Origin of the sequence: Sphingomonas sp. ERG5 (assembly GCF_000803065.1) — a bacterium.
GTDB lineage: Bacteria > Pseudomonadota > Alphaproteobacteria > Sphingomonadales > Sphingomonadaceae > Sphingomonas.
The window spans coordinates 276,373-329,088 of the sequence record NZ_JSXI01000018.1; the positions used below are offsets into that span (position 1 = coordinate 276,373).

Sequence of the window (52,716 nt, forward strand, 5' to 3'; positions counted from 1 at the left end):
CACGAAGCCCATTGCCAGCCCGACCAGGGCCTCGGCGGCGATGGCGAGTATGGTGGCGGCGGAAAAAACCTGGGCGGGGGGCACCACCTGATGCGTGCCAAGGACGAGGAAGCCGATCGCTGCCGACAAGGTCACTCGGACCATCACCGGCACCGACACCGCGCCGAACACCGGTGCAGCGATGAACGCTGCACCGATCCGCACCATGACGAAGACCAGAGCCCAGAGCTGTGGCTCGATCGAGAGGCCGAAACCCAAGACGCTCATCTGTCCAGCACGCTCATCGTACGAGGTCGGGAATTCGCTCGAAGATGCTGATGGTGAAATCACTCAGCAGTCCGAGGATCAGGCTGCCGAACACCAGGATCGAGATCGCGACGACGATCAGCTTGGGGACGAACGACAAGGTCTGTTCGTTGATAGACGTCGCCGCCTGGATCATGCCAAGGATCAGACCCGCGAGCAGCGCCGGGATCAGGATCGGTGCGGCGGCGAGCGCCAGCACCCACATCGTCTCGTTCGCGACGGTGAGGAAATATTGCGCGTCCACAGCCCCGCTAACTCACGAAACTGTTGGCGAGCGATCCCATCGTCAACGCCCATCCATCGACGAGCACGAACAGCAGCAATTTGAACGGCAGCGAGATGATCGTCGGCGACAGCATCATCATGCCGAGCGACATAAGCACGGTCGCCACGACCAGGTCGATGACGATGAACGGCAGAAAGATCAGGAAGCCGATCTGGAATGCGGTCTTCAACTCGCTGGTCACGAACGACGGCAGCAGGACCGAGAAGGGAATATCGGCCGGCTTGGCATAGGGACCGGTCTTGGCGATGCCGGAGAACATGGTGATGTCCTTGACCCGGGTCTGCTTGACCATGAAGTCGTGCAGCGGGACGCCGGCGGTCTTGATCATCTCGGTCGCGCCGATCTTGCCCTCCGAATAGGGCTGGATCGCGGTGGTGTTCATGGTGTTGATCACCGGTGCCATGATGAAAAAGCTGAGGAACAGCGACAGGCCGATCAGCACCTGGTTGGGCGGGGTCTGCTGCAAACCAAGCGCCTGGCGCAGGATCGCCAATACGATGATGATCCGCGTGAAGCTGGTCATCATCAGCAGGATGCCGGGTAGGATCGACAGCAGCCCCATGATGATGAGGACTTGCAGCGACAGCGCCATCGGCGCGTCGCCGCCGCCGAGATCGCCCAGTGCGCGGTCGATCGCGTCTCCGGCGCCAGGGGCTGCCGGCGGGGTCACCGCAGGCGCAACCTGGGCGAATGCCGGGTGCGCGATAAGCAATGCGAAGATGATGCCGAGGACGACCAGCAGGATCTTGCCACCCGCGCCCATGCCTGCATCCATGCGTTTGGGCTGCGCGCCGCGGAACAGCGTCGGGCCGTCCTGACGGACGCGGCGGATCACGGGGCCGCTCATTTCGGTTCGATCTTGTCGATCAGGTTGACGCCGCCCCGGCCGACCGAGACGAGCAGCTTGCGCCCCTCGAACTCGAGCACCGCCATGCGCAGGCCGGGGGAGATCATCATCGTCTCCTGCACCTTGAGCATCCGGTTGGCGGGCTGGCCCGGCATGCGCGACTCAAGCTTGCGCCACAGATAGAGGCAACCGATCATCAGGCCGCAGACGAGCGGCAGCAGCACGACGAGTTTCAGGATATAGGACCACATCATGACCGGTCAGGCCCGCTTCTCGGGGGACACCAGTTCGGTCATGCGCACGCCGAAGCGGTCACCGACCGTGACCACTTCACCGCGGCCGATCAGCGTGCCGTTGACGAACACGTCGAGCAGCTCATTGGCTTGGCGGTCGAGCTCGATCACGCTCGATTCGCCGAGCGCGAGCAGCTCGCGCAAGGTCAGCTGAGTCGAACCGATCTCAACGGTCAGCTTGACGTCGACATCCTGCAGCAGCCGGAAATTGGCAGCGAGCGAGGCGTCGACCGGAACTCCACCGGTCATGTCGTTCATTGGAAATCCTCGAGTTCACGGGTGATCGAATTGAGTTTGATCGCGGCCTTGCCGTTCGACGTGCCGACGGTGCCGAAGCCGAGCCGGTCGCCGCCGACCATCACCGGCACTTCCGCGCCGAAGCTGATCGGGATGACGTCGCCGGGCTTCAAATCCATCAGCAGGTTGAGCGAGACCATCGGCTCGGCCAGGACCGAGCGGACCGGAAATTTCACGCCCATCACCGCACGCGTCAGGCCAGTGCGCCAGGCCGGGTCGGGTGCGGCGGTCTTGGCGTGCACCTTGCCGGTCAATGACGGCGTATGCGGCTTCAGCGTCGCGACCGGATAGACCAGGTCGAGGAACACCGGCTTGGCATTGCCCGACCCGATGCCGAAGCGGGTCACGACGACGGGATCGTCGCTTTCCAGCCCCTGAATCAGCGCCGGGTTCGCCTCGACATGCGCCGGAACGAAATCGATCCGCGTAAGCGGTTCCCAGGCAGTCTTGAGCGGGGTGGCGAGCATCGTGCCGAGCCGCCCGATCATCGCCTCGGCGGCGGGCGTGAATTCGGCTGGCAGGTCGTACACCGCGCCGGTGCCGCCGAAGAACAGGTCGAGCAATTCCATCACGAAGCGCCCATCGAGCACCGCGAGCATGTTGCCGGTGGCGGGCGCTCCGGCGGGCACCATGGCGAGCGGCAGCCAGGCCGTCAGCCCGTCCGGACGCTCGGCGCGGTAATCGGCGAAGCGCTGCACCACCAAAGGTTCGGCGAAGACACGCACTTCACGACGCAGCAGCGGCTCGAACACGCCGCGCAGCGACCGCGCGAGGCGCGCGGACAGATGCTGCAGTGTGTGCAGGTCGCCGAACGGGTTGATGTTCGCGACCCCGAGCGTGGCGTGATCCGCCTGCTGCCGGGGTCGTTCCCGCCGATCCGTCGCGTTTGGTGAAGTGTCGTTAACCATCGCCGTTCACTGAACAACAAAATTGGTAAAGTAGACGTTACCAACGCCGCCAAAACCTTCTTTTTCCTTAAGCGTGTCGTTGATCGCCTTGGCCAATTTGCGCTGCAACAGGGTCTTGCCCTCGACCGTGAAGACCTGATCCTCCGACGTATCGCCGAGCGTCATCAGGATCGCGGAGCGCACTGCGATCTCGTTGGTTTTCAGATTGTCGATGACCGTATCGTCATAGGGCGTCGAGATGGCGATGCCGACCTGGACGAAATGGACGCTGTCCTGGAGGTTGGAGGTAAACTCCTTCTCCATCGCATAATAATTGGACGCGAACTTGTCGCCGCCCGACCCCTTGGGAGGTGTCTTGCCATGGCTTGCGCCGCCTTCACCACCCTCGCCGGCGGCTCCGCCGCCACGTTTCTGCTCGCTCTTTGGGACCAGTCGCGGGCCGCTTGCCTCGCTTTCGACATGTGCAGCGCCGCCGAACAGGCCCGAGCCCGAGGCATAAAGCCCCGCACCAACACCGCCGCCGACCAGCACGAGCAGACCGAAGCCGAGCATCAACTTCTTCATCAATCCGCCCTTTTTCTTGGGCGCTTTCTCATCTTCTACCGGGTCGCTCATTTTCCTGTTCCTTCAGCTCAAGCGATGCGTTGATCGGTGTTGGTTTCGGTATCGACAGCCGGTCTGATACGTGCCGGGGCGGCCGCCAGAACCGGCGCGGGCTGATGCGGCTGGCGCCCGGTGCCGTTGCCACCGCTGTCGACGCTCGACTGGGCGATGCGCACGCCGCGTGCCTCGGCCAGTTCGGCCAGGCGCGGTTGCGCGTCGTTCAGCAGCGTGCGGGTCGCGGCGTTTTCGGCGGCGAAATGGACGTGCAGCGTGTCGCCATGCTTGCGCACCGCGACATCCACCGCGCCAAGCGCATCGGGAACCAGCCGGATGCGCGTGTCGCGCGAATCGGCATCGTCGCGCAGGATTTCGATGCGATCGATCATTGCCTGCAGCCCGGTATCCTGGCGCAAGTCGAGCGGTGCGCGCTGGGCATCGGCGGTCGCCTGGACGATCGGGCGATGGGCCTCGGCGATGGCAGTGAGGGTGGACGCCAGCGCGGTCGCCGTCATCGGGCGATCATCCTCGGTCGCGCCGCGCTGGCCATGGCCGGCGGCTGCAAGGATTGCGGCGGCAAAAGCCTGGCCGGCCGGTTGGGCCGTGGAGACGGGAGGCGGAGAGACTGGCGTTCCAGCCGTCAGGACCGGCGCATCGCGGCGCGTCACCGCGTCATCGGCATTCACCGGTTGTGTCGGTATGGGCTTGGCTTCGACCGGTATCAGTGCCGATACGTCGATCACAGGCTTGCCGGGGATCGTTGCCGCGCTTCCGGCGCCGTGCGCTCCAGTCTGGGGTGAAGCGGCTTCCGTCAGCGCCGGGTCGACCGTGAGTAATGGGGTCGGTACAAGACCGGGAAGTGCCGCATTGATTGCCAGCTTGGGTGCTGCGCCGGGGAGTGGAGCCGTCTGCACCGCAGGCAATGGCTGGGGCAACGCGACCGGCAGCCAGATCAGCGTCGGATCGATCTCGGTGTCGGCATCGTCAGGCAAGGCTTCGCCGCCGGCGGCAAGATTCTGCCGCTTTGCGGGAAAGGCCGGCAATGCCGGATCGTCGGGTGGCGCGGGGTCTCCCGCCTTCAGATAATCGGCAAGCGCGGTCGCGAAAATCGCCGGATCGCCGCCGGAATTGGCGTGATTCGGCACCTTTTCGGGCAGTTTTGCCAGCGCTGTAGAAAACTCGATCATTCATGTATCCCGGTCGGCGACATCCGCCACCGGGCGATCAGCAAGGATCGTGCCGGATTTTCCTGACCGAAGGCGCGCTTTCCATCGCGCGGATCGCCTTGATCGCGGCATCGGCATCGGCGCGGGCGAGCAGTTTCTCGATCGCGCTCTGGTCGCGTTTCGCTTCGCGCGAGGCCATGGCGGCGCGTTCGACGCCGCGTTCGGCAACGCGCAGGCGCTGTTCGGCGGCCTCGGCCGATTGCTGCAGCCGATCGCGAAAATGCGCCGCCGCGATCATTGAGAAAGCGTGGCCGCCGCTCGCCGATGGCGCGATGTCCTCGGCGAGCTGCGCGATGCGGTTACGCAGCGTCACTTCGCTCGCGACGCGTTCGTTGGCGCGCGCTTCCTCGGCGCGCACCAGGCCGAGCTGAAGCGTGCGGACGCGCAGGATGCGGTCGAGCTTGCGCGCCTCAGCCATCGCCGAACACGCCGATCAATTCCTCGGTCGCATCGCTGAGCGATACGGTCTCGTCCGGATCCTGCCGGATATATTCCATCACCGCCGGATGGCAGGCGATCGCCGCGTCGATCGCCGGGTCGGCGCCTGAGCGATAAGCGCCCATCAGCACCAGGTCGCGATTCTCTTCATAGGTAGCGAGATGCCGCCGCAGCACGCGCGCCGCCATGGCGTGCGGCCTGCCGACGATATCGGTCATCACCCGGCTGACCGAGGGGCCGAGATCGATCGCGGGATAGACGCCGCGCTCGGCCAGTTGCCGCGACAGAACGATGTGTCCGTCGAGGATCGAGCGCGCCGAATCGACCACCGGGTCGTTGCCGTCATCGCCATCCGCCAGCACGGTATAGATGGCGGTGATCGACCCGCCACTTGATACGCAGGTACCAGCGCGTTCGATCAGATTGGGCAGCATCGCGATCGCGCTGGGCGGATAGCCGCGCGCGCTGGCCGGTTCGCCCAGCGCCAGGCCGATTTCGCGCCCGGCATGCGCGACACGAGTCAGGCTATCCATGATCAGCAGTACTTTTTTGCCTTCGGCGCGGAAGGCTTCGGCAATGGCATGAGTGCGCAGCGCGCCGCGAATGCGCAGCACGGGGGAATGATTGGCGGGGACAGCGACCACGACCGAACGGGCCCGCGCTTCTCCGGCGATCTTGGTCTCAAGAAAGTCGGACACTTCACGGCTGCGTTCGCCGATCAGGCCGATGACGATGACATCGGCTTGCGCCGCGCGCACGATCATGCCGAGCAGCACCGATTTGCCGACGCCGGAACCGGCCATGATGCCGATGCGCTGGCCCTGGCCGATGGTGAGGAGACCGTTGATCGCACGCACGCCGACATCCATCGGTTGCAGCACGCGGCCACGGTCGAGCGGGCTTTGCAGCTTGCCGCCGATCGGCCAGCGCCCGGCGCCGCGAATCGGACCAAGCCCGTCGATCGGTTTGCCCGCGCCGTCGACGACGCGTCCAAGCAGCGCGGCGCCAACCTCGGCTTCCCCGGGAGGGCCGATTGGCCGGACCGGCGATTGCGGCAGCAGCGGCGCGGGGCCGCCGAGATTCATCAGCAAGGTGCGGCCGTTGCGGAAACCGATCACCTCGGCCTCTACCCCGGCACCCTTCGCGCCGACCTGACACACCGTGCCGACCGGCAACTGCAGGCCGACCGCCTCCATCAACAAGCCGTCGAACGAGGCAAGGCGTCCCGATACCTTGGGCTGCGGCGCGAAGTCCGGAACTCCAAGCGATTCGAGATAGTCGGACGTGAAGCGGTTCAACATTCGGCCTGTTTCATTTGGGCGGCACCGCAACGCGATCGATCGCGAGCGCGAGCTGTTCCAGCCAGAGTTCCGGACCGTCCTCGACGATGGTCGAGGCGGATTCGAGCACGAAGCTGCCGCGTGCGATGGCGAGATCGCCTACCGCGAACACGCTGCGCGGGAGCTTGCCGTCGAGCAAGGCGACATCATCGGGATGGACGCGCAGCAATGCCGATTCGGCGCTGTCGGCGAGGATCTCGGCGGCGGAGTCGATCCGTCCGGCGAGAATATCGGGCGCGATGCCGACTTCGCCGACAATCTTCGACACAAGGAAGAGCACGGTCTGGCGCAACTGGCGCGCCATACGCTCGCGGTCGAGCCGGTCATCGGCGCGCAGCGCTTCGCCGAGCTGGGCGAGCAGCGCGCGATCGCGTTCGCTTGCTTCCCCCGCTTCGGCCAGCGCCGCGGCGATCCCCTCGGCATATCCGGCGGAATGCGCGGTCGCGACCGGATCGACAAAGCCGGACGGCGTGCCGGTGTCGAACGGGTCCCAGCCCTCGGTCGGGTTGGCCTCGGGATCGGCGGGTTCGAAATGCTTCGGATTGACCTGGGGCGAGAAATGCACCGGGCCCGACGGCTTGGCCCGGGCGCGCAGGTCGAATGGCGAGAATCCTTCGTCGGGCATCGAGAAAGCCTGGTGCAGTATCTGTGCCGCAGCATTGTGGCGGGCGGAGAAGCCGGGGGCAAACTCAGACATAATCGTCCTCGCCGCCGCCCATCATGATCGTGCCGTCCTTGGCCAGGTTGCGTGCGATCTGGATGATCACCTTCTGCGCCTCCAGCACTTCGCTGAGCTTCATCGGGCCACGCGCTTCCATCTCGTCGCGAATGCCGTCGGCGGCGCGGCTCGACATGCAGCCGAGGAAGCGGCCACGGACGCCTTCGTCCACGCCCTTCAGCGCGCGGGTCAGGATGTCGCCGTCGATGTTGCGGATCAGCGTGCCCAGATTCTTGTCGTCAAGCTCAAGCAGGTTGTCGAACACGAACATCGCCTCTTCGATCGCCTTGGCGACTTCGCGGTCGATCTTGAACAGTTTCGGCATGACGCGCTGTTCGGTTGCCTTGCGGCCACTCGACAGGATCTTCGCCGCGTCGCGCGTCCCGCCCAGGGTCAGGCCGGCGGACTGCTTGGTCGCGCCGGCGCGACCGGCGAGCATGGTGGTCAGCGTCTCGATCGCCTCGGGCGTAATCGGGCCAAGCCGCGCGATACGGTGAAGGATGTCGGGCTGCACCGAATCGGGCAGCAGTTCGAGTACTTGTGCGCCGACATTGGGGTCGAGATTGGCGATCAGCACTGCGGCGATCTGCGGATGCTCCTTTTCGATCATTCCGGCGATTTCGCTCGCGTCGAGCCAATCGAGCAAGTCGATCTGGCAGGCATCCTCGGTCGGGATGATTCGCGCGAGCACGCTGTCGGCCTTTTCCTGACCCAGTGCACGCGTCATCACCGCCTCGATCTGCGGACGCGGATCGAACGAGATGCCGGTGCGCTCGCGTGCCTTGCCGACGAAATCGTCGAGCACGAATTCAACTTCGCTCTCGCTGACATCGGCGACGGCGAACATCGCTTTGCCGAGTTGGCGAACTTCTTCCGGATCGAGTTTCTGCAGGATGGCGGCAGCTTCTTCCTCGCCGACCAGCATCATCAGCACGGCGGCGCGCTCGACGCCGGTATAGTTGCGAAAGGGCGCGGTCATGACTTGATCATATCCCTGACGGCGAGCGCGGCGCGCGCCGGATTGTCGCGGGTGAAGCCGCGCACCATGCCGATACGGTCATCGTAATTCTGCGCGCCGGCGATCGCGTCGATGCTGACCGGCGGGCCCGACTGCGGCTGGCCGCTGTTGTTGAGGTTGCCGAGGTCGCGGCCCAGCGCAAGGCGCGGCGTTGCGTCGTCGCGCTTCTTCATCAGCGCGCGGGCCAGCGGACGGACCCCCAGGATCAGGACCAGCAGCGCGATGACGATCGCGGTGACGTTGCGGGCAACCACGGGCAGCCAGCCGGCATCATACCAGGGCTGCTTGTCGTCGGTCGTCGCAGCGCCGGCGAATTTGCGGCTGATCACGGTCACCTGGTCGCCACGAGCCTGGCTATAGCCGACCGCGGTTTGAACCAGCTGGGTGATTTGCTGGATCTCGACCGGGCTGCGGGGTTTGCCGCCTTCCACGTCGCGCAGCAGGACGGCGACCGACAGGCGCGTGATCGCGCCCGGCGCGGTCCGGCTGACCGACACTTCCTTGCCCAGATCATAGGAGCGGGCGAACTGGTCGCTTTGCTTGACCGGCTCGGCCGTGGCGGCTGCAGCAGGCGTGGCGCCCGGGGTCGCGCCGGGCTTGGCGGCGGCTGCCGCTGCCGCAGCGGCATCGGCGGCGGGCGAAGTGATGGTCGATGGCGGTGGCGCGGTGTTGGACAGGGCCCCAGGGATGCCGCCCGGTTGAGCGCCATCGCCCTTCTGATTACCGGTCCAATTGCCTTGCTCGGCGCGCAAGGCGCCCTGCTTGTCATAGCTTTCGCGCGTCGCCTGGGTTTCGTTCAGGTCGACATCGGTCTGCACTTCAGTGGTGAAATTGCCCGCGCCGACCAGCGGGGTCAGCAACTGGACGATCTGCGCGCGATATTTGTCCTCGACGCGGCGCTGGAACGCGATGCGTTCGTCGCTGGCGATGCCCAATGCGCTGCGGTCGGCCGCCTTGGTGAGCAATCCGCCCATCTGGTCGACGATCGTCACCGCATCGGATTTCATCCCCGGCACCGACGAGGCGACGAGATTGATGATCGAGGCGACTTGCGAATCGCCCAGGCTGCGTCCGGCCTGCAGCTTGAGGATGACCGATGCCGATGGCGCGGCATTGTCGCGGATGAACACCGATGCCTCAGGCGTGGCGAGATGCACGCGCGCTTCGGCGACCGAATCGATTTCCTCGATCGAGCGGGCGAGTTCGGTTTCGCGCGCCTGGCGCAGCCGTTCGCCTTCGACGGCGCGGCTCACGCCCATCGGCAACTGGTCGAGCAGCGCATAGCCACCCGGCGTCGCCTTGGGCAGGCCCTGGCCGGCGAGCAGGATGCGGGCGCGAGAATAATCATCCTCGTTGACGGTCAGCGCACCCGATCCGCTATCGATGCGGCTGGAGATATTGGCCTGTTCGAGCGCCTGAGTGACCGATCCCTTGTCGGCGTCGCTGAGCTGCGCGAATAGCGTCTTCTGCGGCGCGGCGCTGAACGTCATCCAGGCAAGCACCGCAGCGGCGATCAGGCCGACCATCAGCACCATGGGCAGACTACGGCGCACGGCCGGCTGAGCGAGCAGACCGGAGATCTGCTGCAACGGATTGGCGAAGCGCTCGGGAAGCGCGTTGCCAGGCTGCGGGGTGAGGGCGTTGCTCATGGTTTATACCGGCATGCTCATAATGTCCTTATAGGCGGACAGGAGTTTGTTGCGGACTTGCAGTGTCGCCTCGAAGCCGACCGAAGCCTGCTGGCGGGCGAGCATCACCTTGGCGATATCGATCGTCTCGCCTCGTTCATAGGCGGCGGAAAGCTCGCCGGCCTTGGCCTGACCCTGGTTGACACTCTTCAGTGCGTCTTCCATCGTCGAGGCAAAGCTGGCCGGCTTCGCCTCGGCCGCTCCCGCAGGCGCACCGGCCGAAGTGTTGGCGCGCTGCAGCGCCTGATTGCGTTCGAGGATCTGCGCACGGAGCGCCATCACCCGGTCGATGCCAGCTGCACCGCCCACACCGTCGATCCCGCTCATGCCGAAGCTGCCTGACTATGGATGCGGGTGATGTCGTCACCCTGTTCGCGCGCCTTGGCGAGCCGGTAGCGCAAGGTGCGCTCCGAAATGCCGAGCCGCTTCGCGGTCTCGATCCGGCTGCCGCCGCATGCGGCAAGCGTTTCGCGGATCGCCTGGAATTCGTGCATCTGGACGATATTGCCCAGAGTAGCCGGTGCAGTTGCTGGTATCGGCTGATCGTTTGCGGCGCGCTGAGCCACCTGTGCGGGCGCACGGTCGAATACGATATGCTCGGGCGAGATCGTGTCGCCGGCCGCGAACAGCAGGGCGCGCTGAATGACGTTTTCGAGCTCGCGGACATTGCCCGGCCAGTCGTGGTGGACCAGCGCATCGATCGCCGCGGCGTCAGGCCAGGGCACGACGGTGCGGTTGCCGGCATGGCGCAGGATCATCGTTGCGGCGAGCGAGGGAATGTCCTGGCGACGCTCATTGAGCGGCTTGGTGCTGAGCGGGAAGACTGACAGGCGGTAATAGAGATCGGCGCGGAAGCGGCCTTCGGCGACTTCGGTCTGCAGGTCGCGGTTGGCGCTGGCGATGACGCGCACGTCGATTGCCTCGGGCGTCGAAGCGCCGATCGGCACCACTTCGCGCTCCTGCAGCGCACGGAGCAATTTGGCCTGCAACTGGATCGGCATCTCGGCGATCTCGTCAAGCAGCAGCGTGCCGCCATTGGCGGCGCGGAAAAAGCCTTCACCACCCGATGAGGCGCCGGTGAACGCGCCCTTCTGGTGGCCGAACAGCAGCGCCTCGAGCATCGTTTCGGGCAAGGCCGCGCAATTGATCGCGATGAATGGGCCGTCGCGGCGGTCGGACGACAAATGGATATGGCGCGCGAGCACTTCCTTGCCGGTGCCGGTCGGGCCGTTGATCAGCACGGTGATGTCGGCGGCGGCAACGCGCTCGGCGAGCGCGTAAAGCGCAAGGCTCTCGGGGTCGGCGGCGGTCGGCGTCTCGGCGCCGGCGACCAGCGCGCGGACGAAACCATTGCCGACGGCAGCATCTTCAGGGGCGAAGGCGATCCGGGCCGGGCTGCCGTCGCGCGACGGCATGACATAACGGCCTTCTTCGCCGAGGATCACGGTACGCGCCGGAGCCGGGGGCGTCTCGCCGTCTGCGACCAGGAACAGGTCGCCGGGCTGCGGACGGCCATCCTCGAACGACCGGACGGCGAAGCCCTGTGCGCGGAGTGACGAGACCAGGGCATATTTTTGCCGCAGCACCGCAGCTGATGGAACGATCGACCGCATGAATTTCCCCCTTCGAGTAAGGAGGCAATGGCCTGTGGATGGTAAACGGCGCGTTAAACATGTTGCCGGGCGGCAAAATATTTCCGCACCGATTTGGACCCTTATGAGTCTAAGGCCGCCACCTCGATATCCGGCAGGTGATTCCGGACCCTGCGGCAACCGCCTGCCGCAGCTGCCGGACGCTATTTTCGATGATGGTTTGCAAAAGTGCTTAATCCCGCCCGCAACCGGTCGTTCTACTCTGTGACGGCTCAGCCCTCCGCTTGGGGGCGGCGGGGATCGTCAGGGTCATAACGGAGATTTTGACATGACTGTTATCGGAACCAATATCGGTTCGCTGCGCGCTTCGAACGCGTCGACGGCCGCAAACGTAAACCTGCAGCAGAGCATTGAGCGCCTGTCGACCGGCAAGCGCATCAACTCGGCCAAGGACGACGCCGCCGGCCTCGCCATCGCATCGTCGATGACGTCGCAGATCCGCGGCATGAACCAGGCCGTTCGCAACGCCAATGACGGCATGTCGATGGCGCAGACGGCTGAAGGCGCGCTCGGCGAAGTCACCAACATGCTGCAGCGCGTTCGCGAACTGGCAGTGCAGTCGGCTTCGGGCACTTACTCGGACAGCGACCGCACCAACCTGCAGACCGAAGTCACTGAACTGACGAAGCAGATCGCCGACATCGTCTCGAAGACCGAATTCAACGGTGTCAAGCTGTTCGACGGTTCGGCGGGTACGGCGGGCGTCGTTTCCATCCAGACGGGTGCGAATTCGGGCGATACCGTCGATCTCGGGCTGGGCGCCGTCACGCTGACCGGCGTTGCCACCGCGACTGTCGCAACCTCAGCCGGTGCCAACACGGCGCTCGGCACGATCGACACCGCGCTCGACACTGTCTCGACCAAGCGTGCATCGCTCGGTGCATCGCAGAATCGCCTGCAGTCGGTGGTCAATAACCTGACGTCCAACGTCACGAACCTGACCGACGCACGCAGCCGGATCGAAGACGCCGACTTCTCGGCCGAAACGACCAACCTCGCCAAGGCCCAGATCCTGAGCCAGGCATCGACCGCGATGCTTGCCCAGGCGAATCAGAGCCAGCAGGGCGTGTTGTCGCTGCTGCGCGGTTAACGGCCACGGCGCCGGCACCGCCCCCCTATAGGGTGTCGGCGCCGACCGGGCTCTTCCCCAACAGGGCGGGGCAACTGAAAACCCCGGTGGTCGCAGGACCGCCGGGGTTTTTGGTTATTTTCGCTCGGACCTATTTTGCCTGGGCGTTCGCACCCCTGGCGGCCTGTTCGATCAGAGCAGCGACGACCGCCGGCTTCGAGACATAGACTGCATGGCTGGCTGGCGTTTCCTCGATATGAGCGCCGGCCCGGCTGGCCATGGCGCGCTGAGCCGGTGGCGGGATCATCCTGTCTTCGCTAGCGACCAGATACCAGCTCGGCTTGGCCTTCCATGCCGGCAGCGTGACCGCACCGCCGAGCGCTTCGACGCCCCAGGGAACTTGCGCATCGGCCATGAACGCTGCCGTGTCGGGGCGAACATCGGCGGCGAAGGCAGCGGCGAACTTGCTGCGGTCGAGGAACAGATAGCCATTCTGCGGCGGCAGGATCGGCGGCACGGCGGCACCGGGTACGGGGTTGGCGATCAGCGACGATACCGATTCGCCCTTATCGGGGGCGAAGGCGGCAATATAGACCAGGCCCGCAACCTTCGGGTCGTTACCCGCTTCGGTGGCGACGACTCCACCATAGGAATGGCCGACCAGGATCACCTTGCCATTCGCGGCGTCGATGGCGCGCCTGGTTACCGCCACGTCGTCGGCCAGCGAATGGGTCGGGTTCTGAACGACCGTCACATCATACCCATCCTTCTTCAGGATCTTGTACACACCTTCCCAGCCCGACCCATCGACAAAGCCGCCATGCACGAGGACGATCGATTTGACGGGGGTCGGAACGGGTTCGGCAGCGGAAGCGGTGCCGGCGATAGCGGTCAGGGCAATCGAAGCGGCGGATGCGAGCAGGGTCTTCATGTCATATTTCCTCATTTGCTGTCTGCGATAATGATTATCGCGATAAGGAATAAATAAGCGTGCAATTTTCCCTTGTCCAGAGACTATTTATCGCGATATGTATTTTTGTGATAAGGTGCTGAAAATCGAAGAAAGGTTTTTCCCCGCAATGTCCGCTCCCCTCGTGCCACTCGATGGCCAGCTCTGTTTTTCGCTCTATGCCACCTCGATCGCGATCAATCGCGCGTACAAGCCAATGCTCGACGCGATGGGGATCACCTATCCGCAATATCTGGTGCTGAGCACGCTTTGGGAAGGTGATGGCCAGACCATCTCGGCCATCGCCGACCGGCTTGCGCTGGAATCGAGCACCATCACGCCGCTGGTAAAGCGCCTCGAACAGGCAGGATTCCTGGCGCGTCAGCGCAATCCGCAGGACGAACGGCAAGTGCAGGCATTCCTTACCGCCAAGGGGAAGGGATTACAGCGCGAAACGGCATGCCTGACCGAAACGCTGCTGCGCAAATCAGGTTTGACCGTTGAGCAGATCATGGCACTCAACGATCAGGTGCAAGCTTTGCGCCGGGAGCTCGTCAGTCGCTCCGGGAACGAAGGCTAAAGGCAGAATCGCATCCGGAGAACGACCCCAGCTCAGGCCGGGCAAGTCACCGGTTCCGCCGCGATCGGCCGCTCCCGGGTTGCGATCGCCAGGATGAGCGCCAACCCCGCAACCAGCGCACCCGCGATCGACACCGCGACATAGCCGAGTCCGACGCTGATCACTGCGCCGCCGATCGCAGCACCCAGCGCGTTGCCCAGGTTGAACGCGCCGATATTCATCGCGCTGGCCAGGTTGGGTGCATCCGAGGCGGCGGCCATCACGCGCATCTGCAATGGCGGCACCAGGGCGAAAGTTGCCACGCCCCAGGCGAAGATCGAAAGCGCGGCGGGGATCGGCCAGTGCATCGTCACCGCGAACAGCAGCAGCAACGCGGTCAGTGCACTCAGCACGACCAGCAAGGTGCCGTCGATCGAACGGTCGGCATAACGCCCGCCCAGCCAGTTCCCGACGGTCAGCCCGATGCCGTATACCGCGAGCATCGCCGTGATGAAGGCAACCGAAGCATGCGTCTCTTCGCGCAGGATCGGTGCGATATAGGTGAAGACCGTGAACATCGCGCCCGATCCGATTACCGTCAGCGCCAGCGCGGTCAGCACCTGGGGCCGGCGCAGGACGCGCAGTTCGGCGCGCATATCTGCGCTCTCGGTCACTTTTGCATAGGGTACCGCGAACCACAGCGCGATCATCGCGATCACGCCCAGCCCGGCAATACCGAAGAACGCCGTTTTCCAGCCGGCGACCTCACCAACCCAGGCGGCCGCCGGCACCCCGGCGACATTGGCGATGGTCAGGCCCATGAACATCGCCGCGACCGCGCCGGCGCGCTTGTTGGCGGGGACGACGCTTGCCGCGACGATCGATCCAACGCCGAAAAAGGCGCCATGCGTCATCGACGTGATGATTCGCGCCACCATCAGCATCGCATAACTGCCCGACAGAGCGGAGAGCAGATTGCCCAGTGTGAAAATACCCATCAGCGCGATCAGCAATGTCTTGCGCGGCACCTGCGTGGTGGTCAGCGTCATCAGCGGTGCGCACAACAGCACGCCCAGCGCATAGGCGCTGACCAACAGGCCGGCGACCGGGATGGTCACGCCCAGGTCATGCGCCATGATCGGCAACATGCCCATCGGCGCGAATTCGGTCACGCCGATGCCGAAAGCGCCGATCGCCAGCGCGAGAATGGGTGGATTGATCTTCATGATGGATAGGCTCCCCTGCCATTGCGGGCTGTCGCCTGGAGCATATGGCCGTTCGACCATCGTTGCTGTAGGCTGCCAATACGACAAGCATCTGTGAGTGAAGCGCACAAATGGCACGCGACTGGGTCGATCGCACCGGCGAGATGGAGGTGGTGGCCGAAGTGGTCGCGCGCGGCAGTTTTTCGGCGGCGGCACGGGCGCTCGATCTGACACCGTCGGCGATCAGCCGCACCGTGACCAAGCTGGAAACGCGGCTCGGCGTGCGGCTGTTCCTGCGTACCACGCGCGCGCTGGCGCTGACCACCGAAGGCGAAGCCTATCACCGCGCCGCGCAGCGCATCCTGCGCGATCTCGACGATGCCGAGCGGATCGCAGCGGACCGCGGCTCGCCACGCGGACGATTGCGAGTCAGCGCGACGCTGGTGCATGGCCGGCTGGCCATCGTGCCGCTGCTCGGGCCTTTCCTCGAACTTTATCCCGACATCATGGTCGATCTCAGCCTGACCGACACGATCATCGATCTGGTGGAGGAGCGTGCCGATGTCGCGATCCGCATTGGGCCGCTTGCCGACAGCAATCTGATGGCGCGGCGGCTGGGCGACAGCGGTCGGTCGGTCATCGCTTCACCCGACTATCTCGCGCGTTATGGCTGCCCCGAGGCGCCGAACGACTTGTTCGCGCATAATTGCATCGGCTTCAATTTCCGCCGTCACCAGGCTGGCTGGCCATTCCGGATCGGAGAGGAGGTGGTCGAACTGGCGGTGACCGGCAATGTCGAGGCGAATAATGGTGAGACGGTCGCGCAACTCGCCCGCGAGGGCATCGGCATTGCGCGAGTCGGTACCTTCCATGTCGCCGAGGATATTGCCGCTGGGCGGTTGGTGACCGTGCTCGATGCCTTCAACCCGGGCGATCGCGAGCCATTCCATGCATTGTTCATCGGCGGCGCGCAGATGCCCGCGCGGGTGCGCGTGTTCGTCGATTATCTCGCTGAGCGGCTCGGCAAGGATGCGCTGATCGCCACTCCGGGGTGAGCGGAACGGTCAGTGTCGGGACGCATGGGCAGCGGATCCGCCGGACGATACCGCGCGTGGTCGATTCAATCCTGACTGCGGCCATGCCAGCGTGGCGGCGGACGGAATACTCGCCGGTGTTCCGTCTTGCTCTTTGACATGACTGACTCAGAATGCTCGCTTTGCGGCCGCTGTTCTCGCCGGAACAGTGGTCGGCTCACCGCTGTTGTTAGGTGACAGATGGTTCGGGAGTGCCGGGATCAACCGGGATCATGCGGGGCGATGTGGGAAGGAATGGCGGTTTTCCGGGCGTCTGTGGGGATAGGTGCAAAAAATTGGCGTTTCAGCGATTTCTAGAGTGGCGGGCGATTTAGACATCGCTTTGACAAGAATTGCAGGAGTCGGGCGCTGGTCGCTCAAAAGCCTCTCAGAGGGCTCTCAGGCGCAGAAAAGCGCCACTTAGGCGACGTGCGAACGGTGGCCCGAAACCGCTAAAACCAGAAACCTGCCTCGCCTAAGTGAGCGAAAAGCCGCCCACTTATCGCGAAACCACCGTTAAGTGGGACCTAACTGATTTTTCACGGTTTTTCCGCGTCAGTTGAGGCGCGAAGGGGCATTCTCGGCCCTGTTCGGCTCGGTTTAAGTGGGAGCTCTTCAGGCAGCTAGGGTGAGCGCGATGCGGCGGCGCGTGATCTCGACTGGTACCGCGAGATAATACTCGCCTCGCTCCGCGTCATAGGATGCCAGACCACTTTCAATCGCGTCCCATTTCGCTTCCGCATAGCTGCACCGCCAAGGTGAGCGGGCCTCGTCGAAAACGCGGACCTGGTACTCTGTCAGGCCATCAGGCCGGAAAACGCGAGGTCTCTCCGGTCGCGGCGGCGGGCGCATCAGTAAATCACCGCTTCCAGCGATGCGTCTTCGAGCGCCATGTGCATCTCGCCATCAGCCTGAACTTTGTTGAGGTGTTTTGAGATTGCCGCTTCGTCACCGTCCTTGGGAAAGCCGCGATCGGTAGCCGCCGCCTTCGCCAGTTCGCCGATCGCGTCGGTTCGGCCTGTCTGTTTCAGTAACCAACGACCGAGAGGCTCAACTTTGGGATGGTAACGGGGGTCATTTGCATCAAGCATTTGTGGTCTCCTTCGAGTCGATGCCGAATGAGAACAAATAAAGAACAAAATTGCAATAGGGCAGCCGGGGGGACGTGGTTAAGGCGGCTCCGCGGCACCAACATCAAAGGGGAGGAAAACGCAGAGAATGTATAGTCCGGCTATACAATCACCTTGACCGGCATGCCTTGGTCTGTATAGTGCGGCTATACACAACGACGGAGGCAAGAATGTACATCGTTTCGGTTCGGGATAAGCGGGTCAAGGCACTGGTAGACAACCCCAGCAAGACCAGCGTCAAGGGCTTCACCGCACTGGAAGTCCGCAAGGTCGCAGAGATGATCGGCGCGCTCACCGTGATGACCCACCCGCTCCAGTTGCTCTCTGTCCCGTCGTGGCGGGCGCATGAACTGACCCCCGGCCAGCCCGGCAAGTGGGCTATGACGGTGACGCCGAATTACCGGCTTACCTTCCATGTGGATCTGGACCGGCAAGAAATTCACCTTCTCGATTACGAGGACTACCACTGAGCAGGCGGGCGGGGGAAACCCCGTCTTTTTGTTTAGCTGCACTATACATTTTCCGCTTGCGGCATGTATAGCTAGCCTATACATAGATAGGGTGAAGGAGTGTGCTCTGATGACCAGCCAATTTAAGATCAAAGATCCCGCCGAGATGGCAATTCGGCGGCAGCCGATGGCGGGCCATCCCGGCGCGTTCATTCGCAATGTGTTGCTGCCTGAGTATGGTCTCTCCGTGACCGAGGCGGCGCGCCGGATCGGTGTCCAGCGGGTAGGGTTCATTGGAACCCTTGATGGTAAATACAGCGTGACCCGCGACCTGGCATACAAACTTGGCGCGTTGATGCGCGACGAAGTCACCGACCTGCTCATTGCCTGGCAACAGAAATATGATCTGGAACGTGAGGCCGAGCAGCGGGCAGCATACAGGCGCGACATCGAACGCGTGCCGCCAGTCGCGGTTGCCGCATAATGACCAAAACGATGATAGAGCGCGTCTCGCGGACGCTATGCCGCCTCGAAGGGCATCCAGAGAACATCATGTTCGAAGGCAGGCCAATGTGGGCCAGCTACAGCGAAACGGCAGCCAAGGTTCTGGACGAGATGCGCGAGCCGACCGAGGTGATGATAGAGGCCGGCGAGGCATGGCGAAACCATTGTTCGGATACTGACAGCATCTATTCCGAGATGATCAAAGCGGCGCTTGAAGACGTGCCGCCAGCGGTTCGATAAGCCAGTCACAATACTCGTTCGCACTTCCTAACCGGCGCGCTTGCGCTGGCAGGCTTGGCCGAAAACAGCGGCGAAAGCTTCGCCGCGCTGTCGCGCATGCGTTGCCCTTACAGTTTAGCCAGCAAGCGCGCATGGACGCGGGCAATTGCGTATATCTCACCGGTTGGTGGCAGATCGACCGGACCGATGACGGCCCCTTCGCCACCCAAGCCGTCAAGGCGCCGATTGCGGTAAACGGCGACAAAGGGACCGCCGACGCTGCGGAATATGCATACCCAATTTTCTTGTGGGCGCATTCCGGCGGCGATGTCGGAACAGATCACGGCATCACCTTCAGATAGATCGAGCGCCTCATAGTCCGATGGCAGCTCGGTCAGCCATAGACCGGAGCTGGTGAGCAGCTTGTTGCTGAGCCAATCACGTCGAAAGGGCACCGACTCGACGGGCTCTCCTTTGCCGGTGTCGGTGAGCTGGCGCAGATCGTAGCGCGGCAAATTGACCCAGTCGGCATCTGCGGCATCTATCAAGCCTCCCCTTGCCTGAACTCCAACACCGTCAACCAACCAACGGGCGTCGACGCGCAACGCATCGGACAACGCGAACAATTTATCGGACCCGCACAGGCGCTTCCCGCCCCAGTATCCCGTCATCGATTGTTTTTTGATGCCGGTAATGCGGACCAAATCCGCAGCCGATAGGCCTAGCTCCCCAGCCCTAGCCCTAATTCGCTCGCCAAATGACGCAGCTGCTTGACTGTCCAAATCTGCATCTTTATGGTCCAATTTGTTGGACTCAATGGCCAAGGCTTTATCCATGCAGGTTTCCACTTTGGACAAAGAGGACGTGAAGTGCGTTCTGCGTAAGCGGCACGGCAGCGTTCGAAACTGGGCGAGGTCCAAAGGACTGACCGGCCAGCAGGTAGCGGATTTCATGCGCGGGCGCAGCTCCGCCAAGGTCGCGAAGGCGATTGCCGCTGAATTTCAGATCGAGGGACACGCGCTCTCCATCGTCTCCGAGTCCATAAAGTTGGACAATAGCAGCGAGAATGCAGCGGCGCAGCTTCTAATTGCGGAGGCGTGCTAGAATGGCGACCGCACCCGCAATTGCGAATGACGATCAGCCGATCGTTGCCGGCGAAATCATCCTCATCCCGGTCGCCCAAGTCGAAATTGGCGAGCGGATGCGTGATCTCGACGAGTTTTGGGCGCTTGCGCTTGGGAACGTGATGGCTCGCGAGGGCCAACAGACACCCATCGAAGTATGCCGACTCCCAGGCAAGCCGGGCTGGCGGCTGGTAGCCGGGGCGCATCGTCTCACGGGCGCCCGCGCGGTGGGCATGGAGCTTATTGAGGCGCGCGAAGTCTCCAATTCGATGGCGCATCGTAAGATGCGCGAAATATCCGAGAATCTGTGGCGCCGCGATCTGGATCCGATCGATCGCGCCGCCTTCATGGCCGAGTTGGTCATCCTGAAACGCGAAGCGGTTGGTTTGGAGGCCGCAGCACACCGATCCGCGTCCGTTGCAAAGCGCTGGCAGCAGGAGCTGACCGACGAAGCCGAACACACGGTGGAAACGATTTCCAACGTCTATGGCTTCTCCGAAGAAATCGGCGTTCAGCTCGGCCTATCTGGTCGCACCGTCCGCAACGACCTTCTGCTCTATCGCCGTTTGGCCCCGTCGCAGGTGGCAAAGCTGCGCGCGGCCCGGCATCCGCTGGCGACGAATGCGGCGCAGCTGCGCGTGCTGACCAAGCTCGACCATAGCGAGCAAGAGCAGGCGATCGATCTGCTGCTTGGCGGCTCTGTCAAGACGATCGGCGACGCTATCGCGAAGATGAAGGGCACGAATCGAGCCACGAACCCCGACGACAAGCGGCTCAGTGCCTTCATTGGCACTTTTCATCGGATGGATATTGCCGAAAAGAGGGGCGCTCTCTTCCATCTCGCTCCGCTGTTGCCTGCTGGTGCGAAACTCGTCGAGGACGGCAAGGCATTGGTCGGGGCGCTCGACGCCGCCTTCAAGATCCTTGTTCAGCTCAGCGACGGTGAAGCGGTCGAGGATGAGGACATCCACGAAGCCTGCGGGCTCGTCCAGTCGGCGCTGTTGAGACTCAATGCCGGGGCCACACAGGAGCCTCAGGGAAATACTCCCGCCGCTCCAGCGGCGGGAGCGGAGAAGCCGACGGCGCCAAGCGCCGAGCCGGTGGCTGATCCTGCCCCAACCCCAGCTGTAGCAATCCGTGCATCGGTCAAGCCGGACTATCTCGTCTGCCTGGAATGCGGCGAGAAGCACGGGCAGCTGACGCGGCACCTGCGCAAGCATGAGCTGACCACGGCCGACTATCTCAAGAAGTGGCGTTTGCCGCTCGATTATCCATTCACCGCGCCAAACGTCTCCGAGGCGCGCCGCCAAGCGGCGCGTAAGCTCGGGCTGCGGTCTGGCGTCAACAAGGGAGACGCCGCATGAGCCGCCTGCACCCCGTTGTACGTGATCGCCTCACCCTTTTCGCCCTCGTGGTCGCCAAGGTCGCGCTGGTCGGTTTGACAGTCTGTCTGACCGTGCGGTGGCACGTATGACGCCGCTCCAGCTCAAGCTGCTCGACGCTGTCCGGGATAGCCTGTCGCAGTATGGCTATTCGCCGCGCATCGCCGATCTCGCAGCGGCGCTGCGTGTGTCGCTGCCACGGATCGGTCAGTTGATCACCGAGTTGGTCGATGGCGGACACCTGAACCGTGCGCCGAACAAGGCGCGGGGGCTCTCTCTTCCGGGCGTTTGCGACCTGAGGTCGGTCAGCAGCGAGCAGCTTCGCGACGAACTGGCGCGGCGCGGCGAGGTCGTCGGGGCATTGTCGGTGCCAGCACGGCGAATCCTCGGTCGCGGCGTCACTTGTGCCGCCGATTGCTGCGACATCGAAGTCAAAGTTGGGCATTTGATGTGCCGGGACCATTGGCTGTCGCTGCCGTTCGATCTGCGCCAGTCTATTCTGGCAGCCCATAGCCAGGCGCGCCGCACTGGCGCTGTCGAAGACGCCGATTGCTTCGGTGAACTGGTCCGGCAGGCGCGTGAGTTGACCGGCTGGCGGGTGGCGGCATGAGCGCGCCCCGCCAACCCGCGAAAAGCGGCATGACTCCCTCCGAACGGGCAGTGATTGCCCGGTGGGATGCCGGCGAATCGATCGAAAAGATCAGCGCCTCCGGTGCCGAGTCGCGCAAGAAAGTCAGCTGCGTCGTCTCGATGTACGGACAGAGCGAGTACGAGGGAAACCAGTTCGACCGGATGGTTCGAAAGGGCAGCGCCAAGCTGCAAGCCGCGATTGCCGCAACCGGCCGGTTTTATTCGTGATGGCCGCGCGTCAATCCGAAGCGGACCGGCTGCGGCAATGCCGCCTGATGTTCGAAACCTCGAACCGCGAGGGCGTGCCGATGCGCAAAGCCCGCGATCTCGTCGCGCGTCGCCGCTGGCAAGAGATCGAGCAGCGCCGCGCCGCCCAGTGCGGCAAGCGCGCGCCTGCCCAGGACGCCGACCAGCAGCCCGCCAGACCCAAGCCCTGGATGTATGCAGAATGAGCAATCAGTCGATCTCGCCGCGCCCGTCGCGCATTGCACCGCCCAGCCTCCGCATGCCGCGCGAGGCGATCAGCGGCGAACAGGTCGGTCGTTTGCTCGATCTCGCCGGTCGGCTCGCACTGATCCGCCAGGAGGTGGCGACTGAGGCGCGCAATGCCGGCGCCAGGCGCAGCATAGCGCGCGGCTTGATCACGGTTTCCCAGCCTCTGCCGATCCTTCGACCGATACCCCGGCTCTCGTCTGTATGGTTGGCGGCTGGCGCAGTTCTTCCCATCGCCGCAAGCCGCGAGCCGTGCCCTCGTTGCGCAACGCGGGGCGATATTGGCTGCGCCCACCAACTCCCAATGGAGTCACACTCGTGATCCGCGCGTGGCTTCCGAGATTCACCAACTACGACTGGGCCTGCTGCGACGACGACGGCGAGTATGAGGGACGCGAATACGCGATCATCTGGTTCCGCTGGACCGTGCAAGTCGCCTTCGGTCGCCACAATCGGCGGGTAGGCTGATGGTGCGCGATCTCACCGCCGCTCAAACGGCATGGCTGCGTCGGCACTTGTCCGGGCGCCACGAGGTGCGCTTCGACGATGTCACGCGCGCGCTGTCAGCGCAGACGGTCGATGCCCTGCCTGACGGCATTTCTCTCGCCCGCGCCCTTCGCGCCGCTGGTTGGCGAAAGGACCGCGAGGTCCACCAATATGGCGAAAAGCAGATTTTCTACGTCGAGGACTGGGGCTGATGAGCAAGCGCCGCGCCTCGATCCCCGCTGGGCAGTTCGCCTTCAGCTTCGATCCGCCAGCTCCTGCGCGGAACGAGGCCGATTTGGCGGGCCTGGACGCGATCGTCGCGGCGACGGTCTCGCGCATGCTGGAGGGCCACAAGCGGCCCGTGGTCGCTGCGGAAATGTCGATGCTGCTGTCTACCAATGTCTCGTGGCAGATGCTGGACGGATATTCATCCGAAGCGCGTGACCAAGTGAATATCTCGGCGTCACGCCTGCTCGCCCTGGTCGCGGTCACCGATCGCTTCGACCTTCTCGACAGCCTGGTGCGCCGGATCGGCGCGTCGGTGCTGGTCGGTAATGAAATCCTCGCGGCCGAGCTTGGCCATATCGACCGGCAGATGGCGGCCCTGAAGGCGCGGCGCCGGTCGATCGAGGCTGCAACACCCATCATCGAGAGGAACAGTCGCTCGTGAAGCATGCCGGGGGAATAAAGGACTGGTTTACCGCTTTGGAGCTGGCCGAGCTGAAATTGCCGGGGCTGCCGAAGTCAAAGCGGATGATCAATGAGGATTGGGCGCCGCGCTGGGCTTTGCAGGTGGATGCCGAGGGCATTCCGTTGGCCCGGAAGCGGGTCGCGCGCGGTGGCGGGCTGGAGTTTCATATCAGCGTGCTGCCGGCTGCCGCACGCGCCGAGCTGGCGAAGCTCGGCGTCGGCGTGGTCGCCCATGTGAGCGATCAGCCGGAGACGTCGATCGGCGCGCGGTGGAGCTGGTTTGAACAGCAGAGCGACAAGGCCAAGGCGACGGCACAGCGTCGTGCCGGCATCATCGCCCAGTACGACGCACTGATAAATTCGGGGGTCAACGAGTCGGCAGCGGTGCCGATGGCCGCTTCGGCCGCTGGTGTCGGCGCCTCCACCCTCTGGAAGTGGCTAGGCGACATCAAGGGCGTGCCCGCGTCCGCCCGACTCCCATATCTAGCGCCGCAGTATCGCGGGGGTGGTGCCGAGACCGAGATCGCCGAGGATCTCTGGCAGCAGCTTATCTCAGACTATCTGCGACCCGAAAAGCCAACCTTTTCCAGCTGCTATTATCGCGTGCTCAAGCGATATGCCGAGCCGCGCGGCCTTTCCATGCCGCAGGAGCGGACGCTCAGGCGCAAGCTGGAGCGCGATGTCGATCCGCGCGTGGTGATCCTGCGCCGCGAGGGCGTGGAAGCGCTGCGCAAAACGCTACCGCCGCAGGAGCGTACTGTCGCGGGTCTTCATGCCATGGAGATCGTCAATATCGACGGCCACAAATGGGACGTGTTCGTTAACTGGGGTAAGGGTCCGGACGGTAAAGACATCATCGACCGGCCGGTGTCGATCGGCATTCAAGACATCTACAGCCGCAAAATCCTCGCCTGGTCGACTGGCAAGACAGAAAGTGCGGTCGAAACCAGGCTAGCTTTCGCGCACTTGTTCGAGCGCTACGGCATTCCGGGCCGGTGCCTGATGGACAACGGCCGAGCGTTCGCCAGCAAGTGGATCAGCGGCGGCGCCAAGTCGCGGTTCCGGTTCAAGATCCGCGAGGAAGAGCCACTCGGCATCCTCACCGCGCTCGGTATCGAGATCACCTGGGCGAAGCCGTATCGCGGTTCGTCCAAGCCGATCGAGCGCGCCTGGCGTGATTTCTGCGACACGATCGCCAAAGACCCGGAATTCGCGGGCGCCTATACCGGCAACAAGCCCGATGCGAAGCCGGAGAATTACCGCAGCACCGCCGTGCCGCTCGATCGCTTCCTCGAAGTGGTCGAGGCCGGCATCGCCGCCCACAACGCGCAGCCCGGTCGGCGTACCGAGATGGGTCGCGGGATGCACAGCCTGGATGAGGTGTTCGCCGAATCGTATGCGGCCGCGCCGATCGGCAAGGCAACGCCCGAACAATTGCGCTTGGCGCTGCTCGCAGCTGACGACGTCATGGCCGACCGAAAGAGCGGCGCGCTCAAACTCCACCACAACCGTTACTGGCACGAGGATCTCGTATTCGTCGCAGGCGAAAAGGTCACCGTGCGGTTCGACCCGGACGATCTCCATGCGCCGCTTCATGTCTATCGACGCGACGGTTCGTACCTTTGCAGTGCGCCCGTGATCGAGGCGGTCGGCTTCATGGATGTCGATGCCGCGAAACGTCGCGCGCGCCAGGAAGCCGATCACAAACGGGCCGTTAAGCGGCTGGCCGAGGCCAGCCAGGTGCTGCACGCATCCGATGTTGCCGCCGCTTATGCGCGCATCGACGCGGCCGAGGTACCAGCCCCAGGCGTCACGCGCCTTGTGCGGCATCGAGGCCAGACAGCTGCCCAGCTCAAAACAGTCTCTCAGACGGCCCCAAGGCGGGCTTCAGACGCCTCTCAGGCGGCGCTGATGGATCGGCTCGGCGCCGGCCTCGGGAAACTGCGCGCAGTCAAATAACCCCAAAGGAGAAAAGTGGTGAACGACCCTACCGAAGTCCCCGTCAACGTCGATGACATGATCCACTGGATCAACGACTTCAAGGCACGGACTGGCAAGAGCTGGAACCAGATCGCCCGGCTCAGCAATATCCCTTTCAGCACCATCTCGATGTTCGGGACCGAAAAATACCAAGGCGATTACCAGAATATCGCCCGCAAGGTGTTCGCCTTCAAGCAGAAGGTCGACAGCCAGGAACAGCGTACCAATACGATCCTGGCCAAGCCCGACTATGTCGAAATACCGACCTCGCGCCGCCTCACGATCCTGCTCGAAATGGCGCTTATGGGCCGCGTCGTTGTCGCGGCCATGGGATCGGGTACGAGCAAGACAATGGCAGCCGAGCACTTCCAGAAGTGCATGGGCGAGACTGTGTATCTGGTCACGCTTCGGGAATCGACCGGAGACCTGATGTGGATGATCCGATCGGTCATGCGCCAGCTCCGGCTCCGGCCGAACGGGAACAGCAAGGCGCAGTTATCGGAGCAGATCATCGATCATGTTCGCGGCTCGAAGAGCCTGATCATCTTCGACGAAGCCAACTTCCTCACCTTGCGCTCGATCGAGGAAATTCGCGCCTGGCACGATGCGACCGGCGTCGGCATCGCGCTGCTCGGCAACGAGGAGCTTGAAAAACGCCTGCGCGGCGGTCGGATGAGCCACCAATATGCGCGCATCGTTCGTCGCATCCGTAAACTCTACGTCCAGGATCTACTGGCCGAGGAAGACATCACGCCCTTTCTCGACGCTGCGGGCATCGACGATCCCAAGTCGCGGCGTCTGCTGATTGAGGTCGGAACGGCGGCTGGGCATGGCGGCCTGGGCGAGGTGCAGCAGATTCTGGAAGACGCGCACATGCTCGCGATCGGCGAGGATAAGGCACTTGAATACGAGCATGTCCACGCGTCGAGCGGGTCGCGGGTGACTCAGATCCTGCGGAGGGCGGCATGAGCGGCGGGGTGAGCGCCGCCTTCGTCGCGGGTCTGGACTTCATCGTGGCGGTCTATGGCGCAGACTGCCCCCTCCCTCTGCGCGGCCTGGTCACGGCCGAGGCAGGCGACTGGAAGTTGACGATCAACGCCTCCGACGAGGCGAAATCGATCGACGGCCGACGCGATCCGCTGGAACCCTTCACCATCATTGCTGAGAACACGCGCTATTTCGCGTTTGGCGTCATCTGCCCGGGCGGTGGCCTGATCGGGGGGATGAGCGAAGCCGAATTCATCGAGCAAATCGAGCAGCAAACAAAACAAGCAAAGGAAGCGGCAGCATGATGACCGCTTTACGCTGGATCGCCGCGATAGCGGCGCAAGACCCGGTACTGGCCATCCTTACGGGCTTCATGGTCTGTGCGGGCGGTGGCGTCGCCCTGGGCAATTTCTTGCTGCTGGTGCTGCCATGATCAGCCAGCGCGCGCACCCGGCGTTAGCGCAACGGATCACGGCGGCGACGACGCGCGAGCCAGTCGCGGTGAATTTGGTCGTGCCCGTGTCCAAGCCTGTTGCGGCTTCGCGGCCTTTGCCGCCCTACGACCGGGCGAGACAGCCTTCGTCGCCTTTCGATCCGTCAATGATCGTCGATTGGGCGGCATATGAGATGGGCCTACCCCGCGCGGATATTCTCGGCCCTTCGCGTGAGGCTCGATATTTCCGTGCCCGTGCCGCCATCGCCTGGGTCGTGCGTCACGCCCTCGGCTTTTCAATGCCTCGCATCGCAGCGGTGCTCGGCCGACCCAATCATACGACCACGCTCAATCAATTGCGGCGAGCAGCGGTGATGCGCGACCGCGATCCGGCATTTCTCATGCTGACAGACAAGCTGATCGAACGAGTCCGGCAGGAGCAAGGCCAATGACCGCCGCCGCCCGTCCCGCCCAGTTCGACCAGGCCGCGCGGTGGCGTCGGTCGATGATCGCGAAAGTGCATATCGCCAAAAGCGCCCTTGGCCTTGACGATGATCTGTATCTCGGCATCCTGCTCGATGTCGCCGGACGTCGCAGCTCTGCCGACTGCACCGCGGATGAGTTGATCAAGCTGATCAAGCATTTCGAGAGCCGTGGCTTCACCGCCAAGGCGAAGAGCGGCGCGCCCAGGCCGGCAGACAAACCCTTCGCCATGAAGGCCCGCGCGATGTGGATCTCGCTCCACCACCTTGGCGCGATCGACAACCCTTCGGACAAAGCGCTGGAGGCCTTCGCCAGCCGCCAGTTGAAGGTGGCGAAAATGCAGTGGGCAGATGAGGCGCTGTCCTATCGCCTGATCGAGGGCCTGAAGAAAATGGCCGAGCGTGCCGGCTGGTCGCAAGACCTGAAGGGCGTTTCGCCCAATGCCAAGATTATCGTGCTGAAGCGCCGCCTGGTCGAGGCGATCGTCGCCAGGCTGAAGGCCGAAGAGCTGATCCCCGCCGATTGGGATCTCAGGCAGACGGTGCAGGTGCTGGGGGGCACGAAGGTGGAGCTGATGGTCGCCACCGCGATCGAACTGGACGTGATTGCGGGCGCGCTCGGCCGCAAGCTTCGTGGCGAGGTGATGTGATGCCCCGTCGCCAGCTTTCCCCCGCCGATCGCGAGCACCTGGCGCTGCCGATCCTCGGTCGCCGACCGCAGCGCCGCCCGGCCGATCTCGCCGATATTGCCTGCGCCATCGGCGCGCTGCTGATTGCCGTCGTGCTGGCGGTGGTCGCGGTGGGTTCGGACCCAGCGATCATCAACAACCCCGACGCTCCCGCCGTGCGCGAGCTGAACCAGCTGGAGCGTCCATGAGCATCCACATCACCGATCACGCATTGCTGCTCTACCTTGAGCTGATCGAGGGGATCGAGATCGAGCGCATGCGCGGCGAACTCGAAGAGCGGTTCAACCGCCTTCAGGTTGCCGCGCATGCGATGGGCGGCGGCGATTACACCATCCGCCACAAAGGCCACCAGCTCATTGTCCGTGCCGGCAAAGTGACCACCGTGCTGCCACCGCTCGGCGGGCCTGCCCGCTTCGATGCGCTAAAGCCGCAGAACGGCTAATGATGCTGCCTGCGATCCTTGCTGACATCGCCGACGTGGCGGGCGAGGATGCCGCGCTGGCGATTGCTGCCGCGCGCGGCGGCACGCAGGTTTATTTCCCGCCCGTGCCGAGTGACGATCACTGGTTGAGCAAGCTGATCGGCCACGAAGCGGCGCTGGCGGTATGTGATCGGCTGACCTGCGGCGTCGGCCCGTTGCGCGCTGACGTGCCCCTTGGACCGGCAGGCCGGGCGGCGAAAGCCCGTGAGATGGTCGATACCATGTTGCGCGAAGGCCGGTCGGAGCGTGACATCGCGCTGGCCACTGGATACACAACGCGCGGCGTTCGGATGCGCCGCGCTGGACTCGACGACAGGCAACTGACCCTGTTCTGAGCCCCGCCCCGGAACGCGTTCCGGGGAGCATTCCTTTCCTGACAAGGCCAAAACCCCGTCTCGGGCGGGGCGGATCGTTTGGGGTTCGTACCTCGCCCGCCGAGATTCTGGCGGGATTTAGCATGAACGAAATCGATGCAAAGCGACTTCAGGCACGTCTGAAGGTGGCCCAGGACGGCGCGATCGGCCGCGCGACATTGGCTGCGCTGTTCGCCAATGCCGGCGCCGGGTCAAACGCCGATGAGTTGGCGCTTGCCGCCAATGTGCATTTCCGCACCTATGGTATCCTCGATACGCCACTGCGGCTCGCGCACTTCATTGCCCAGGTCGCGCATGAAAGCGGCGGGCTCCGCAATGCCCGCGAAATATGGGGACCGACCGAAGCCCAGCTCGGCTATGAGGGTGCGTCGCGACTGGGCAATGACCAGCGCGGTGACGGCTTGCGCTACCTGGGGCGTGGACCTGGCGGACTGACCGGTCGCGCCAATTATCGGTTCTACGGCCAACTGCTGGGCATTGATTTCGAGCGCCGTCCCGAACTGGTCGAGGCGTGGTCGATCGGACTGCTTGCCTTCTGCGCCTATTGGGACCGCTACAAGCTCAACACTTACGCCGATGCCGACAACCTGCTTGCGGTTTCGAACGGCATCAATCGCGGTAACCCGGGCTCGATCGCGCCGCCGAACGGATGGGCCGACCGGCAGGCCCGCTTCGCGCGAGCGAAGGCGGTGATCCTGTGAGCATCACCCTTCTCTGTGTCGCTGCCGCTGCGATCGGTTTCCCATTGGGCCTTTTCCTCGCGGCCCGCTTTGATCGGAGGGGCGGATGATTAAGCTGCTCAAAGACCTGCTGTACGGCGGCCGCAATGAGTATCTGGACATCGTCCGTTTGCTCGCGCTGCTTGGCGGGCTGACCTTCCTCGCGCTGGAAGTCTGCGAGTTCGCCGGCCTCGGCAAGTTCGACGAAGGCGCCTTCGGCGCGTCCTGGGCGGCGGTCATGGCTGCGACGGTCGGCGCGATCTACGCACGCAATCGCAGCGACAGCCAGCATCGCCAGGATGGGGAGCCTGGCCAGTGATCGCCGCGCTCGCCGACCAGCTCATCGCCTGGAGCGTACCCGACAAGATCGCGCGGCCGGTCGTCTGGGCGATCCTGCTGCTCGGCTCCGGTCTGCTGCTTTGGGGCACCTGGTTGCTTTGGCTGGGCAAGCACGATGCCGGCATCGTCGCGGCCGACCGCAACGCCGCCACCGTCCAGGTCCTGGGCAACGTCATTGCCGCCGAGCGCGGCGCCGGAGCCGCCAAGGATGCGCGGGACCGCGCTTTCCAGAACGAACAATCCAACCTTCAGGAGAAAGCTGATGCGGCTGCTGGGAATGGCGCTAGCCCTCTCGACGCTCTGTTTAACGAGCTGCGCTGATCGCGCCCAGGTCCGCGCGATTCCGGTCGCGCCTGACCATGCTCGGCTGGATGCGTGCCCCGCTTCGTTCCCGGCCGCGCCGATCCTCATGCCGCTCGCGCCGTTCACGCTGCCGGATGGGCGCGTCGTGATGCTGCTCGATACGGTGATCACGCGTGAAACTGCGACCGCCCATTATATCGTGGCGGCGCGCGGCGCGTGGCACGAATGCCGCTCGGCGGTGACCTATGTCGAGGACTGGAGCGCCCGGCTCCGCGCCGACACGCCGGGGGCCAAGTGATGCTGTGGTGGCTTGCCCAGGCGCTACTTGGCGCGATCGGTATCCTGTGGCTCGCCGGGTCGCTGATCGCCACGGCAATGCGGCCGTGGCGGCATTTCGACCGGGACGATCGCTGGATCGCCTGGGCGCTGGTGATCGGGTGGCCGCTGATCGCAGTCGCCATGGCGATCGAGCTGGCGATCGAGTTCCGTCTCGATCGGCGCGACATGCGAAGCGCCCTTCGTGAGGCGCGCAGCTTGAGACGGCGTTCGCTGGAGGGCCGCGATGCAGTCTGAAGAGCGTTCGATCGAATCTTCCGAACAGGTCGGCGCCGCCATGCGCGATTCGCTGATCGCCGGCATCCGCGCCGGCCTGGCCGCGCACGGGCGCGGTGAGTGCCTTTCGTGCGGGGAAGAGATCGAGGCCGCGCGGCGCGCGGCGTTGCCATCGGCGGTTCGGTGCGTCCGCTGCCAGGATCTGTTTGAGCGTAGGGGGAAATAGTGAGCGGCAATCTTGTGATCATGGTGCTCACCGCCGCGTCGCTGGCGCTCAGCATCGCCAACACGATTTGGGTCTGGCTGAGCCGGGGCAGCGCCAAGACGGCCGACCACGAACGCCGCCTCATGTCGATCGAGGGCGATTTGAAGCACCTCCCGAACAAGGAGGATGTCAACGCGCTGAGGCTCGGGCTGTCTGAAATGAACGGCAAACTCAACACGGCCGAGTCCGAGCTGGCAGCCGTCGCGCGGACGGTACGCCGGATCGAGGATTACATCGTAGCAGGAGTGAAATCGTGAGCTATCCGGACGTGCTCGCCGCCGATGCGCGGCTCTGCATCCTGAAGGAGCTGGCCGCGCAAGTTGACGGTCGGTTGAACGAAGTGACGTTGATGCGCGTACTCGACGCGTTCGGCATCCGGCGCTCGCGGGACTGGGTTCGCACCCAGCTGCGCGCGCTTGACCAGCTGGGCGCGGTCCATGTGACCGAGGCCGGCACCGTCATGGTCGCGGGGCTCACGAAGCTCGGCCGCGATCATGTCGAGCGTCGCCAGATCGTCGAGGGCGTCTCCCGTCCTTCGGACGAGGATTGATCCGTGGCAGAATCCGCCCAGGACCGGCGCGAGGGGCGCGGCCGGCTATCGATGCTCGATACGCTGCCGGACGCGGCCGAGCCGGACATCGTATGGGCACTTGAGGCGCTGCGCGAGCGCGGCATGCCGCAGAACGCGATCCTGGACGAGTTCAACTCGCGTCTCGCCGATCGTGGTATCGCCAAGGTCAGCAAGTCCTCCTTCTCGCGCTGGTCAGTCCGTAAGGCGATCCAGTTCCGCAAGCTGGACGAGGTTCGCGCGATCACCAACGACATCGTGGCGAGCCTGGGGACGGCCGACGCGGACGAAGTGACCGTCGCGGTGGCCGAGCTGCTGAAGGCGCAGATCTACGAGCAAGTCGAAAAGGGCGAACTGACCCCCAAGGCGATCAAGGAACTGGCCGTCTCGCTGAAGGAAGTGGTGAATGCTCAGCGTTCATCGACCGAGCATCGGCGCAAGCTGGAAGAGCGCCAGAACGCGATGGTCGAGCGGGTCACCGATCGTTCGGAAGAAGTGCTACGCGAGGCCGGGCTTGGCACGGATCGTATCGCCGAGCTGCGGCGTGAATTCCTTGGCGTGCGGAGCAACGCATCGTGAAGACCTTCACCCGCCGTTCCTCGCCGAGCTTCGCCGTGGGCGGTGTCTCCTGGCTCAATCATGTGGGCACGCCCAGTGATGCCACGATCCGTCCGCCATGTGGCGGCTGGCGCTGCTTCCATTGCGATGAGCATTTCACCGACTGGCGCGCGGCATGGCGGCATTTCGGCCCGCCTGGACAGCCACTCGGGACGGCTGAGCCGCCAAAGTGCCAAGCCTCGCTTGATGTGATGAACTTGGACAGGCAGGCGGAAGATCTGTTCAATCTGGTCTATGCGCACACCGTGGTCAAATATGACCCGGCCGCTGGCATCCGTGGCGCCCGCCGCATTTTCGCTGCCTTGCTCGCCTCGAAGGCGGAGCACGAAAAGCTGTGAGCGATCACGTCGATCTTGCCGAACCGGACATCTTGCCGACCGCCGACCAGGCGCCGCCCAGGTCACCGGTTGACGATCTTATTCCTGGCGCCGTCCCGCCCGATGGTTTCGATCCGCTCGCGGACGGCATTCTCATGCAGCACCAGAAGGATTGGATCGCCGACCAGTCGCCGCTGAAGCTTGCCCGCAAAGGGCGCCGCACCGGCATCACGTTCGCCGAAGCGATCGACAGCACGCTGATTGGTGCGGCCGCAAAAAGCGCGGGGGGCGACAGCACTTTCTATATCGGCGACACCAAGGAAAAGGGCCGGGCCTTCGTCGCGGTGTGCGCTACTTTCGCGCGATCGATCGCCAAGGAGCTGCTCACCGTCGAAGACTTCGTGTTCGACGATGTGCAGCCGGATGGATCGAGCAAGGGCATCGCAGCCTATCGCATCCGCTTCGCTTCGGGCAACGAGGTGGTGGCGCTGTCGAGCAATCCGGCGAACATCCGCGGGCTTCAGGGTCGCGTTGTAATCGACGAAGCGGCGTTCCACCGCAATGTCGCGGCAGTGATCGATGCCTGCAACGCGCTGCTGATCTGGGGCGGCGTCATTCGGATCATCTCAACCCATAACGGGACGCTGAATGCGTTCAATGAGTTGATCCGTGGGATCGAGGCCGGCGACTTCGACTATTCGATCCACACCGTCACCTTTGACGATGCGGTTGCCAATGGTCTGTACGAACGCGTCTGCCTGATGAAGGGCGACACGCCGACGATCGAAGGCAAAGAGGCGTGGTATCGCAAGGTCCGCCGTTCCTACGGTAGCCGCATCGAGGCGATGCGCGAGGAACTGGACGTGATCCCGCGCGAAGGCGAAGGCGTGCTGTTGCCGCTCGCCTGGATCGAGGCGTGCAGCTCCACCGAATATGTCGTGCTTCGCTGGGCGCCCTCGCATGCCGATTTCGTGAGGTGGCCGGAAAGCGCCCGGCGCGGCGAGATGCACGACTGGCTGTATCGAAATGTGCTGCCGATCATCCAGCGCTACGCCGGCCAAGGCCTGACTTGGTTTTTGGGCGAGGACTTCGCGATGCGCCAGGATCGCACTGCGCTGATTCTTGGCTTTGTCGGCCAGGATCTAAAGCGGCATGTGCCGCTAATCGTCGAGCTGCGCACCTGCCCCTATGACCAGCAGAAGCAAGCGCTGTTCTGGATACTCGACCAGATCGAGCTGATCGGCAGCTTCCGCGCTGGCATCCTCGACGCGAACGGCAACGGCATGGTGCTCGCCCAGGAGTCGGCTCAGAAGTTCGGCGCAAGGATCGTCGAACTGATGCCGTCCGATACCTGGCGCCGCGAAACCGGCCCGCGCTTCCGCGCCGCGTTCGAGGATGGCGGCATCCTGATCCCCGCCGACATCGATGTGCGCAACGATCTGCGCCAGCTCCAGATGGTCGGTGGCGTCGCGAAGATGCCAGCGCACGTTCGTAATGACGGCACCGATGGCGGCAAGCGCCACGGGGACGCGGCGATCGGCCTGTGGAACTTCCATGCAGCGACGAAGCGCGGTGATGCCGCCCGCTGGACGCCAATGAACAAACCGCACGGTGCGCCTGGGAAGCCCCTCGAAAGCAACTGGATACCGGCATGAGCATCGGTCGGCGATTGCCCATGGAATGCCCGCCACGGAGCGCAGGGACGCATGGCGTTGGGGGGTCTAGAGCCAAAACCTCCGCACCTGCCCTCTCAGTGGCCTCTCAGTGGCGAAAAACAGCAATTCGAACGCTGGGGGGAAGTGGCCGCAACGCCGCTGCGCCGCGCGCACCGCTCAACAAGGTCACGCAATCATGAACTGGTTCTCCAAAGCCCTGACCGCGATGCGCCACACGCCGCGTCCGATGTTCGTATCCCGCATGCTCCGGCGCACGCGCTTCGACTATCGCCGGGAAGTTGGCGACGGGCTGGATAGCTCCGTCGTGACCGCGCCGATTCGATGGGTGCAGCGGGCCTTCCCCGAAGCGCGCCTGGTCGTTCGGCGGCGCAAGCGTAACGGCTCGATCGAAGAGATGATTGGTCATCCGATGCTCGCGCTGATCCAGCTGCCCAATCCCTATTATGACGACATCGCGTTGTGGGGCGCGACGCTGTTGTCCTGGTATCTCGATGGCAACGCTTATTGGATCAAGGTGCGCAACCGGGCCGGCCGACCGGTCGAGCTGTGGTATGTGCCGCACTGGATGATGAAGGAGAAGGCGCCGGAGGACGGCAGCGAGTTCCTCTCTCATTATCTCTATAGCCCAGGTAGCGGGATCGCACCGATGATCCTCGACCCTGAGGACGTTGTGCATTTCCGCGACGGGATTGATCCGCGTGATCCGAAGCGCGGTCTGGCGGCGCTCGATGGCGTGATCCGCGAGATATTCATCGACCTGGAGTCGTCAAACTTCGTCGCCTCGCTACTTCGGAACATGGGCGTGCCCGGCGTGGTGATCAGTCCCAAGGGCGGCGCGATGCCAATGTCCGAAGACGTTGCGGCGACCAAGGCATGGTTTCAGGAATCGTTTGGCGGCGATCGTCGCGGCGGCGCGCTTGTGATGGGCGCACCAACCGATGTTCAGCCCTACGGCTTCAACCCGCAGCAAATGAACATGAGCGAGGGGCGTGACGTTGCCGAGGAACGTGTTTGCGCCGTCATCGGCATTCCGGCCGCAGTCGTCGGGTTTGGTGCCGGCCTTCAGACCGCCAAGGTCGGCGCGACCATGCAGGAGATGCACAAGATCGCCTGGCTGAGCGGTGTGCTTCCCGTTGGTCGCGCATTTGCCGGCGCGCTCGGCCGCTCGCTGCTGCCGGACTTCGGCGATCCCACGGGCCAAGAGGTCGGGTGGAATACCGACGAGGTGCTTGCGCTTCAGGAGGATGAGGCCAAACAAGTTGAGCGTTGGAACAAGATGCTCGACTCCGGCGGCATCACCCTTTTCGAATGGCGCCAGGGCCTGGGCATGGACGCCAACGATAGCCACCGCATCTATCTGCGCCGCGCGATGGTGCTGGAAGTCCCCGAGGGCGCGGCGCCTCGGGTCGAGGGCGCGAACGGCGGGCCTAGTGCCGAGCCGTCGAAGGGCGCGCGCGGCACCAAGGCCGCGCGAGCGAGTGAGGCGGGGTACAAGCGCGGCGAGGCCTATGCGCTCACGCTCCAGCGCCAGAATAGCGGTCTCTCAGCAGCGTTTGAGAAGGCCCTTAGTGCCCGCTTCGCGCGCTGGGGTGAAGCGGCGCGAGCGGCCGCGCTGCCGCTACTGGAGGCGGCCGAGCCTAAGCAAGCAAAGGCAACCGGGCAGAAGGCTGATGACGCACTGACCGCAGCCATCCTCGAAAAGCTGGGACTTGAAGCCTGGGTGGCGGAACTGACCCAGGATTATGGCGCGCATTATCTCGAAGTAGCCAATGCTGTGCAGGATGCGGCCGAGCGTGCCGGTCTCGGCACGAACCTGCCCGACGCCGTAGCCCGCGCGATCGTCGCGTCCGGTGGCCGGCGCGTCGGCCTGATCGATGTTGACAAGCAGACGCGTGAAGCGATCTTCGAGGCGCTGGCGGAAGGGCGCGCCGAGGGCGAGGGCGTAAAGGCGCTCGCCGACCGGATCGGCGTGCATGTCGAGGCCGGTCCCTGGAATGCCGGCGAGATCCGCGCGCGCCTCATCGCCCGTACCGAAACCAAGTACGCACAGAATATCTCGACGATCGAGCGCGGCCGGGCTGCGGGCGTCGAACAGTTCGTGGTGTTCGACGGCCGACTTGGGCCGGGCCGGTCAGTGCCCGAGCATATCCTTCGCAATGGCTCGATCGTGGACACTGACGCTGCCGTGGAGATGGCCGCGAACGAACATCCCAACGGCACCCTGAGTTTTGCCCCCTATTTCGAGGAATAAGAGATGATCATCACCACCAAGGCCATTTCGATTGAGCAGATCGACGAGGCTGGCACCGGTCTGGCCCGGATCGCCCAGCTCTCGGCAGTCGACAATGACGATGACACCTATCTGCCCGGCGCCTTCTCCTGGAAGGTGGGCGGCTATCAGTGGGCGTCGATCCTTCCTGCTCACGATCGCCGCGCCATGCCGTTCGGCAAGGCGCGGGTCTATGAGGATGGAGACTATGCCTTTGCGGAACTCAGGCTCAACCTCGAAACACAGGCCGGCCGGGACTGGCACTCGGCGTTGAAGTTCGACCTGGCGACGGGTCAGCCCGTGCAGGAATGGTCTTACGGCTTCGAGACGATCGACGCCGACTTTCAGCAGCGCGGCAACAGCCGGGTGCGGTTGCTGAAGCGGCTCGACGTGCATGAAGTGTCGCCTGTTCTGAAGGGCGCTGGCATCCACACCGGCACGGTTTCGATCAAAAGCGCGGCGCTGAAGGAAGCGCATTTCGCGCCGCTGATCGCCAGCCTGGACGCATTGGCCGTCGCGGTCAGCGAGGATGTTTCGCATCTCTCCGCGACTGGCTTGAAACAGCTTGGCGAGATCCATGCGGCGCTGGGCAAGGGTCTTGCCGCAGCCGATGGCGGTGCAGGTGAGAAGGACCGCGCCCTGGTCGATACTGTGCTCGCCGACTTCCTGCGCCACCAGTCGCGCCACAACTTGCGCGGATAGGCGTCAATCGACCGGAAGATAGTTGCGTGGTATGAGGTGGGCGAGCCGGAACGCGGCGGCTACCGCGTCCGGCTCTGACCACAACCGTGAAGGAACACGATCATGGCTGATCCTGCCCATATCGCTTGGCAGCGCGTCCCGGAAGAGCCGACCAGCGAAGCACCTTTCGATGGCGAAGAATATCTATTGTATGCCGACAGCGCGACAGTGGACATCGTGCGGCTCGGGTGGTGGAATCCGGGCGGGTTGGTCGATCACTCCACTGGCGAGATCTTCGAACCGCACCCGGAGGATAGAGGGTGGTGGAGCTATCGCCATTCGGTGACGCAGGAGCAACTCGACTTCCTGAGCGTCACCCATTGGGCTCCATTCAACGCGCCTGACGAGATCAGAGCCAAGTACGCTTGAGCCCGTCGCTTGACCGGCATTTTCCCGCCCGTGCGTAGCCATGTTACGCGCGGGCGGTTGTCTTTATCGGCCCGCCTCGGCTAGATCGTACCGCGCCGATCGCGGCGACTCCCACACCTGAATAGCGCTGGCCCGGAACGTGTTCCGGGGCGATGGCGCTGCCTCTCGCCTGCCACATGGTCTGACGGCTCCGCACCCAGGGGCCGACCGGTTTCCCATGGAGTGCAGGCTATGTCGGTTGCGAATTTGACGTTGAAGGAGGCCCGCGAAAAGCTGGGCGCCAAGCAGGATGAATTGGGCAAGGTGTTCGCCGAAGCCAAGGCCGATGGCGGCTATGACTTCAGCAAGGTTACTTGCCTGGGCACAGACGTAAAGGGCTCAATCTCCGTCGCCGAAAAGGTCAAGGCGATGAACGCCGAGTGCGACGAGCTGGCGCAGCATGCCGAGACGCTCGAAGCGGCCGAACATGCCGTGAAGAGCCATGCTGACCGCGAGAAGGGCGTGCGCCGGCCGCCAATGCCTGGCGGCAGCAAGGGCGATGATCGGCGCGGCGAGATCAAGTCGCTCGGCCAGCGCGTCGGCGAAGAAAAAGCTTACCAGTCCTGGGCACGCGGCGGCGCCGCTGGCGGTATCAGTTTCAGCTATGAGGAAGCCTGGCCTTCCGACATGCTCGCCAAGGGCGCGGCCTACGAGACGCTCGGCACCAAGACGCTGATGACGCGAAGTGCCGGCTATGCGCCGGAGGTCATTCGCGCGCCTGGCTTTGTCGAGGCGCCGACGCGTCCGATCCAGGTGCTCGACATCATTCCGATGTTTCAGACGGACCAGGCCGCCTACAAATATATGGAGGAGACCGCGCGCACGCACGCCTCGGCCGAGCGTGCCGAGGGTGGAACTTTTGCCGAAAGCACCTTCGGTTTCACTGAGCGAAACTCACCCGTCCAAAAGATCACGGACAGCCTGCCGGTGACGGATGAGCAGTTGCAGGATGTGCCGTCGATGAACGGCTATATCGATAGCCGCCTCACGTTCGGCATTCGCCAGCGGTTCGACAGCCAGTGCGTTGTCGGTGACGGCTTGGACCCCAATCTTCGTGGCCTCAAGAACGTTGCCGGCATCCAGACTCAGGCGGTTGGCGGCGATCCTGTGATGGACGCATTCTTCAAGTCGATGACGAAGGTACGGCTTATCGGCCGGGCAACCCCGACCCATCACCTGATGCACCCGCTGGACTGGCAGAATATCCGACTGACGCGGACGGCTGACGGCGTTTACATCTTTGGCAGTCCGACCGACGCCGGCCCCGAACGGCTTTGGGGCCTGCCAGTGGTCCAGGAGGACGCGGACGTCCAGGGGCGTGGCTATACCGGCTCGTTTCTTCCTCCGTTCGTGTCGCTGTTCGAGCGCCAGGGCGTGGAAATCCAGATCGGCTTTGTCGGCACCCAGTTTGTCGAAGGCAAGCGCACTGTTCGCGGCACCATGCGCGCGGCGCTGGTGTGGTTCCGTCCGACTGCCTTCGCCGAAGTCACGGGCATTCCGGGCTGATCATAGCCGGCCGCTTGCGGCCGGTAAGTGGGGGCTGGCCCGCGCGGCGTATCGGCGCGGGCCGCATTCCAAAGGAGTGAATCATGAGCATTATCGAAGGTGGTCAGCGCCGCATCCGGCCCTGCCTCTACGGCGTGGTCGCCTTGGGCGGGAATGCCGCCGTGCTGGCCGATACGGCCCTGGACGCCGCCAACCCGACGATCGTCACCGCGTTCGCCGGACAGTCCGACGTACCGCGCAATGTGACCGTCAAGGGCAACGACGCGAATGTCACCGGCAATGTGGTGGTCGAGGGAGTCAGTGCCGGGGGCGCTGTGATTACGGAGACGATTGCGCTCAATGCCGCGAACGTCGTCACGGGCAACAAGGCGTTCAGGACGGTCACCAGGGTGACGCTGCCCAAGTATGCGGTCGCCAATACCGAGCGCATCCGCGTCGGCCTGGGCGCCAAGCTCGGTCTTCCCGTCCGTCTCAGCCGCAACACGGTGCTGGCCGCCTTCCTGGGCGGCGTGCGCGAGGCGACCGCGCCGACCGTGGCCGTCTCCGCGACCCAGCTGGAAGCAAACACGGTGACGCTCAATTCGGCGCTGAACGGCTCGGCCGTGATCGTCGATCTCTACGACACGAACTGAGGAGGCTAGTGATGATGAAGGCAAAAACGCGCCTGTACCTGACAGCCGACAGGCTCGCTCTGGTGCTTGAAGGCGATACCCGCGCGGCGACGCTTTATGCGACGCCTGGTGATGATATTCCGGACAGCGCCGCCGAGCGCTACGGCCTGGTGGACGGCGCCCTCGGCGATGCGCCGACTGGCGAGCCTGAAGGCGTTCTTCGGGTCGCGACGTTCGATGGCGAAACGGTCGAGGTCGCGGGCTATCGATTCGGGGCCGAATGGTTCGGATTCCGCGACAGTGATCTCGATGAAGGTCAGCTGCTTGCGATCCTCAAAGAGCAATCGCTGAATGTCGAAGCGGCGTTGCTTACCGGCCCGTCGCGCTTTCCCGACTATGTTCCGTTCCCCGGTCGTGCCGGCGCTATCACAGCGCTCCAGGCCCATGTTGATTACGATCTTGCTCATGGGCGTCCCCATGATCGCGTCGGTCTCAAGAGCGAGGACTATGAGCCGCATCCGGCTGAGGTGTCGCCGCCGCCTGCGCCACCTCCACCGCCTCCGGTGGTCGAGGGCGGCAATGCCGCACCAACCGGGGCCGCGCAGGCCACTCCAGCCAAGGGAGGCAAGGCCGTGAAGGCAGCCGAGACCAAGGAAAAGAGCGCACCAGCAAACAAGGAAGCCAAGGCGAGCGAGAACAAGGGCGCAGGTGCCGGCAACGGCGGCGAAGCCGCCAAGGGTCAGGGCTGAGCTATGGCGCTGATCGACCGGGTCAAGGAACGCACGGGCAGTGATCTGTCCGATGTCGAGTTGCAGGCAATGATCGTCGGGATCGCGGCCGAGCTGGACGCGCGCCTTGGGCCGGCCGGTCCGCAGACGATCGAGCTGGGCGACCCGACCGATCCCGATTCACGCTTCCGCCGCACGCTGAAGTTGAACACGCCGATCGATGTCAGTGCGGCGCTGGCGATCGTCGAGACCGATCCGTCCAACAGCGGCGACGACGCGAACGACACAATTCTTGCCCCTGGCGACTATCGGGTCATGCACGGCGGGCGCACTCTTCAGCGTCTCGTCGGCGGTCCAAACGGCCGGGACCATTGGGCACCGCTGGTGCGAGTGACCTTTACGCCAATCGGCGATGCCGGCGACCAGGCCGCGCGCGATGAAGCGACGATCAAGCTCATCCAGCTCGATCTTTCCTATCGCGGCGCGCTCAAGAGCGAAAAGGCCGGCGATTATCAGTTCACCCTCTCCGGCGATCCGGTCGCGGATCGCGAGGGCATCTTTGCAAGCCTGACCGCCAAGCGCGGCGGCGGGATGGTGATGGCATGAAGGTCGAGGTCAATCTGGAGCTGCGCGTCCTTCAGGTGGGGGACTTTATCTATTCGCTCGATATTCTGGTCGATGGTTTCGAGACACCCAAGGGTCAAGTCTGCACGATCACGAAATCCGAGCCCGCCCCGAATGGCACGCGCACCATGCTCTTTCACCTGAAGGATGAGCAGGCATGATAGCGGGCCGCCTTACCATGCGCGCCCAGGTCGAGCGCGACCAGGCCGTCGCCAAGGATGCATGGGGCCAGGCTGTAGCGCCAGATTTCCAGCCGCATGGCGATCCACTGGCTTGCTTTGCCTGGTCACCATCGGCGCGCGAGCTGATCGACGGAAGCAAGAGCGCGCAGATCGAGGACGTGCGAGCGATGTTCGCCCTGGGCGCCGACATCGCCGAGGCCGACGAGTTGAGCGCGATCACCTCGCGGGCCGGTGTCGTGCTGTTCCCTGGACGGCTGAAGGTCGAGGGACCGGTGCAGTTCAAGCATACCCATCTCGAAGCCGCGCTGCGGAGCATCGGCTGATGGCCGGCAACTCCCTCGGATCGAACGGCAAGGCCTCGCTTGTCTGGACTGGCGATGCCGTGACGAAGCGGATGCGCGAGGCCCAGATACGCGGTGTCAATGGGACCATGGGCGCCTGCGCCGTCGAGGCTAAGAGCAAACACGAGTGGCAGAACCGAACCACGGTGCTCGAAGGCGGCATCGACGTGGTCGACTATGCCGCTCCGGTCGAGACAGGTGTGGCGGGCACCTGGGGCGTGCGCGACGTAAAGTATGCGCTGATCCATGAGGTGGGCGGGACGATCGTTCCGAAGAACGCGAAGGCCCTCGCGATCCCGCAGCCGGATGGCAGCGTTCGCTTCGCCAAATCGGTGACAATCCCGGCCCGCCCGTACCTGCGGCCAGCCGGCGACAAACTCTATCCGACGCTCGCAGGCCGAATCCGCGTCGCCTACGACAAGTCCGGCGCTCCAGCCTCTGGAGGCACCGATGGTTGATCTCGTCGGCGCCGTCGTCGCGTTGCTGAAGGCCGATACCGATATTGGCGCGAGCGCGGGGGTGCGCGTGTTCGGTGGCGAACTGCCGGACGATGAAACTCGGCACATGGCGCGCCGCGCGATCGTGCTGAAACCCTCGGGCGGCGTATCACTGACCAGCGGCAGCTATATCGAGGCGGACACACAGCGCCTCGACCTGTTCGCCTATGGCGCCACGCCGCGCGAAGCGGCCGATCTGCTCGCCCAGGCGGGGGCGGTGTTGCGACCGCTTCGGCGGACAGTCTCGGCCGGCGTGCTGATCCATTGGGCGCAGAGCGCGGGCGGCTTCCTCAATGGACGCGAGCCCGTAACCAACTGGCCCCGCGCCTGGCAGTCTTTCCAGTTTCTCTATTCGTTGAAGGAGGTTTGAGATGGAACCGTATGAAATTATCGCGGGGCCGCTGACGCTCTGGCTCGCGCCGATCGGCACGGCGTTTCCGCTGATCGGCGTGGCGCCGGCTGGGCCATGGACCAAGCTCGGCGCGAGCGGAGACCGCAACTATTCGGACGATGGCGTTGCTGTGATGCACAGCCAGACGATCCAGAAGATCCGGCCGGCGGGCGCGATCGGCGCGGTGAAAGCATTCCGCACCGAAGAGGATTTGATGCTCACCGTCACGCTGTGGGACAATACGCTTGAAGCCTACACCGTGGCGCTCGGCGGCGCCGCCCCCACGGTGACGGCGGCCGGGGTCGGCACGGCCGGGACGAAGAAGATCGGCCTGTCGCGTGGCCAGTCAATCAAGGCCTATGCGCTGCTGGCGCGCGGGCTGTCTGCCTACGGGGACGGCTTAGCCGCGCAGTATGAGGTGCCGCGCTGCTATCAGTCGGCCAACCCCAATCCGATCTATCGCAAAGGCGTGCCGGCAGGGTTGCAGCTGGAATGGAGCGCGCTGGAGGACAGCGCCGCGTCGAGCGACGCTGAGCGGTTCGGGCGGCTGATCCAACAGCACCAGGCGGCGCTGCCCTGACCGATCGGGCCGGGCACGCCCGGCCCCACTCCAACACCGCAGGAATTCCCATGGCTGATGCCCCTTTGCTTAATCTGGACACATTGATTGTCCGGCCGACGATCGACATTGACGGCCGGCGCTTCGAAATATTCAGCGCCGATGAGCTGTCGGTGCTGGATTCGCACCGCTTTGGTATCTGGGGGCGCCGGATCGAGAAGCTCGCGGCGAGCGATGACGATGCTGACAGCGTCGAATATGGCGCGCTGATCGACCGCGTTGCACGAGCGGTGATCGTCGATGTGCCGGACGATGTGTTCGGCAAGCTGTCCGGTGCGCAGCAAATGGCGATCGTCGATGTTTTTACCGGGCTCCTGCTGCGCAACAAGCTGGGCGTAGCGGGAGCGATGGCAACGGCGATGGGGGCGCTGCGGACTGGGGAGACCTTATTCCCCGGCTTCAGCGCTTCTACGGCGGCACAGGACAATGGTGGCTGGCTGAAGCGCCTGCCGCGCTGGTTCGCGCATTCGTGAAAATGCTGCCGCGTTTGCAAGCCGAAGAGCAGATGGCGGCCGTTGATTCGGCTGCGCTCGGCGCTGGCAGCTACAACCAGGACGACGCGCAGCGGATGATGCGCCGCCTTCGCGATACCGCCTCCGGCCAAAACGGCGAACGGGGCCGGTCGCGCGGGCGTGCTGCAAATCCAGGCCAGCTGGCGGCGATGGGTATCAGCGTTTCCGTAGTGCCTTCTCAGGAGGCTTTAAGCGGTGGCTGAGCAACTCGGTGAAGCGCTGCTCGTCTTGCGCACGGACGATCGCGGCCTCGATGCCGGCATCACGAACGCGAAGGGCAAAAGCGAGGGTCTCGGTCGCACGCTCGATGCCACATCGGGCAGTGCGTCCAAGCTGAGCAAGGCGCTGGACGATACCGGCTCCAGCGCAAGCAGTGCGGGGAGCAAGACGGCGGAATATTCGCGCGAAGTTTCGCGGCTGAAGGCTCAGATTGACCCGGCCTGGGGCGCTTTGCAGAAGTTCCGCGGTGAGGCCCAGTTGGCGCGCCAGGCGCTCGACGCCGGAGCCATTTCGCATAAGCAATATGTCGATGCCATGCGGCAGAGCGCCACCTCGGCGGGGCTGCTCAACAATGCGGGCAAACAGGTGGTCGCGGTAACCGGTGCGCAACGCGCCGGCCTCCAGCAGCTCACGATGAACCTCGGCGATATGTCGACTATGTATTCGATGGGCGCCCGCCCGATGCAGATCTTTGCGTCGCAGTCGTCGCAGATCGTCCAGGCTGTTCAGCTGATGACTGGCGGCACCAGCAGGTTTGCCGCGTTCATGGGCGGTCCCTGGGGCATGGGGATCACAGCTGGCGCAATGATCCTGTTGCCGCTGATCAGCAATCTGTTTGGTGCCGAGGACGCCGCCAAGAAAACGGGCGATGCGAACGAGACGCTCGCCCAGAAGCTTGACCGCAGCAAGCACAGCATCGTGGAAGTGATCGCGGCGCTGCGCGACTATAATGGCGAACAGGCCAAGGCCCGCGAAACCACACTTCAACAAGCCGAGGCCGCCACGAAGAGCGCGGACGCGGAGCTGAAAAAGGCGTTGGCAACACGCACCAAATTGGCGGCTGAACTCGAAGCGCGTCGGGCGTCCGCTACTGGCAATGCGGGCCAGGGCACGGGCGGCGCGGCCGGCGCGTATACTCAGGGCCAGCTGACCGCGACCGAGCAGAGGATCAAGGACAATGAGGCGCGGATCGCCGACCTGAGAAAGCAAGCGAGCGAGGCGAACATCAACCTCGCCGACCAGCGATCCGATATTAACGCAGACCCTACCAAGGCAATTCGGGAACGGTTCGCTGCATTGAAGCAGGGGGCGAACGACACGATCAAGGATGTCGATAAGCTGACCGCCCGTCTGACCGCCCTGAAACTTCAGGAAGAGGCGGCGTTGAAAACGGCACGGGAGAGCGCCCGTGGGTCGGGTTCCTCGGCGTCGGCCGACGCCAGCGTCGGCGACATGACCGCGCTGCTGAAGGACATATTCCCGGGCGTCCGGATCACCTCGACCACTGGCGGGAAACACGGGGCGAAGAGCGACCATTACAAGGGTCGCGGGATCGATTTCGTTCCCCAAGGGGGCATGGGCACGTACACCACGGCCGAAGTTGAGAAGATCCTTGAAGATGCCGGCGTCACCATCCGACGCAACGCCAGTGGAACCAAGCAGATCTTCGGCCCCGGTCGTTCGGCGGACAAGCCTGGAGACCATAACGATCATTTCCATGTTGCCTGGGAGGGCGGCGCATCGCCCGAGGAAGCGGAGCGTCGCAAAGCGCAGGCGGCCGAGAGGGCGGCCAGGGCGAAGGAAAAAGAAGACCAGCGCGTTGAACGTTACTCGCGCGATCTGGCCGGGCTTCAACAGGCGGCGGCTGACATCCAGAAGCGAATGGGTGATACAGCCGAGGAACGATACCGGCTTGAGCTTCAAGGCCTGGAAATCGCGACTGCCGAGCATAAACGCCGTATCGAAGCCAACAGAGAGTATACCCAGGCCGAAAAGGCAAAGCTGCTTGCCGCGCTCGCAGTAAAAGATAGCCTGGAGCGGCAGCTACTTGAACATCGCAGGCAAGAGGAACTGTCACGCCAGGCACTTGAGGTCGCCCAGGCGCAATGGAGCAACGAGCGCGAATTGCTGGAGAAGCAAGCGTCGCTTACCGATGTCCGGACCGAGCGGCGCGCGATCGAGCAAAAAATCCTCGACGAGCAGTACAAGCAGCTCCGAGCCGAGCTTGAATGGACCGCCCAGTACAGCAAGGATGACGGTGCGCGGGTCGCTGCCAAGGATCGGCTGGCGAAGCTCCCCGAACTCAAGGCGCTCGATCAGCAGCGGCTGAATCGCGACACTGAGAGCCCCCTGGAACGCTATCGGCGCGAAGTTCAGGGCGTGGGCAACAACATCAACGATGAGTTGGAAGGCGTCGCCGTAAATGGGCTGGAAAAGCTCAGCGACGGTCTCGGTGATGTGATCATGAACGCGAAATCCCTGGGCGACGTCTTCAAGGACGTGGCCAAGCAAATCATTGCTCAGCTGGTTCAGATCGCCGTTCAACAGGTGCTGATCAAGCCGTTGCTGGAGGCGCTCGGCGGAAGCGGAGGCGGTGGCGGGCTATCGATCGGTGGCGGCAGTGGCGGCGGTGGCCTTGGCGGCCTCTTTTCCTCTCTCGGTAACCTCTTCGCCGGCATGTTTGCCGATGGCGGCCTCATTCCCAACGGCAGCTTCGGTATCGTCGGTGAGGCAGGGCCGGAGCCGATCTTCGCCACGTCGGGCGGGATCGGTGTGCTGCCCAATTCCGCGCTACGCGCGGCCGGAGGGAGCGAAAAAAGCGGTCCCAGTTACCTCCATGTCAGTGTCTCCGGCGCGCGCGGCAACGCCGAGATCGAGGCGATGGTCACGTCTGGCGTGCGCCAGGGCCTGGCAAGCTACGACAGCGTCGTCGGTGACCGTGTCAAAGACCATATTGCGAGGCGCCGATGAGCCATATCGACTGGCCCGCAGTGCTGGAGGCGACCAATGTGCAGGTTCGCCCGCCGCGCAAAACCTATGGGCTGAGCAAGAGCTTGTCCGAGTTCGCCCAATCGGTGCCGGCCATCCGGCCGCCGTTCGGGCTCACCCTGGAATTCGAAGGCCTGCACGGCGACGAAGTGCTTGCGTATCGTGCGCTGCTCGGCGCGCTGGAAGGCCGGGCGAACACGGTCCGCGTGCCCCTGTTCGACCTGTGGTTCGCAGCGAACGACGCTGCGTTAAGTGCTGGCGGGTCGCCGCATTCGGACGGCACCGAATTTTCCGACGGCGCGCTCTATCTGGTCAACGACCTGTCGGGCGTGCTGGTGACCGGCACCCAGGGCGGCCGCACGATCACCGCCGACTTCGGCGGATACGGCCAGCTGCTCCAGGGCGGACTCTATTTCGGGCTGGCTGACCACCTCTATCTCGCAATCGGGGTCACCTGGGAGGGAACGGTCGCGACGATCCGATTCAGCCCCAGCCTGCGCACAGACTATGCGGGCGAGCCGCTCAAGCTCCGGCCAACGATGATTGCGCGCCTGCTCGACGATGACACCGGCCAGCTGATGCTCCAGCGAGGTCGGTTCGGCAGTCCCACGCTCGAATTTGAGGAGGCGTTTGATGAGCCTCTTTCCTGAGACGATCGCGGCCAGCTTGGCCGGGACTAAAGTCGAGGCCGCCTATCTCATACATTTCGACTTCACGACACAGCCCATGCGCTTGTGGCGCGGCAACGGCCTTTTGAAGACGAAGGACAACGCGACCTGGTCGGCGATCGGCCAGCTCGGCAGCGTGACCGGTATCGAGCAGGCTGTGAACGGTGAAGCTCCAGTCGCGACCTTCACCCTGTCCGGGGTCGATCAGAGAATCGTGCGGTTGGCGCGGGACGAGTTCAAACCGGAGGTCGATGGACGACTGGCGACCGTGCTGGTCCAATTCTTCGGCGAGCCTGACGACACGGACCCGGACAATCAGCGTCCGCTGGATTTTCCCTTTCCGATGTGGGCTGGCCGCTGCCTGACGCCGACCTTCACCATAGAGCAGGGCGGCGAGCATTCGGTCTCGATCGCGGCGGAATCGGTGTTCGCGCTGCGCTCCCGGCCGAACTACGCGATGTATACCGACCGGGACCAGCAACACCGCTTTGCCGGTGATCGCGGCTTCGAATTCACCGGCACCCTGGTCAACAAGGTGGTGACATGGCCGGACTATTGAACGCGGCCGCCAATGAGCATCCCGTTGATGCCGTCGCGGGCGTCCTGCGTCGCTGGGCATCCGAGCCGTTCGACTGGGCGACGGACAATTGCGGCCTGGCGGTGCTTGCCTATGTCGAGCGGGCGCGCGGCCTCGTATTCACCCCGCCGCTGATCTTCACGGGGAAGGTGGACGCGCTGCGCTTTATCCTCGCGTCGGGCGGTCTGGAGACAGTGTGCGCGACCGTGTTTGGGCAACTCGGCTGTCCGGCGACGGACGCGCCACGGCGCGGCGATGTCGGCTTGGTCGATCTGGCGGCCGGCCCGACCGTTGCGATCTGCGTCGGCCACGTCGATGCGATCGTAGGAGGTCAGGTTCTTGAGCACCGCTCGCTTTGGGCGGCGAAGGGCGATTACGAGGTCGTGATCGTACCCGCGCGTCCCATAGCCGCGTGGTCAGTGATCCCGAGCGTGCCATGCCCCAAGCCATAGGAGCGGCCATCTCCCTTCTGGTGGGGCCGTTCGGCCTGGGCGGCGGCGCGCTGCTCAACGCGATCGGCATTCCGGTTTCCACCGGGATTATCGGGAACCTGCTTGGCATCGGGCCGAAGGGTCCGCGACCGAGCGACGGACAGCAGAACGTCAATGAGGCGATCGGCTCGCGGTGGCGCCGGTACGGGATCGTGCATAGCGGCGGCCAGCGCACCTTCCTGGAGAGTTCGAACGGCAGACTTGGCATCGTCGTGACGTTGGGAACGGGCGAGGACAGCGAGATCCTGGAACACCGCATCAACAACAAGACGGTGAGCTTGTCCGGAAACGGCACTGTCCAAGGGTCGAGCTATCACGGCGCGATCCATGTCTACACGCGAAACGGCGCGGCGGATCAGTCGGCGATTGGCCAGATTACTGCGCGGTTCCCGCAATGGACTTCGGCGCACCGTCAACGCGGCTGCGCCCATGCCGGAATCATATGTGACCCTGTGAAGGCCGAGCATTTCACCGAAGCCTTCAATGGCCAGATGCCGGTTTACAGCCAGGTGCGGAAAGCCGCGAAGCTTTATGATCCCCGCAGGGATTCGACTGCGGTCATCTTTGATGACGGCGCCGGCTTCACGGTCAACGGCACCGGGCCGCACCGCTTGAGCAATCCTGCGACTTGGGAGTGGAGCGACAGCGCCCCGTTGGTGATCGCCGATTATTTCGCGCATCCTGACGGCTATGGCCGGGGCTATGGCAGCGTGAACTGGACGAACATCGCCCAGGAGGCCGCCCACGCCGCCGAAACCGTCCTGACCTATTCCGGCGAAACCATCGCGCGCTGGCGTCTCTGGGCGAGCTATTCGCTCGTATCGACGGAGCGCAAGACGGTGCTGACTGACATGCTGAAGGCCTGTGACGGCTTTTGCTGGCAGGATGCGAAAGGCCTCTTCAACCTGATGGTCGGGCGGTTCGAGGAACCAACCGTCGTGCTGACCGACGATCATATCCTGTCCCTGACGGCGACGTTGGGTCCGGAGGCACAGCAGCGGCTGAACGCGATGAAGGTGCTCTATACCGAGCCGGCGCTAGGCTATCGCGAGCAGGAAAGCGCGACGATCTCCGACCCGAATTCGCCGGTCGATCCGAACGCCGACCCCGACGCGCTGGAAGCCTTCTACGCCCCCCACCACAATCAGGCGGTCCGGCTCGGCAAGTTGTCGTTCGCACGCATGGGCGACCGATGGCACATCACGGTGCTGACAAACCTTTACGGGCTCAACATGATCGGCGAGCGTTTCTGCCGCCTTGTGTCGGCGCAGCTGGGCGTGACCGGCTACTTCATGGTCGGCGGCCTGCGCATAAACTTCGCGGACATGACGGTCGAGGCAACGCTCAACGAAGTGAAGCCTGAGGACTGGGAGTTCGATGCGGCGACCGACGAAGGTGTCCCGCCGACCGCGCCGGGCGATTCGCCGCCGCCGCCGCCGCTTGCCGCGCCGACCGGCCTTTCGCTCAGCGCGGTTCAGATCGCCCTGGGCGGGGCCAGCGGCGTGGCGATCGCAGCGAGCTGGGACGATCCCGACCGACCGGATTTCTCCTGGGAGGCGAGCTATCGACCCAGCGCGGGCGGCGACTGGGTGCCGATGCTGGTGGACAATGATTCCCGGACGGCCCGGAGCGGCCCGGTGGACAGCGGCACTCTCTTCACCGTGCGGGTGCGAGCCTTGACGATTACCGGCCGCGCGGGCGCCTATGCCACCAATACGATAACGCCAACCGCCAACGCCGCCACGCTGGGCGCACCTAGCTTGCTGAGCGCGACGGGCGGTGTCGGCAAGGCGGATGTGAGCTTCCGCATGCCGACGAGCCCGCAGCTTGCCTATGCGCGGCTCTATCATTCCTCGACCAATGTTTTCGGGACGGCGACGCAGCTCGGCGGAAACATCGTCGGCGGCTTGGGGCAACTCATGCCAGTGACCGACACCGGCCTCTCTTCCGGGGCGCAATATTATTGGGCGCGGGCCTTTGATGGCTCGGGCGGTCAGTCGGCGCTGACCGGACCCGTCATGGCGACGATCAGTTGAAGAGGAAGGAGTGAAATGGGCAGAATCACGCAGCTGATTCAGCGGGCTTATCGAGATTTCTCGACCGATGGCGTGGCGTCCAGCGGCCTGCATGAACCGGTCAAGTCGGACATACGGGCGATCGGCCGGGAGATCGACAGCGCGATTACGGAGCTGGCGGCGGCCTTCGTCGCCGATAATGCCGTAGTCGTCACCGCGCTTAGATCGACACTCGACACCAATCTGACGCCGGCAGCCCCGGCGCTGGGCATCGTCTGGAACGATGGTATCCGCAACGGGATCTATATCAAGGTCGGCGGCACGGGCACTGGACGATGGGACCCGACCGGCTTGATGTTGAGCGGCGCGACCGGCGCCGATGGCTTGAGCTTCTACGAAGTCGCGATCCAGACCGGCTATGTGCCCGTTGGTACGACGGAGGAAACCTTCGTCAATGCGGTCGCGCTGGCGGTATCGGCTCTGGCGGCCGCGAATTTGGCGCCCATCATTACTAATATTGCGAACGTAAACGCGGTCGGCGCAGCGATCGAGAACATCAATACTCTTGTCCCGGCGCTTACCAGTGTGGCGACGGCCGTGGCTAATCTCCCCGCCATTCAGGTCCTGGGCGGAATTACCGCCTCGTTCCTGCGCTCCGCGCAGCGCATCGCGCCTTCGACAGTCCTCACCGAGGCAAAAGGACAGACCAACGACACGAGCACCGGAGCGATTGGCGGTATCTGGATCATGTTTGATGCTGCGGCGGCAGCGACAGTCGAAGGTTATCTCACCTCGTTTTCCGTCAAGCACAACACAGCCTTGGCCGGCCGCACGGTCGAAGCCTATATCATGCGCGATCTGGGCGGCGGCGATTACAAGGTCACTTGGGCATCGGGCCTCAAAGCGGCGGCTGCAACCGGCATCACGACCATCGCTATCCCGTTGACTGATGGCGGAGTCATGGCGGTTGGCGATGTGATTGCCATTTGGGACAGCGCATCGACGAATGCGAACGGGCCTGCCTATTTCGCGGTGCCAGCGGGAACTATCTCTACCAAGACTTCGAGCGTCGGTCCCGGTGCCGCGCGCCTCACTGTCGGGTTGAACTATGGTGCAACCGGATACGCATCACAGACCAATCTCCGACCGCAGATCGCCTTCACCACTACCACCACTTCGTTGATCGTTACGCGCGACTGGTATGGTGCGGCGTTCGGCGTTCCGGCGCTGGAGTCGGACGCCCGAATCAAGGGCGCGCACCTTCCGCTCTATGCGGGCAAGAAAATCTCTGTCGGCGATCTCGCGATCACACAGGAATCTGGATCACGCGTTTTCCGGGTCAACAAATTCGACAAGACCGACAATTACGGCTCGCTCAAGCCCGCAAGCACTTTTGCCTTCGGCAACACTACAAACTTCGCCGCTGCGACCTATAACGGCGCGGCCCCAGGATTTACGCGGGGCGGCCGCTTGGTCGAAATTTCGCTGGGTGCGGGGGCCGCCATTCCGGCTGGCACGCCAACGCTTCAGCTTGCGGTCTATCGACCGCGCACTGTTCCACCGGCAGGGCTGTCGAGCGCCGCGATCACCTATGATCCGGTCGCCAACCTTGGCGAGTGGCCACTGACGGCCCTTGCCGGCACCACCACGACCGAACCGCTGGTTTTCAAAGATCTGGATGCGACGGTGCAAGCGGGTGATATGCTATTTGTCCGTGGACCTGCGGGGTTTGGCTTTCCGTACGGGACGAACACGGGCGGGGGGCATGAATATGACGATGCTTACTTCGTCTCCGTCGCGCCCGTTGATCTTACCACGGCGGCGTTCGACAGATCCTTCTCCGCGGCGAGCAGTGGCGCTCACTTCCGGTTGATCTACAGCGTTCGCATCGTCGATGGCCCGCAGAACAGCGCCTATGATGGGCCTAACTCGCGCCCGCGCACGGACTCCCTGGGCAATCTCCCGAGCAGCGTCGCACGCGCCCCCGATCTGCCGCTGAAGAACAAGAAGATTGCGCTTACCGGGTCGAGTATTTCCACGGCGTCCGGCGGCGGCAATGCCGCCGATGTGGGCCACCTTCAGCAAGCGATGGCCGATCTCCAGTGCACCTATGACAATCTGGCGATCGGCGGCTCGGTCGTTCAATGGAAAACGTCCGGTCCCACGGGGCTTTCAGTTGAAAATCAG

The 52,716-nt window shown here is 64.0% G+C and carries 73 protein-coding genes (2 of these 73 cut by a window edge); 53 read left to right on the forward strand and 20 right to left on the reverse strand.

Annotated features, from left to right (window positions below):
* From fliR to OO12_RS06935, 15 genes are all read right to left on the reverse strand, one after another.
* On the reverse strand, window positions 1–267 hold the beginning of the coding sequence (fliR, locus tag OO12_RS06865) for a flagellar biosynthetic protein FliR (protein ID WP_052215601.1). It extends 513 nt beyond the left edge of the window; the window shows 267 of its 780 coding nt (coding positions 1–267); it begins with the start codon at window positions 265–267; the stop codon falls past the left edge of the window.
* Window positions 268–280: 13 nt separating this feature from the next.
* Entirely contained in the window at window positions 281–550 is a 270-nt protein-coding gene (fliQ, locus tag OO12_RS06870) for a flagellar biosynthesis protein FliQ (RefSeq protein WP_034157874.1), read from the reverse strand.
* Window positions 551–557: 7 nt separating this feature from the next.
* Window positions 558–1,367 carry a flagellar type III secretion system pore protein FliP gene (gene fliP, locus OO12_RS06875; protein WP_200887405.1) on the reverse strand — a complete coding sequence of 270 codons (810 nt, stop codon included), beginning with the start codon at window positions 1,365–1,367 and terminating at the stop codon, window positions 558–560.
* Window positions 1,368–1,435: 68 nt separating this feature from the next.
* The gene (locus OO12_RS06880) at window positions 1,436–1,693 is read right to left on the reverse strand and encodes a flagellar biosynthetic protein FliO (protein WP_034157876.1); all 258 of its coding nucleotides are present in this window, start codon (window positions 1,691–1,693) and stop codon (window positions 1,436–1,438) included.
* Window positions 1,694–1,699: 6 nt separating this feature from the next.
* Window positions 1,700–1,990, reverse strand: a complete 291-nt coding sequence (gene fliN / locus OO12_RS06885) for a flagellar motor switch protein FliN (RefSeq protein WP_034157877.1) — start codon at window positions 1,988–1,990, stop codon at window positions 1,700–1,702.
* Window positions 1,987–2,937 carry a flagellar motor switch protein FliM gene (locus tag OO12_RS06890; protein ID WP_034157878.1) on the reverse strand — a complete coding sequence of 317 codons (951 nt, stop codon included), beginning with the start codon at window positions 2,935–2,937 and terminating at the stop codon, window positions 1,987–1,989. Before OO12_RS06890 ends, fliN begins: the two co-directional genes overlap by 4 nt.
* 6 nt (window positions 2,938–2,943) lie before the next feature.
* Window positions 2,944–3,552, reverse strand: coding sequence for a flagellar basal body-associated FliL family protein (locus OO12_RS06895; protein WP_034157879.1), 609 nt, complete (start codon window positions 3,550–3,552; stop codon window positions 2,944–2,946).
* 17 nt (window positions 3,553–3,569) lie between these two features.
* A complete protein-coding gene (locus OO12_RS06900; protein WP_034157880.1) occupies window positions 3,570–4,724 on the reverse strand; it encodes a flagellar hook-length control protein FliK in 1,155 nt (384 codons plus the stop codon).
* Window positions 4,725–4,761: 37 nt separating this feature from the next.
* The gene (locus OO12_RS06905; protein WP_034157881.1) at window positions 4,762–5,181 is read right to left on the reverse strand and encodes a hypothetical protein; all 420 of its coding nucleotides are present in this window, start codon (window positions 5,179–5,181) and stop codon (window positions 4,762–4,764) included.
* Window positions 5,174–6,502, reverse strand: a complete 1,329-nt coding sequence (locus OO12_RS06910) for a FliI/YscN family ATPase (RefSeq protein ID WP_034157882.1) — start codon at window positions 6,500–6,502, stop codon at window positions 5,174–5,176. The genes OO12_RS06905 and OO12_RS06910 overlap by 8 nt, the downstream gene beginning before the upstream one ends.
* 10 nt (window positions 6,503–6,512) lie before the next feature.
* On the reverse strand, window positions 6,513–7,238 hold the full coding sequence (locus tag OO12_RS06915) for a FliH/SctL family protein (RefSeq protein WP_034157883.1): 726 nt from the start codon (window positions 7,236–7,238) through the stop codon (window positions 6,513–6,515).
* Window positions 7,231–8,238, reverse strand: a complete 1,008-nt coding sequence (fliG, locus tag OO12_RS06920; RefSeq protein ID WP_034157884.1) for a flagellar motor switch protein FliG — start codon at window positions 8,236–8,238, stop codon at window positions 7,231–7,233. Before fliG ends, OO12_RS06915 begins: the two co-directional genes overlap by 8 nt.
* Window positions 8,235–9,926 carry a flagellar basal-body MS-ring/collar protein FliF gene (gene fliF / locus OO12_RS06925; RefSeq protein WP_034157885.1) on the reverse strand — a complete coding sequence of 564 codons (1,692 nt, stop codon included), beginning with the start codon at window positions 9,924–9,926 and terminating at the stop codon, window positions 8,235–8,237. Before fliF ends, fliG begins: the two co-directional genes overlap by 4 nt.
* A 3-nt stretch (window positions 9,927–9,929) precedes the next feature.
* Window positions 9,930–10,292, reverse strand: coding sequence for a flagellar hook-basal body complex protein FliE (fliE, locus tag OO12_RS06930; protein ID WP_034157886.1), 363 nt, complete (start codon window positions 10,290–10,292; stop codon window positions 9,930–9,932).
* Window positions 10,289–11,578, reverse strand: coding sequence for a sigma-54 interaction domain-containing protein (locus OO12_RS06935; protein WP_034157887.1), 1,290 nt, complete (start codon window positions 11,576–11,578; stop codon window positions 10,289–10,291). Before OO12_RS06935 ends, fliE begins: the two co-directional genes overlap by 4 nt.
* Window positions 11,579–11,885: 307 nt before the next feature.
* Here OO12_RS06935 and OO12_RS06940 point away from each other — a divergent pair, with 307 nt between their 5' ends.
* A complete protein-coding gene (locus OO12_RS06940) occupies window positions 11,886–12,707 on the forward strand; it encodes a flagellin N-terminal helical domain-containing protein (protein WP_034157888.1) in 822 nt (273 codons plus the stop codon).
* A gap of 130 nt (window positions 12,708–12,837) precedes the next feature.
* On the opposite strand, the gene OO12_RS06945 is transcribed toward OO12_RS06940, so the two are convergent.
* Window positions 12,838–13,617 carry an alpha/beta fold hydrolase gene (locus OO12_RS06945; protein WP_200887397.1) on the reverse strand — a complete coding sequence of 260 codons (780 nt, stop codon included), beginning with the start codon at window positions 13,615–13,617 and terminating at the stop codon, window positions 12,838–12,840.
* 148 nt (window positions 13,618–13,765) lie between these two features.
* Between OO12_RS06945 and OO12_RS06950 the strand changes: the two genes are divergently transcribed.
* The gene (locus tag OO12_RS06950) at window positions 13,766–14,215 is read left to right on the forward strand and encodes a MarR family winged helix-turn-helix transcriptional regulator (RefSeq protein WP_034158017.1); all 450 of its coding nucleotides are present in this window, start codon (window positions 13,766–13,768) and stop codon (window positions 14,213–14,215) included.
* Window positions 14,216–14,247: 32 nt separating this feature from the next.
* On the opposite strand, the gene OO12_RS06955 is transcribed toward OO12_RS06950, so the two are convergent.
* Window positions 14,248–15,420: an MFS transporter gene (locus OO12_RS06955; RefSeq protein WP_034158018.1), complete on the reverse strand. Its 1,173-nt coding sequence runs from the start codon at window positions 15,418–15,420 to the stop codon at window positions 14,248–14,250.
* A gap of 110 nt (window positions 15,421–15,530) precedes the next feature.
* On the opposite strand from OO12_RS06955, the gene OO12_RS06960 reads away from it, so the two are divergent.
* Window positions 15,531–16,454 (forward strand): LysR family transcriptional regulator, encoded by a 924-nt coding sequence (locus tag OO12_RS06960; protein WP_034157889.1) that lies wholly within the window; start codon window positions 15,531–15,533, stop codon window positions 16,452–16,454.
* Window positions 16,455–17,323: 869 nt separating this feature from the next.
* On the opposite strand, the gene OO12_RS06965 is transcribed toward OO12_RS06960, so the two are convergent.
* On the reverse strand, window positions 17,324–17,563 hold the full coding sequence (locus OO12_RS06965; protein WP_052215602.1) for a YozE family protein: 240 nt from the start codon (window positions 17,561–17,563) through the stop codon (window positions 17,324–17,326).
* A 209-nt stretch (window positions 17,564–17,772) separates the two neighbouring features.
* Here OO12_RS06965 and OO12_RS06970 point away from each other — a divergent pair, with 209 nt between their 5' ends.
* The 3 genes from OO12_RS06970 (at window position 17,773) to OO12_RS06980 (ending at window position 18,795) form a co-directional block, all read left to right on the forward strand.
* Window positions 17,773–18,072 carry a type II toxin-antitoxin system RelE/ParE family toxin gene (locus tag OO12_RS06970; RefSeq protein ID WP_034157890.1) on the forward strand — a complete coding sequence of 100 codons (300 nt, stop codon included), beginning with the start codon at window positions 17,773–17,775 and terminating at the stop codon, window positions 18,070–18,072.
* 109 nt (window positions 18,073–18,181) lie between these two features.
* On the forward strand, window positions 18,182–18,535 hold the full coding sequence (locus tag OO12_RS06975; protein WP_034157891.1) for a helix-turn-helix transcriptional regulator: 354 nt from the start codon (window positions 18,182–18,184) through the stop codon (window positions 18,533–18,535).
* Window positions 18,535–18,795, forward strand: coding sequence for a hypothetical protein (locus tag OO12_RS06980; RefSeq protein ID WP_034157892.1), 261 nt, complete (start codon window positions 18,535–18,537; stop codon window positions 18,793–18,795). The genes OO12_RS06975 and OO12_RS06980 overlap by 1 nt, the downstream gene beginning before the upstream one ends.
* Before the next feature lie 107 nt (window positions 18,796–18,902).
* Here OO12_RS06980 and OO12_RS06985 read toward each other — a convergent pair whose 3' ends face one another.
* Window positions 18,903–19,610 (reverse strand): helix-turn-helix domain-containing protein, encoded by a 708-nt coding sequence (locus tag OO12_RS06985; protein WP_152616295.1) that lies wholly within the window; start codon window positions 19,608–19,610, stop codon window positions 18,903–18,905.
* On the opposite strand from OO12_RS06985, the gene OO12_RS06990 reads away from it, so the two are divergent.
* The 5 genes from OO12_RS06990 to OO12_RS07010 all read left to right on the forward strand — a co-directional run bounded on the left by OO12_RS06990 (window position 19,609) and on the right by OO12_RS07010 (window position 22,362).
* Window positions 19,609–19,878 carry a hypothetical protein gene (locus OO12_RS06990; protein ID WP_152616296.1) on the forward strand — a complete coding sequence of 90 codons (270 nt, stop codon included), beginning with the start codon at window positions 19,609–19,611 and terminating at the stop codon, window positions 19,876–19,878. The genes OO12_RS06985 and OO12_RS06990 overlap by 2 nt on opposite strands.
* A gap of 1 nt (window position 19,879) precedes the next feature.
* Window positions 19,880–21,262 carry a MucR family transcriptional regulator gene (locus OO12_RS26755; RefSeq protein WP_052215603.1) on the forward strand — a complete coding sequence of 461 codons (1,383 nt, stop codon included), beginning with the start codon at window positions 19,880–19,882 and terminating at the stop codon, window positions 21,260–21,262.
* Window positions 21,263–21,368: 106 nt separating this feature from the next.
* Complete coding sequence (locus OO12_RS07000) at window positions 21,369–21,890, forward strand: LexA family protein (RefSeq protein ID WP_034157895.1); 522 nt, start codon at window positions 21,369–21,371, stop codon at window positions 21,888–21,890.
* Window positions 21,887–22,138 (forward strand): hypothetical protein, encoded by a 252-nt coding sequence (locus OO12_RS07005; protein WP_034157896.1) that lies wholly within the window; start codon window positions 21,887–21,889, stop codon window positions 22,136–22,138. The genes OO12_RS07000 and OO12_RS07005 overlap by 4 nt, the downstream gene beginning before the upstream one ends.
* A complete protein-coding gene (locus tag OO12_RS07010; protein WP_034157897.1) occupies window positions 22,138–22,362 on the forward strand; it encodes a hypothetical protein in 225 nt (74 codons plus the stop codon). Before OO12_RS07005 ends, OO12_RS07010 begins: the two co-directional genes overlap by 1 nt.
* 4 nt (window positions 22,363–22,366) lie before the next feature.
* Here the strand turns inward: OO12_RS07010 and OO12_RS27925 are convergent, their stop codons facing one another.
* Window positions 22,367–22,555, reverse strand: coding sequence for a hypothetical protein (locus OO12_RS27925; protein ID WP_152616298.1), 189 nt, complete (start codon window positions 22,553–22,555; stop codon window positions 22,367–22,369).
* A 314-nt stretch (window positions 22,556–22,869) separates the two neighbouring features.
* Between OO12_RS27925 and OO12_RS07015 the strand changes: the two genes are divergently transcribed.
* From OO12_RS07015 to OO12_RS07215, 42 genes are all read left to right on the forward strand, one after another.
* Window positions 22,870–23,100 carry a hypothetical protein gene (locus OO12_RS07015; protein WP_034157898.1) on the forward strand — a complete coding sequence of 77 codons (231 nt, stop codon included), beginning with the start codon at window positions 22,870–22,872 and terminating at the stop codon, window positions 23,098–23,100.
* Window positions 23,100–23,558 carry a hypothetical protein gene (locus tag OO12_RS07020; protein ID WP_034157899.1) on the forward strand — a complete coding sequence of 153 codons (459 nt, stop codon included), beginning with the start codon at window positions 23,100–23,102 and terminating at the stop codon, window positions 23,556–23,558. Before OO12_RS07015 ends, OO12_RS07020 begins: the two co-directional genes overlap by 1 nt.
* Entirely contained in the window at window positions 23,555–25,537 is a 1,983-nt protein-coding gene (locus OO12_RS07025) for a transposase domain-containing protein (RefSeq protein WP_152616299.1), read from the forward strand. Before OO12_RS07020 ends, OO12_RS07025 begins: the two co-directional genes overlap by 4 nt.
* Window positions 25,538–25,555: 18 nt before the next feature.
* Complete coding sequence (locus OO12_RS07030; RefSeq protein WP_034157900.1) at window positions 25,556–26,527, forward strand: AAA family ATPase; 972 nt, start codon at window positions 25,556–25,558, stop codon at window positions 26,525–26,527.
* Window positions 26,524–26,850: a hypothetical protein gene (locus OO12_RS07035; RefSeq protein ID WP_034157901.1), complete on the forward strand. Its 327-nt coding sequence runs from the start codon at window positions 26,524–26,526 to the stop codon at window positions 26,848–26,850. Before OO12_RS07030 ends, OO12_RS07035 begins: the two co-directional genes overlap by 4 nt.
* On the forward strand, window positions 26,847–26,978 hold the full coding sequence (locus OO12_RS29275) for a hypothetical protein (RefSeq protein ID WP_268747911.1): 132 nt from the start codon (window positions 26,847–26,849) through the stop codon (window positions 26,976–26,978). Before OO12_RS07035 ends, OO12_RS29275 begins: the two co-directional genes overlap by 4 nt.
* Window positions 26,979–27,145: 167 nt before the next feature.
* On the forward strand, window positions 27,146–27,430 hold the full coding sequence (locus tag OO12_RS28455) for a helix-turn-helix domain-containing protein (RefSeq protein ID WP_160296750.1): 285 nt from the start codon (window positions 27,146–27,148) through the stop codon (window positions 27,428–27,430).
* A complete protein-coding gene (locus OO12_RS07045) occupies window positions 27,427–28,110 on the forward strand; it encodes a gp16 family protein (protein WP_034157902.1) in 684 nt (227 codons plus the stop codon). Before OO12_RS28455 ends, OO12_RS07045 begins: the two co-directional genes overlap by 4 nt.
* Window positions 28,110–28,337 (forward strand): hypothetical protein, encoded by a 228-nt coding sequence (locus tag OO12_RS07050; protein ID WP_034157903.1) that lies wholly within the window; start codon window positions 28,110–28,112, stop codon window positions 28,335–28,337. The genes OO12_RS07045 and OO12_RS07050 overlap by 1 nt, the downstream gene beginning before the upstream one ends.
* A complete protein-coding gene (locus tag OO12_RS07055) occupies window positions 28,334–28,591 on the forward strand; it encodes a hypothetical protein (protein WP_034157904.1) in 258 nt (85 codons plus the stop codon). The genes OO12_RS07050 and OO12_RS07055 overlap by 4 nt, the downstream gene beginning before the upstream one ends.
* A gap of 2 nt (window positions 28,592–28,593) precedes the next feature.
* A complete protein-coding gene (locus OO12_RS07060) occupies window positions 28,594–28,965 on the forward strand; it encodes a helix-turn-helix domain-containing protein (RefSeq protein ID WP_160296751.1) in 372 nt (123 codons plus the stop codon).
* Window positions 28,966–29,087: 122 nt separating this feature from the next.
* The gene (locus tag OO12_RS07065) at window positions 29,088–29,705 is read left to right on the forward strand and encodes a glycoside hydrolase family 19 protein (RefSeq protein WP_034157906.1); all 618 of its coding nucleotides are present in this window, start codon (window positions 29,088–29,090) and stop codon (window positions 29,703–29,705) included.
* 85 nt (window positions 29,706–29,790) lie between these two features.
* On the forward strand, window positions 29,791–30,042 hold the full coding sequence (locus OO12_RS07070) for a hypothetical protein (RefSeq protein WP_034157907.1): 252 nt from the start codon (window positions 29,791–29,793) through the stop codon (window positions 30,040–30,042).
* Window positions 30,039–30,383 carry a hypothetical protein gene (locus OO12_RS07075; protein ID WP_034157908.1) on the forward strand — a complete coding sequence of 115 codons (345 nt, stop codon included), beginning with the start codon at window positions 30,039–30,041 and terminating at the stop codon, window positions 30,381–30,383. The genes OO12_RS07070 and OO12_RS07075 overlap by 4 nt, the downstream gene beginning before the upstream one ends.
* An 88-nt stretch (window positions 30,384–30,471) precedes the next feature.
* Complete coding sequence (locus OO12_RS07080; RefSeq protein WP_034157909.1) at window positions 30,472–30,663, forward strand: hypothetical protein; 192 nt, start codon at window positions 30,472–30,474, stop codon at window positions 30,661–30,663.
* A complete protein-coding gene (locus tag OO12_RS07085) occupies window positions 30,663–30,938 on the forward strand; it encodes a hypothetical protein (RefSeq protein WP_034157910.1) in 276 nt (91 codons plus the stop codon). The genes OO12_RS07080 and OO12_RS07085 overlap by 1 nt, the downstream gene beginning before the upstream one ends.
* Complete coding sequence (locus OO12_RS07090; protein WP_034157911.1) at window positions 30,928–31,143, forward strand: TraR/DksA C4-type zinc finger protein; 216 nt, start codon at window positions 30,928–30,930, stop codon at window positions 31,141–31,143. The genes OO12_RS07085 and OO12_RS07090 overlap by 11 nt, the downstream gene beginning before the upstream one ends.
* On the forward strand, window positions 31,143–31,439 hold the full coding sequence (locus tag OO12_RS26765) for a DUF2730 family protein (RefSeq protein ID WP_052215606.1): 297 nt from the start codon (window positions 31,143–31,145) through the stop codon (window positions 31,437–31,439). The genes OO12_RS07090 and OO12_RS26765 overlap by 1 nt, the downstream gene beginning before the upstream one ends.
* Window positions 31,436–31,732, forward strand: coding sequence for a VpaChn25_0724 family phage protein (locus OO12_RS07100; protein ID WP_082006379.1), 297 nt, complete (start codon window positions 31,436–31,438; stop codon window positions 31,730–31,732). The genes OO12_RS26765 and OO12_RS07100 overlap by 4 nt, the downstream gene beginning before the upstream one ends.
* A gap of 3 nt (window positions 31,733–31,735) precedes the next feature.
* The gene (locus OO12_RS07105; RefSeq protein ID WP_052215607.1) at window positions 31,736–32,329 is read left to right on the forward strand and encodes a phage protein Gp27 family protein; all 594 of its coding nucleotides are present in this window, start codon (window positions 31,736–31,738) and stop codon (window positions 32,327–32,329) included.
* Window positions 32,326–32,706, forward strand: a complete 381-nt coding sequence (locus tag OO12_RS07110; protein WP_034157913.1) for a hypothetical protein — start codon at window positions 32,326–32,328, stop codon at window positions 32,704–32,706. The genes OO12_RS07105 and OO12_RS07110 overlap by 4 nt, the downstream gene beginning before the upstream one ends.
* Entirely contained in the window at window positions 32,703–34,340 is a 1,638-nt protein-coding gene (locus tag OO12_RS07115) for a hypothetical protein (RefSeq protein WP_200887398.1), read from the forward strand. Before OO12_RS07110 ends, OO12_RS07115 begins: the two co-directional genes overlap by 4 nt.
* Before the next feature lie 196 nt (window positions 34,341–34,536).
* Window positions 34,537–36,612: a phage portal protein gene (locus OO12_RS07120; protein WP_034157914.1), complete on the forward strand. Its 2,076-nt coding sequence runs from the start codon at window positions 34,537–34,539 to the stop codon at window positions 36,610–36,612.
* 3 nt (window positions 36,613–36,615) lie between these two features.
* The gene (locus OO12_RS07125; RefSeq protein ID WP_034157915.1) at window positions 36,616–37,332 is read left to right on the forward strand and encodes an HK97 family phage prohead protease; all 717 of its coding nucleotides are present in this window, start codon (window positions 36,616–36,618) and stop codon (window positions 37,330–37,332) included.
* 102 nt (window positions 37,333–37,434) lie between these two features.
* Entirely contained in the window at window positions 37,435–37,740 is a 306-nt protein-coding gene (locus OO12_RS07130) for a hypothetical protein (protein WP_152616300.1), read from the forward strand.
* A 231-nt stretch (window positions 37,741–37,971) separates the two neighbouring features.
* Window positions 37,972–39,285 carry a phage major capsid protein gene (locus OO12_RS07135; RefSeq protein ID WP_034157917.1) on the forward strand — a complete coding sequence of 438 codons (1,314 nt, stop codon included), beginning with the start codon at window positions 37,972–37,974 and terminating at the stop codon, window positions 39,283–39,285.
* An 83-nt stretch (window positions 39,286–39,368) separates the two neighbouring features.
* A complete protein-coding gene (locus tag OO12_RS07140; protein WP_034157918.1) occupies window positions 39,369–39,917 on the forward strand; it encodes a hypothetical protein in 549 nt (182 codons plus the stop codon).
* A gap of 11 nt (window positions 39,918–39,928) precedes the next feature.
* A complete protein-coding gene (locus OO12_RS07145) occupies window positions 39,929–40,645 on the forward strand; it encodes a hypothetical protein (RefSeq protein ID WP_034157919.1) in 717 nt (238 codons plus the stop codon).
* Window positions 40,646–40,648: 3 nt separating this feature from the next.
* Window positions 40,649–41,230 (forward strand): hypothetical protein, encoded by a 582-nt coding sequence (locus OO12_RS07150; protein ID WP_034157920.1) that lies wholly within the window; start codon window positions 40,649–40,651, stop codon window positions 41,228–41,230.
* The gene (locus tag OO12_RS07155) at window positions 41,227–41,409 is read left to right on the forward strand and encodes a hypothetical protein (RefSeq protein WP_034157921.1); all 183 of its coding nucleotides are present in this window, start codon (window positions 41,227–41,229) and stop codon (window positions 41,407–41,409) included. Before OO12_RS07150 ends, OO12_RS07155 begins: the two co-directional genes overlap by 4 nt.
* Window positions 41,406–41,753 carry a hypothetical protein gene (locus OO12_RS07160; RefSeq protein WP_034157922.1) on the forward strand — a complete coding sequence of 116 codons (348 nt, stop codon included), beginning with the start codon at window positions 41,406–41,408 and terminating at the stop codon, window positions 41,751–41,753. The genes OO12_RS07155 and OO12_RS07160 overlap by 4 nt, the downstream gene beginning before the upstream one ends.
* Complete coding sequence (locus OO12_RS07165) at window positions 41,753–42,229, forward strand: hypothetical protein (RefSeq protein WP_034157923.1); 477 nt, start codon at window positions 41,753–41,755, stop codon at window positions 42,227–42,229. The genes OO12_RS07160 and OO12_RS07165 overlap by 1 nt, the downstream gene beginning before the upstream one ends.
* Window positions 42,222–42,638, forward strand: coding sequence for a tail completion protein gp17 (gp17, locus tag OO12_RS07170; protein WP_034157924.1), 417 nt, complete (start codon window positions 42,222–42,224; stop codon window positions 42,636–42,638). The genes OO12_RS07165 and gp17 overlap by 8 nt, the downstream gene beginning before the upstream one ends.
* Before the next feature lies 1 nt (window position 42,639).
* Window positions 42,640–43,239 (forward strand): hypothetical protein, encoded by a 600-nt coding sequence (locus tag OO12_RS07175; protein ID WP_034157925.1) that lies wholly within the window; start codon window positions 42,640–42,642, stop codon window positions 43,237–43,239.
* A 50-nt stretch (window positions 43,240–43,289) separates the two neighbouring features.
* Window positions 43,290–43,751 carry a hypothetical protein gene (locus OO12_RS07180; protein ID WP_034157926.1) on the forward strand — a complete coding sequence of 154 codons (462 nt, stop codon included), beginning with the start codon at window positions 43,290–43,292 and terminating at the stop codon, window positions 43,749–43,751.
* Window positions 43,752–43,753: 2 nt separating this feature from the next.
* Window positions 43,754–43,993: a hypothetical protein gene (locus OO12_RS07185; RefSeq protein ID WP_052215608.1), complete on the forward strand. Its 240-nt coding sequence runs from the start codon at window positions 43,754–43,756 to the stop codon at window positions 43,991–43,993.
* A complete protein-coding gene (locus tag OO12_RS07190; RefSeq protein ID WP_034157928.1) occupies window positions 43,986–46,760 on the forward strand; it encodes a hypothetical protein in 2,775 nt (924 codons plus the stop codon). Before OO12_RS07185 ends, OO12_RS07190 begins: the two co-directional genes overlap by 8 nt.
* Complete coding sequence (locus tag OO12_RS07195; RefSeq protein ID WP_034157929.1) at window positions 46,757–47,428, forward strand: hypothetical protein; 672 nt, start codon at window positions 46,757–46,759, stop codon at window positions 47,426–47,428. Before OO12_RS07190 ends, OO12_RS07195 begins: the two co-directional genes overlap by 4 nt.
* Window positions 47,412–48,005 carry a hypothetical protein gene (locus OO12_RS07200; RefSeq protein WP_034157930.1) on the forward strand — a complete coding sequence of 198 codons (594 nt, stop codon included), beginning with the start codon at window positions 47,412–47,414 and terminating at the stop codon, window positions 48,003–48,005. Before OO12_RS07195 ends, OO12_RS07200 begins: the two co-directional genes overlap by 17 nt.
* Window positions 47,990–48,475 carry a DUF6950 family protein gene (locus OO12_RS07205; protein WP_034157931.1) on the forward strand — a complete coding sequence of 162 codons (486 nt, stop codon included), beginning with the start codon at window positions 47,990–47,992 and terminating at the stop codon, window positions 48,473–48,475. Before OO12_RS07200 ends, OO12_RS07205 begins: the two co-directional genes overlap by 16 nt.
* On the forward strand, window positions 48,460–50,550 hold the full coding sequence (locus OO12_RS07210) for a hypothetical protein (protein ID WP_152616301.1): 2,091 nt from the start codon (window positions 48,460–48,462) through the stop codon (window positions 50,548–50,550). The genes OO12_RS07205 and OO12_RS07210 overlap by 16 nt, the downstream gene beginning before the upstream one ends.
* 15 nt (window positions 50,551–50,565) lie before the next feature.
* Window positions 50,566–52,716: the 5' portion of a hypothetical protein gene (locus tag OO12_RS07215; protein WP_034157933.1), read on the forward strand. Its footprint extends 516 nt past the window's final position; 2,151 of the gene's 2,667 nt are visible here — the first part of the coding sequence; the start codon lies at window positions 50,566–50,568; its stop codon lies beyond the right edge, outside the window.

Bases quoted from the DNA above. Each gene is read 5' to 3' on its own strand.
- fliP (WP_200887405.1), bottom strand. From the start codon at position 1,367: ATGGATGCAGGCATGGGCGCGGGTGGCAAGATCCTGCTGGTCGTCCTC.
- OO12_RS06880 (WP_034157876.1), bottom strand. From the start codon at position 1,693: ATGATGTGGTCCTATATCCTGAAACTCGTCGTGCTGCTGCCGCTCGTC.
- fliN (WP_034157877.1), bottom strand. From the start codon at position 1,990: ATGAACGACATGACCGGTGGAGTTCCGGTCGACGCCTCGCTCGCTGCC.
- OO12_RS06890 (WP_034157878.1), bottom strand. From the start codon at position 2,937: ATGGTTAACGACACTTCACCAAACGCGACGGATCGGCGGGAACGACCC.
- OO12_RS06895 (WP_034157879.1), bottom strand. From the start codon at position 3,552: ATGAGCGACCCGGTAGAAGATGAGAAAGCGCCCAAGAAAAAGGGCGGA.
- OO12_RS06900 (WP_034157880.1), bottom strand. From the start codon at position 4,724: ATGATCGAGTTTTCTACAGCGCTGGCAAAACTGCCCGAAAAGGTGCCG.
- OO12_RS06905 (WP_034157881.1), bottom strand. From the start codon at position 5,181: ATGGCTGAGGCGCGCAAGCTCGACCGCATCCTGCGCGTCCGCACGCTT.
- OO12_RS06910 (WP_034157882.1), bottom strand. From the start codon at position 6,502: ATGTTGAACCGCTTCACGTCCGACTATCTCGAATCGCTTGGAGTTCCG.
- OO12_RS06915 (WP_034157883.1), bottom strand. From the start codon at position 7,238: ATGTCTGAGTTTGCCCCCGGCTTCTCCGCCCGCCACAATGCTGCGGCA.
- fliG (WP_034157884.1), bottom strand. From the start codon at position 8,238: ATGACCGCGCCCTTTCGCAACTATACCGGCGTCGAGCGCGCCGCCGTG.
- fliF (WP_034157885.1), bottom strand. From the start codon at position 9,926: ATGAGCAACGCCCTCACCCCGCAGCCTGGCAACGCGCTTCCCGAGCGC.
- fliE (WP_034157886.1), bottom strand. From the start codon at position 10,292: ATGAGCGGGATCGACGGTGTGGGCGGTGCAGCTGGCATCGACCGGGTG.
- OO12_RS06935 (WP_034157887.1), bottom strand. From the start codon at position 11,578: ATGCGGTCGATCGTTCCATCAGCTGCGGTGCTGCGGCAAAAATATGCC.
- OO12_RS06940 (WP_034157888.1), top strand. From the start codon at position 11,886: ATGACTGTTATCGGAACCAATATCGGTTCGCTGCGCGCTTCGAACGCG.
- OO12_RS06945 (WP_200887397.1), bottom strand. From the start codon at position 13,617: ATGAAGACCCTGCTCGCATCCGCCGCTTCGATTGCCCTGACCGCTATC.
- OO12_RS06950 (WP_034158017.1), top strand. From the start codon at position 13,766: ATGTCCGCTCCCCTCGTGCCACTCGATGGCCAGCTCTGTTTTTCGCTC.
- OO12_RS06955 (WP_034158018.1), bottom strand. From the start codon at position 15,420: ATGAAGATCAATCCACCCATTCTCGCGCTGGCGATCGGCGCTTTCGGC.
- OO12_RS06960 (WP_034157889.1), top strand. From the start codon at position 15,531: ATGGCACGCGACTGGGTCGATCGCACCGGCGAGATGGAGGTGGTGGCC.
- OO12_RS06965 (WP_052215602.1), bottom strand. From the start codon at position 17,563: ATGCTTGATGCAAATGACCCCCGTTACCATCCCAAAGTTGAGCCTCTC.
- OO12_RS06970 (WP_034157890.1), top strand. From the start codon at position 17,773: ATGTACATCGTTTCGGTTCGGGATAAGCGGGTCAAGGCACTGGTAGAC.
- OO12_RS06975 (WP_034157891.1), top strand. From the start codon at position 18,182: ATGACCAGCCAATTTAAGATCAAAGATCCCGCCGAGATGGCAATTCGG.
- OO12_RS06980 (WP_034157892.1), top strand. From the start codon at position 18,535: ATGACCAAAACGATGATAGAGCGCGTCTCGCGGACGCTATGCCGCCTC.
- OO12_RS06990 (WP_152616296.1), top strand. From the start codon at position 19,609: ATGCAGGTTTCCACTTTGGACAAAGAGGACGTGAAGTGCGTTCTGCGT.
- OO12_RS06985 (WP_152616295.1), bottom strand. From the start codon at position 19,610: ATGGATAAAGCCTTGGCCATTGAGTCCAACAAATTGGACCATAAAGAT.
- OO12_RS26755 (WP_052215603.1), top strand. From the start codon at position 19,880: ATGGCGACCGCACCCGCAATTGCGAATGACGATCAGCCGATCGTTGCC.
- OO12_RS07000 (WP_034157895.1), top strand. From the start codon at position 21,369: ATGACGCCGCTCCAGCTCAAGCTGCTCGACGCTGTCCGGGATAGCCTG.
- OO12_RS07005 (WP_034157896.1), top strand. From the start codon at position 21,887: ATGAGCGCGCCCCGCCAACCCGCGAAAAGCGGCATGACTCCCTCCGAA.
- OO12_RS07010 (WP_034157897.1), top strand. From the start codon at position 22,138: ATGGCCGCGCGTCAATCCGAAGCGGACCGGCTGCGGCAATGCCGCCTG.
- OO12_RS07015 (WP_034157898.1), top strand. From the start codon at position 22,870: ATGGTGCGCGATCTCACCGCCGCTCAAACGGCATGGCTGCGTCGGCAC.
- OO12_RS07020 (WP_034157899.1), top strand. From the start codon at position 23,100: ATGAGCAAGCGCCGCGCCTCGATCCCCGCTGGGCAGTTCGCCTTCAGC.
- OO12_RS07035 (WP_034157901.1), top strand. From the start codon at position 26,524: ATGAGCGGCGGGGTGAGCGCCGCCTTCGTCGCGGGTCTGGACTTCATC.
- OO12_RS29275 (WP_268747911.1), top strand. From the start codon at position 26,847: ATGATGACCGCTTTACGCTGGATCGCCGCGATAGCGGCGCAAGACCCG.
- OO12_RS28455 (WP_160296750.1), top strand. From the start codon at position 27,146: ATGATCGTCGATTGGGCGGCATATGAGATGGGCCTACCCCGCGCGGAT.
- OO12_RS07045 (WP_034157902.1), top strand. From the start codon at position 27,427: ATGACCGCCGCCGCCCGTCCCGCCCAGTTCGACCAGGCCGCGCGGTGG.
- OO12_RS07050 (WP_034157903.1), top strand. From the start codon at position 28,110: ATGCCCCGTCGCCAGCTTTCCCCCGCCGATCGCGAGCACCTGGCGCTG.
- OO12_RS07055 (WP_034157904.1), top strand. From the start codon at position 28,334: ATGAGCATCCACATCACCGATCACGCATTGCTGCTCTACCTTGAGCTG.
- OO12_RS07060 (WP_160296751.1), top strand. From the start codon at position 28,594: ATGCTGCCTGCGATCCTTGCTGACATCGCCGACGTGGCGGGCGAGGAT.
- OO12_RS07065 (WP_034157906.1), top strand. From the start codon at position 29,088: ATGAACGAAATCGATGCAAAGCGACTTCAGGCACGTCTGAAGGTGGCC.
- OO12_RS07070 (WP_034157907.1), top strand. From the start codon at position 29,791: ATGATTAAGCTGCTCAAAGACCTGCTGTACGGCGGCCGCAATGAGTAT.
- OO12_RS07080 (WP_034157909.1), top strand. From the start codon at position 30,472: ATGCCGCTCGCGCCGTTCACGCTGCCGGATGGGCGCGTCGTGATGCTG.
- OO12_RS07085 (WP_034157910.1), top strand. From the start codon at position 30,663: ATGCTGTGGTGGCTTGCCCAGGCGCTACTTGGCGCGATCGGTATCCTG.
- OO12_RS07090 (WP_034157911.1), top strand. From the start codon at position 30,928: ATGCAGTCTGAAGAGCGTTCGATCGAATCTTCCGAACAGGTCGGCGCC.
- OO12_RS07120 (WP_034157914.1), top strand. From the start codon at position 34,537: ATGAACTGGTTCTCCAAAGCCCTGACCGCGATGCGCCACACGCCGCGT.
- OO12_RS07125 (WP_034157915.1), top strand. From the start codon at position 36,616: ATGATCATCACCACCAAGGCCATTTCGATTGAGCAGATCGACGAGGCT.
- OO12_RS07130 (WP_152616300.1), top strand. From the start codon at position 37,435: ATGGCTGATCCTGCCCATATCGCTTGGCAGCGCGTCCCGGAAGAGCCG.
- OO12_RS07135 (WP_034157917.1), top strand. From the start codon at position 37,972: ATGTCGGTTGCGAATTTGACGTTGAAGGAGGCCCGCGAAAAGCTGGGC.
- OO12_RS07140 (WP_034157918.1), top strand. From the start codon at position 39,369: ATGAGCATTATCGAAGGTGGTCAGCGCCGCATCCGGCCCTGCCTCTAC.
- OO12_RS07145 (WP_034157919.1), top strand. From the start codon at position 39,929: ATGATGAAGGCAAAAACGCGCCTGTACCTGACAGCCGACAGGCTCGCT.
- OO12_RS07150 (WP_034157920.1), top strand. From the start codon at position 40,649: ATGGCGCTGATCGACCGGGTCAAGGAACGCACGGGCAGTGATCTGTCC.
- OO12_RS07155 (WP_034157921.1), top strand. From the start codon at position 41,227: ATGAAGGTCGAGGTCAATCTGGAGCTGCGCGTCCTTCAGGTGGGGGAC.
- OO12_RS07160 (WP_034157922.1), top strand. From the start codon at position 41,406: ATGATAGCGGGCCGCCTTACCATGCGCGCCCAGGTCGAGCGCGACCAG.
- OO12_RS07165 (WP_034157923.1), top strand. From the start codon at position 41,753: ATGGCCGGCAACTCCCTCGGATCGAACGGCAAGGCCTCGCTTGTCTGG.
- gp17 (WP_034157924.1), top strand. From the start codon at position 42,222: ATGGTTGATCTCGTCGGCGCCGTCGTCGCGTTGCTGAAGGCCGATACC.
- OO12_RS07175 (WP_034157925.1), top strand. From the start codon at position 42,640: ATGGAACCGTATGAAATTATCGCGGGGCCGCTGACGCTCTGGCTCGCG.
- OO12_RS07180 (WP_034157926.1), top strand. From the start codon at position 43,290: ATGGCTGATGCCCCTTTGCTTAATCTGGACACATTGATTGTCCGGCCG.
- OO12_RS07185 (WP_052215608.1), top strand. From the start codon at position 43,754: ATGCTGCCGCGTTTGCAAGCCGAAGAGCAGATGGCGGCCGTTGATTCG.
- OO12_RS07195 (WP_034157929.1), top strand. From the start codon at position 46,757: ATGAGCCATATCGACTGGCCCGCAGTGCTGGAGGCGACCAATGTGCAG.
- OO12_RS07200 (WP_034157930.1), top strand. From the start codon at position 47,412: ATGAGCCTCTTTCCTGAGACGATCGCGGCCAGCTTGGCCGGGACTAAA.
- OO12_RS07205 (WP_034157931.1), top strand. From the start codon at position 47,990: ATGGCCGGACTATTGAACGCGGCCGCCAATGAGCATCCCGTTGATGCC.
- OO12_RS07210 (WP_152616301.1), top strand. From the start codon at position 48,460: ATGCCCCAAGCCATAGGAGCGGCCATCTCCCTTCTGGTGGGGCCGTTC.